The organism is Sulfuricurvum sp. RIFCSPLOWO2_12_FULL_43_24 (assembly GCF_001829605.1).
GTDB lineage: Bacteria > Campylobacterota > Campylobacteria > Campylobacterales > Sulfurimonadaceae > Sulfuricurvum.
The window spans coordinates 1-41,832 of record NZ_MIBT01000052.1 but is presented as its reverse complement, the minus strand read 5'-3'; the positions used below and the strand labels follow the sequence as shown (position 1 = coordinate 41,832).

At 44.3% G+C, this 41,832-nt stretch carries 43 protein-coding genes and 1 tRNA gene; 23 read left to right on the top strand and 21 right to left on the bottom strand.

The features are described from left to right. On the top strand, nt 1-1,170 hold a 1,170-nt coding region (locus A3G19_RS05305), incomplete at its 5' end, for a 2-isopropylmalate synthase (RefSeq protein WP_294870986.1). A gap of 1,263 nt (nt 1,171-2,433) precedes the next feature. Here A3G19_RS05305 and A3G19_RS05300 read toward each other — a convergent pair. Together A3G19_RS05300 and A3G19_RS05295 are read right to left on the bottom strand one after the other, a co-directional pair. Beyond that, nucleotides 2,434-2,673 carry a CopG family transcriptional regulator gene (locus A3G19_RS05300; RefSeq protein WP_294870983.1) on the bottom strand — a complete coding sequence of 80 codons (240 nt, stop codon included), beginning with the start codon at nt 2,671-2,673 and terminating at the stop codon, nt 2,434-2,436. After that, complete coding sequence (locus tag A3G19_RS05295; protein WP_294870981.1) at nt 2,663-2,926, bottom strand: BrnT family toxin; 264 nt, start codon at nt 2,924-2,926, stop codon at nt 2,663-2,665. The genes A3G19_RS05300 and A3G19_RS05295 overlap by 11 nt, the downstream gene beginning before the upstream one ends. Before the next feature lie 415 nt (nt 2,927-3,341). Between A3G19_RS05295 and alaS the strand changes: the two genes are divergently transcribed. From alaS to A3G19_RS05255, 8 genes are all read left to right on the top strand, one after another. Further along, nucleotides 3,342-5,891, top strand: coding sequence for an alanine--tRNA ligase (alaS, locus tag A3G19_RS05290; protein WP_294870995.1), 2,550 nt, complete (start codon nt 3,342-3,344; stop codon nt 5,889-5,891). Further along, a complete protein-coding gene (locus tag A3G19_RS05285; RefSeq protein ID WP_294870978.1) occupies nt 5,891-6,427 on the top strand; it encodes a hypothetical protein in 537 nt (178 codons plus the stop codon). The genes alaS and A3G19_RS05285 overlap by 1 nt, the downstream gene beginning before the upstream one ends. A gap of 65 nt (nt 6,428-6,492) precedes the next feature. After that, a complete protein-coding gene (gene maf, locus A3G19_RS05280) occupies nt 6,493-7,038 on the top strand; it encodes a septum formation inhibitor Maf (RefSeq protein WP_015654529.1) in 546 nt (181 codons plus the stop codon). Nucleotides 7,039-7,047: 9 nt separating this feature from the next. Beyond that, nucleotides 7,048-7,800, top strand: a complete 753-nt coding sequence (locus tag A3G19_RS05275) for a M48 family metallopeptidase (RefSeq protein WP_015654528.1) — start codon at nt 7,048-7,050, stop codon at nt 7,798-7,800. Then, entirely contained in the window at nt 7,797-8,903 is a 1,107-nt protein-coding gene (locus A3G19_RS05270) for a pyridoxal phosphate-dependent aminotransferase family protein (RefSeq protein ID WP_015654527.1), read from the top strand. Before A3G19_RS05275 ends, A3G19_RS05270 begins: the two co-directional genes overlap by 4 nt. Nucleotides 8,904-8,907: 4 nt before the next feature. Beyond that, nucleotides 8,908-9,606, top strand: a complete 699-nt coding sequence (locus A3G19_RS05265; RefSeq protein WP_015654526.1) for an ATP-binding cassette domain-containing protein — start codon at nt 8,908-8,910, stop codon at nt 9,604-9,606. A 35-nt stretch (nt 9,607-9,641) separates the two neighbouring features. Next, complete coding sequence (locus A3G19_RS05260) at nt 9,642-11,606, top strand: PBP1A family penicillin-binding protein (RefSeq protein ID WP_015654525.1); 1,965 nt, start codon at nt 9,642-9,644, stop codon at nt 11,604-11,606. Nucleotides 11,607-11,658: 52 nt separating this feature from the next. Beyond that, nucleotides 11,659-11,733, top strand: a tRNA-Gln gene (locus A3G19_RS05255). 15 nt (nt 11,734-11,748) lie between these two features. On the opposite strand, the gene A3G19_RS05250 is transcribed toward A3G19_RS05255, so the two are convergent. The 3 genes from A3G19_RS05250 to A3G19_RS05240 all read right to left on the bottom strand — a co-directional run bounded on the left by A3G19_RS05250 (nt 11,749) and on the right by A3G19_RS05240 (nt 14,933). Continuing rightward, on the bottom strand, nt 11,749-12,312 hold the full coding sequence (locus A3G19_RS05250; protein ID WP_015654524.1) for a DedA family protein: 564 nt from the start codon (nt 12,310-12,312) through the stop codon (nt 11,749-11,751). A gap of 107 nt (nt 12,313-12,419) precedes the next feature. Beyond that, nucleotides 12,420-14,393 carry an excinuclease ABC subunit UvrB gene (uvrB, locus tag A3G19_RS05245; protein ID WP_015654523.1) on the bottom strand — a complete coding sequence of 658 codons (1,974 nt, stop codon included), beginning with the start codon at nt 14,391-14,393 and terminating at the stop codon, nt 12,420-12,422. An 84-nt stretch (nt 14,394-14,477) separates the two neighbouring features. Beyond that, entirely contained in the window at nt 14,478-14,933 is a 456-nt protein-coding gene (locus A3G19_RS05240) for a DUF2721 domain-containing protein (RefSeq protein ID WP_015654522.1), read from the bottom strand. A gap of 187 nt (nt 14,934-15,120) precedes the next feature. Here A3G19_RS05240 and A3G19_RS05235 point away from each other — a divergent pair, with 187 nt between their 5' ends. From A3G19_RS05235 to A3G19_RS05215, 5 genes are all read left to right on the top strand, one after another. Further along, the gene (locus A3G19_RS05235; RefSeq protein ID WP_015654521.1) at nt 15,121-15,393 is read left to right on the top strand and encodes a hypothetical protein; all 273 of its coding nucleotides are present in this window, start codon (nt 15,121-15,123) and stop codon (nt 15,391-15,393) included. Beyond that, complete coding sequence (locus tag A3G19_RS05230) at nt 15,390-15,611, top strand: hypothetical protein (RefSeq protein ID WP_015654520.1); 222 nt, start codon at nt 15,390-15,392, stop codon at nt 15,609-15,611. The genes A3G19_RS05235 and A3G19_RS05230 overlap by 4 nt, the downstream gene beginning before the upstream one ends. Nucleotides 15,612-15,700: 89 nt before the next feature. Then, nucleotides 15,701-16,030 (top strand): hypothetical protein, encoded by a 330-nt coding sequence (locus tag A3G19_RS05225; protein WP_015654519.1) that lies wholly within the window; start codon nt 15,701-15,703, stop codon nt 16,028-16,030. Between the two features lie 108 nt (nt 16,031-16,138). Then, the gene (locus A3G19_RS05220) at nt 16,139-16,432 is read left to right on the top strand and encodes a c-type cytochrome (protein ID WP_294870974.1); all 294 of its coding nucleotides are present in this window, start codon (nt 16,139-16,141) and stop codon (nt 16,430-16,432) included. A 47-nt stretch (nt 16,433-16,479) separates the two neighbouring features. Beyond that, nucleotides 16,480-17,175, top strand: a complete 696-nt coding sequence (locus A3G19_RS05215) for a hypothetical protein (protein WP_294870972.1) — start codon at nt 16,480-16,482, stop codon at nt 17,173-17,175. Here A3G19_RS05215 and A3G19_RS05210 read toward each other — a convergent pair whose 3' ends face one another. Next, the gene (locus A3G19_RS05210; protein ID WP_294870969.1) at nt 17,176-17,529 is read right to left on the bottom strand and encodes a hypothetical protein; all 354 of its coding nucleotides are present in this window, start codon (nt 17,527-17,529) and stop codon (nt 17,176-17,178) included. A gap of 244 nt (nt 17,530-17,773) precedes the next feature. Between A3G19_RS05210 and A3G19_RS05205 the strand changes: the two genes are divergently transcribed. Together A3G19_RS05205 and A3G19_RS05200 are read left to right on the top strand one after the other, a co-directional pair. After that, nucleotides 17,774-18,196: a hypothetical protein gene (locus A3G19_RS05205; RefSeq protein WP_294870966.1), complete on the top strand. Its 423-nt coding sequence runs from the start codon at nt 17,774-17,776 to the stop codon at nt 18,194-18,196. Then, nucleotides 18,193-19,263, top strand: a complete 1,071-nt coding sequence (locus A3G19_RS05200) for a radical SAM protein (RefSeq protein ID WP_294870963.1) — start codon at nt 18,193-18,195, stop codon at nt 19,261-19,263. The genes A3G19_RS05205 and A3G19_RS05200 overlap by 4 nt, the downstream gene beginning before the upstream one ends. A 29-nt stretch (nt 19,264-19,292) precedes the next feature. Here A3G19_RS05200 and A3G19_RS05195 read toward each other — a convergent pair whose 3' ends face one another. Beyond that, on the bottom strand, nt 19,293-19,517 hold the full coding sequence (locus A3G19_RS05195; RefSeq protein WP_363921749.1) for an ATP-binding protein: 225 nt from the start codon (nt 19,515-19,517) through the stop codon (nt 19,293-19,295). Nucleotides 19,518-19,733: 216 nt separating this feature from the next. Between A3G19_RS05195 and A3G19_RS05190 the strand changes: the two genes are divergently transcribed. Then, the gene (locus A3G19_RS05190; protein WP_294870961.1) at nt 19,734-20,027 is read left to right on the top strand and encodes a c-type cytochrome; all 294 of its coding nucleotides are present in this window, start codon (nt 19,734-19,736) and stop codon (nt 20,025-20,027) included. A 7-nt stretch (nt 20,028-20,034) separates the two neighbouring features. Here the strand turns inward: A3G19_RS05190 and A3G19_RS05185 are convergent, their stop codons facing one another. From A3G19_RS05185 to A3G19_RS05165, 5 genes are all read right to left on the bottom strand, one after another. Then, a complete protein-coding gene (locus A3G19_RS05185; protein WP_291750901.1) occupies nt 20,035-20,853 on the bottom strand; it encodes a hypothetical protein in 819 nt (272 codons plus the stop codon). Nucleotides 20,854-20,858: 5 nt separating this feature from the next. Continuing rightward, nucleotides 20,859-22,052 (bottom strand): HAMP domain-containing sensor histidine kinase, encoded by a 1,194-nt coding sequence (locus A3G19_RS05180; protein ID WP_041192448.1) that lies wholly within the window; start codon nt 22,050-22,052, stop codon nt 20,859-20,861. Beyond that, complete coding sequence (locus A3G19_RS05175; protein WP_015654515.1) at nt 22,015-22,683, bottom strand: response regulator transcription factor; 669 nt, start codon at nt 22,681-22,683, stop codon at nt 22,015-22,017. The genes A3G19_RS05180 and A3G19_RS05175 overlap by 38 nt, the downstream gene beginning before the upstream one ends. Then, nucleotides 22,680-23,966 (bottom strand): Na+/H+ antiporter NhaC family protein, encoded by a 1,287-nt coding sequence (locus tag A3G19_RS05170; RefSeq protein ID WP_015654514.1) that lies wholly within the window; start codon nt 23,964-23,966, stop codon nt 22,680-22,682. The genes A3G19_RS05175 and A3G19_RS05170 overlap by 4 nt, the downstream gene beginning before the upstream one ends. A 163-nt stretch (nt 23,967-24,129) precedes the next feature. Continuing rightward, nucleotides 24,130-24,753 carry a hypothetical protein gene (locus A3G19_RS05165; protein ID WP_015654513.1) on the bottom strand — a complete coding sequence of 208 codons (624 nt, stop codon included), beginning with the start codon at nt 24,751-24,753 and terminating at the stop codon, nt 24,130-24,132. A 71-nt stretch (nt 24,754-24,824) separates the two neighbouring features. On the opposite strand from A3G19_RS05165, the gene A3G19_RS05160 reads away from it, so the two are divergent. Continuing rightward, nucleotides 24,825-25,505 carry a L,D-transpeptidase family protein gene (locus A3G19_RS05160; protein WP_294870957.1) on the top strand — a complete coding sequence of 227 codons (681 nt, stop codon included), beginning with the start codon at nt 24,825-24,827 and terminating at the stop codon, nt 25,503-25,505. Between the two features lie 106 nt (nt 25,506-25,611). Here A3G19_RS05160 and A3G19_RS05155 read toward each other — a convergent pair whose 3' ends face one another. From A3G19_RS05155 to glyQ, 3 genes are all read right to left on the bottom strand, one after another. After that, nucleotides 25,612-26,631, bottom strand: a complete 1,020-nt coding sequence (locus A3G19_RS05155; RefSeq protein WP_294870955.1) for a cytochrome-c peroxidase — start codon at nt 26,629-26,631, stop codon at nt 25,612-25,614. Nucleotides 26,632-26,696: 65 nt separating this feature from the next. Next, on the bottom strand, nt 26,697-28,943 hold the full coding sequence (locus A3G19_RS05150; RefSeq protein ID WP_294870952.1) for an AAA family ATPase: 2,247 nt from the start codon (nt 28,941-28,943) through the stop codon (nt 26,697-26,699). Nucleotides 28,944-29,041: 98 nt separating this feature from the next. After that, nucleotides 29,042-29,923: a glycine--tRNA ligase subunit alpha gene (glyQ, locus tag A3G19_RS05145; RefSeq protein WP_294870949.1), complete on the bottom strand. Its 882-nt coding sequence runs from the start codon at nt 29,921-29,923 to the stop codon at nt 29,042-29,044. Nucleotides 29,924-30,030: 107 nt separating this feature from the next. Here glyQ and A3G19_RS05140 point away from each other — a divergent pair, with 107 nt between their 5' ends. Then, nucleotides 30,031-32,295, top strand: a complete 2,265-nt coding sequence (locus A3G19_RS05140) for an ABC transporter substrate-binding protein (RefSeq protein WP_294870947.1) — start codon at nt 30,031-30,033, stop codon at nt 32,293-32,295. A 1-nt stretch (nt 32,296) separates the two neighbouring features. Here A3G19_RS05140 and A3G19_RS05135 read toward each other — a convergent pair whose 3' ends face one another. The 5 genes from A3G19_RS05135 to A3G19_RS05115 form a co-directional block, all read right to left on the bottom strand. Continuing rightward, the gene (locus A3G19_RS05135; protein WP_015654507.1) at nt 32,297-33,154 is read right to left on the bottom strand and encodes an ARMT1-like domain-containing protein; all 858 of its coding nucleotides are present in this window, start codon (nt 33,152-33,154) and stop codon (nt 32,297-32,299) included. Then, entirely contained in the window at nt 33,151-33,627 is a 477-nt protein-coding gene (locus A3G19_RS05130) for a DUF3972 domain-containing protein (RefSeq protein ID WP_015654506.1), read from the bottom strand. Before A3G19_RS05130 ends, A3G19_RS05135 begins: the two co-directional genes overlap by 4 nt. Before the next feature lie 207 nt (nt 33,628-33,834). Further along, nucleotides 33,835-34,329: a 5-(carboxyamino)imidazole ribonucleotide mutase gene (gene purE, locus A3G19_RS05125; RefSeq protein ID WP_015654505.1), complete on the bottom strand. Its 495-nt coding sequence runs from the start codon at nt 34,327-34,329 to the stop codon at nt 33,835-33,837. Nucleotides 34,330-34,459: 130 nt separating this feature from the next. Continuing rightward, complete coding sequence (locus A3G19_RS05120; protein ID WP_015654504.1) at nt 34,460-35,752, bottom strand: peptidase U32 family protein; 1,293 nt, start codon at nt 35,750-35,752, stop codon at nt 34,460-34,462. A 163-nt stretch (nt 35,753-35,915) separates the two neighbouring features. Further along, nucleotides 35,916-36,629 carry a chemotaxis protein gene (locus tag A3G19_RS05115; protein ID WP_294870989.1) on the bottom strand — a complete coding sequence of 238 codons (714 nt, stop codon included), beginning with the start codon at nt 36,627-36,629 and terminating at the stop codon, nt 35,916-35,918. Between the two features lie 68 nt (nt 36,630-36,697). Here A3G19_RS05115 and A3G19_RS05110 point away from each other — a divergent pair, with 68 nt between their 5' ends. The 4 genes from A3G19_RS05110 (at nt 36,698) to A3G19_RS05095 (ending at nt 40,066) form a co-directional block, all read left to right on the top strand. Beyond that, nucleotides 36,698-37,477, top strand: a complete 780-nt coding sequence (locus A3G19_RS05110) for a histidinol-phosphatase HisJ family protein (protein WP_294870946.1) — start codon at nt 36,698-36,700, stop codon at nt 37,475-37,477. Between the two features lie 73 nt (nt 37,478-37,550). Then, nucleotides 37,551-38,981, top strand: a complete 1,431-nt coding sequence (glnA, locus tag A3G19_RS05105) for a type I glutamate--ammonia ligase (protein WP_015654501.1) — start codon at nt 37,551-37,553, stop codon at nt 38,979-38,981. Nucleotides 38,982-39,125: 144 nt separating this feature from the next. Next, nucleotides 39,126-39,581 (top strand): prepilin-type N-terminal cleavage/methylation domain-containing protein, encoded by a 456-nt coding sequence (locus A3G19_RS05100; protein WP_015654500.1) that lies wholly within the window; start codon nt 39,126-39,128, stop codon nt 39,579-39,581. An 8-nt stretch (nt 39,582-39,589) separates the two neighbouring features. Beyond that, nucleotides 39,590-40,066 (top strand): type II secretion system protein, encoded by a 477-nt coding sequence (locus A3G19_RS05095; protein ID WP_294870945.1) that lies wholly within the window; start codon nt 39,590-39,592, stop codon nt 40,064-40,066. Nucleotides 40,067-40,187: 121 nt separating this feature from the next. On the opposite strand, the gene pckA is transcribed toward A3G19_RS05095, so the two are convergent. Next, nucleotides 40,188-41,771, bottom strand: a complete 1,584-nt coding sequence (gene pckA, locus A3G19_RS05090) for a phosphoenolpyruvate carboxykinase (ATP) (protein ID WP_015654498.1) — start codon at nt 41,769-41,771, stop codon at nt 40,188-40,190. Nucleotides 41,772-41,832 lie beyond the last annotated feature (61 nt).

The window sequence follows — 41,832 nt, the reverse complement described above, 5'->3', positions numbered from 1 at the left end:
GGCGAAATCATGCTCGAATACTCCCCTGAGAGTTTTACGGGGACGGAGTTGGAATTTGCCGCCCGTATCTGTAACGCCGTGACCGAACGCTGGGGGATTAGTGCAGAGCGTAAAGTGGTGATTAACCTTCCGGCGACGGTCGAGATGGCGACACCGAACGTTTATGCCGATCAGATCGAGTGGATGAGCCGACATTTGAGCAACCGTGAGCATGTGCTGATCTCGACCCACACCCACAATGACCGTGGAACCTCGGTTGCGGCGACGGAGTTGGCGTTGCTCGCGGGGGCAGATCGTGTCGAGGGGACGTTGCTCTCTAACGGCGAGCGCACCGGAAACGTCGATATCATCACCCTCGCGCTCAACATGTACACCCAAGGGGTTGATCCGGAGCTTGATTTCAGCGATTTAGAGACGGTGGTTCGAGTCGTCGAAGAGTGCACCGATATGAAAACCCATGAGCGTCACCCCTATGTCGGTGAACTCGTATATACGGCGTTTTCAGGTTCTCACCAAGACGCGATCAATAAAGGGTTGGCGTATCAGCGTGCCAAAGACGATGCATTCTGGGAAGTACCGTATCTTCCAATCGATCCTCAGGATGTTGGGCGCAACTACGAGGGGATTATTCGTATCAATTCCCAATCGGGCAAAGGGGGAGTTGCCTACGTACTCGAAGATAAATTCGGCTATTCGCTGCCGAAAAAAATGCACCCTGAAATCGGAACCATTGTCCAAAAAGTAACGGACGAAGCGGGACGCGAACTCTCAAGCGAAGAGATTTTAGAGATTTTTGAGAAGACCTATTTCGGGGAACCGCATGACATCGAGTTTGTCGATTATTCAGTTCTCTCGGAGAGTGCCAAAGAGCACTCGGCTAAATGCGTGTTGGAGTACACGCATAATGGCAAAACGATCCGAAGCGAAGGACAGGGGAACGGACCGATCGATGCGTGTAAAAATGCGTTGATGGTAGAGTATTCGCACAATTTTAAAATTCTCTCGTACTCGGAACATTCACGCGGAGAGCTTTCCAGTGCCGAGGCGGTAGCCTATATCGAAATTCAGACGGAGAGTTTGGAGAAATTTTTCGGGGTAGGGTGTGATAACGATATCACCGTTGCGTCGATTAAAGCGATGTTTAGTGCCCTTAATCGGGCGTTTTCGTAACTCTTCCTGTCATTCCGTGCTTGACACGGAATCTATTTATTTTTTTCTTCGTCATCCCCGATCAGGTCGGGGATCCATCCCCGTTCGTGGTGAGCTTGTCGAACCATGAATACCCTAAAATAAAGCGATTTTTTTAAGTATTCTTTTTGCGTGTAATATACAAAGAAAAGAAGTAAAATCCAATTAAAATCGGCATAAACAATATGTGAATTAGGCTCCAAACTTCGTATCTTTCGGATAATAATGTAATAAAAGTTAATTGATACATAAAAGCATTAAAGCTATATGCACCTACCAATATAAATATTGCAGTTATTAAAAGAATATAGTTATTTGTAAAATGATAGGGATATTTGGTTTGCAATGACAATATGATTCTCCAATAGATTAAAAGTGATAAGAGTTGTATTATTAGAAACTTTGCACTTGAGAACCATGCTGACTTATTCATTACATCTAAATTTGAATTAGCGAGCTTCCAAACACCTATGCATTCCATAAAGCATGAGTTCCAAATAAAAAGAAATCCAAACAATAAAACCAAATAAGTAATGATTTTGTCTACATGTAGAGGTTGATGAGAATCTTTTTTTGAAGATGTAAGGCTATGTTTTAGCATTAAATTTGCAATCATTATTGCGACCCATGCTAGAAGTATTGCAATTAGATTGTAATTAGTAGCAGATAATATAGTGCTAACACTAAAGTTTCTGAACATAAAGAGAGTATCACTGTAAAATCCTATATCTGAAACTGTATATATACTAAAAAGGAAGATTATCATTCCCAAAGTAAATATGGTATTGTTTGGCACATTATTATTTATTATTTTTTTTGATAGTAAAAAATCACCGAGAAAATACATTAATACAAAACTAATTAAAACTTTTAAATTTATGTCTAGAGAATCAAAAAAATTATATGGAGATATGATAGCTTTGTAAATTAAATTTGAAAGCAAGAGTATGATTAACAACAGTATTGCAATTCGATTAAAAGCTTTAATAGTCATCCGTTACCTCAATTGAATCTAATATAAAAGAATTATAACTCAGATAATTAGTTAATTTTATTAAATAAGAATTATGTATTCTATCTTCACTTTTCTTTTTTTGAATTGATATGTAAAATGAGAGCTGGATTCCCAATTGAGTTGGGAATGACGAATAATCTTTCGCCCGTTCGCCCTGAGCTCACGTGCCCTATAGGGTATGTCGAAGGGTTGTTCATGGTTCGACAGGCTCACCACGAACGGAAAGCGTTTTAACTCGCCTTGTGCGTCTGTTCCTCTTTTAACCGTTCCGCAATCCAAACCTTTATAATCGATTGACGTGTCACCCCGATCTTTTTGGCTTCGATGTCGAGTGCATTGACGATCCATTCGGGAAAATCAACATTCACTTTTTTTGGTTGTGTACCGATTCGTTTGGCAGTAGTGAGATCGAGATGCTCACTTATATCTTCACCTGAGTCAAATAATTCGTCTAATTCTTCAGCTTTCATCATAAATCCTTTTTTCATTTTCTCTCGTTCGACGTACCGAAATCAATCGAACATTATCACTGCGATAGGTATAAAACGCGATCCAAATTTTGTCTTCGATCTTGCCAATAAGTGCATAACGGCTTTCACTATCGCTTTTGGCTTTTATTTCAAGTGCATTAGGATCACCCCATAATAACTGTGCTCTTTCAAAGTCGATGCCGTGTTTGTGTAGATTGGAACTACTTTTGTCAGGATCAAACTCGAAAATCACGATGAGGTTCTCACTTCTTTTGTATTTAGATATAAAAATAGTATCATTTCTATACTTTTATGTCAACTTTTTTAGAAAAAAGTTATCTACTTTTCTGTTTAGTCAGAAAAGTACCAAAAGAGCATACCGCGATTCAAGAACGCTCGTTCCTCTCGGCACTACTGCCTCCAGAGCGGCTCTAGGTATTGAATCGCGGGGATTGTTATTTGTTTTCGCTTTGCGAAAATTAGTGAGTTAAATAAATTATGCCCTCACACCACACCAAAAGCAAGGTCGCGTGCAGTAGTGCACAAGCGTACCGCCAGCGCTTTGGTGTGAGGGCGATTTTCTTTTGTTTCTTTTCTTGTGAAAAAGAAAAGAAAGCCATCTTTCGCTATAATCGCGCAATTTTTACCAATACTGTGAGTAAACCATGATGGATGTCCGCGAAGCCTTTTTGGCCTTTTTTGAATCAAAACAACACGCACGGGTTCCGAGTTCTCCCCTCGTACCCGATGATGCAACCCTCCTTTTTACGAATGCCGGTATGGTTCCGTTTAAGTCTATTTTTACGGGCGATATCCCTATCCCTGCCAATCCGCGTGCGACCAGCGCCCAAACCTGTATCCGTGCCGGGGGCAAGCATAATGACTTAGAAAATGTCGGTCATACGGCGCGTCACCACACGTTTTTCGAGATGCTCGGAAACTTCAGTTTCGGGGATTATTTCAAAGAAGAAGCGATTGCCCATGCGTGGGAATTTGTCACGAAAGTGATGAAACTCCCCGTCGATAAACTCTGGGTAACCGTCCATGAGAGCGATGATGAAGCCGAAGCAATTTGGAAAAAACACATTTCCGCCGACCGCATTATGCGCTTGGGAGATAAAGACAACTTCTGGCAGATGGGTGATACCGGACCGTGCGGACCATGTTCGGAGATTTTTGTTGATCAGGGTGCGGAACATTTTAACGGGCCGGAAGACTATATGGGGGGAGACGGGGATCGTTTCTTGGAGATCTGGAACCTCGTTTTCATGCAATATGAGCGTAATGCCAAGGGTGAGTTGAAACCTCTTCCGAAACCCTCTATCGATACGGGGATGGGGCTAGAGCGTGCGACCGCAGTGTTAGAGGGGGCATTGAGCAACTACGATTCAACCCTCTTTATGCCGATTATCCGTAAAGTTGAAGCCCTTATCGGTAAACCCTATACCTATGCAAGCGGTGCGTCGTACCGTGTTATCGCCGATCATATCCGTACGGCTACTTTCCTCCTCGCGCAGGGGACAAACTTTTCGAATGAAGGGCGGGGATACGTTCTTCGCCGAATCTTGCGTCGTGCGGTTCGTCACGGTTACTTGCTCGGATTTACCAAACCGTTTATGTTTGAGGTTGCCGACACCGTCGCCGAACTGATGGGGAAACAATATCCGTATATCGTCGAAAAACTAAGTGTTCTAAAAGAGCAAATCATGCTCGAAGAGGAGCGCTTTTTCAAAACGATTCAGTCGGGGATCGAACTCTTTAATGAAGAGTTGAAAAATACCAAAGAGACCTTTAGCGGTGAAGTGGCGTTTAAACTCTACGATACATTCGGATTCCCTCTCGATTTGACTGAGGATATGTTGAAAGAGAAACATCTCGCCCTCGATGTTGAGACGTTTGAAACACTGATGTTAGAACAGCGCAAACGGGCAAAAGCGGCATGGAAAGGCTCAGGTGACGCACACGTCGAGGGGGATTTTAAAACCCTTCTTGAGACGTTCGGTGTCAACTCCTTTATCGGATACGCGTATACGAAAGCCCCGGTCAAAATCCAAGCCCTTTTGGGTGAGAATTTTGAGCGCGTTGATCAGTTGCACGCTCACCAGAGCGGATGGGTTCTTTTGGAAGAGACTCCGTTTTATGCGGAAAGCGGCGGACAAAGCGGCGATATTGGAACTCTCGGAGAGAAAGCGGTTGTAACCGAAACGAAAAAATTCCACGGGTTGAACCTCTCACATATTGAGACTAAAGCAACATTGAGTGTCGGTGAGAGCGTCGAAGCGATTGTCGATCCATCACGTAACGAGATCGCAAAACACCACTCGGCAACCCACTTGTTGCACGCGGCATTATATGAGCAGTTGGGGGAACATATCTCCCAAGCGGGTTCACTGGTTGAACACAATCGTCTCCGTTTTGACTTCTCACACCCTAAAGCGATGTCACACGAGGAGATCGCTTTCGTCGAAGAGCGGGTGAACTATCATATCTTCCATGCATTGGAAGGGATGACGCGTGAAATGAGCATCGATGAAGCGAAAAAAAGCGGGGCGAAAGCGCAGTTTGGTGAAAAATACGGCGATACGGTACGCGTCGTCAATTTCGGAACGGCATCGGTCGAGTTCTGCGGCGGTATCCACGTCGATAACACGGCAACCATCGGGACGTTTGTCATCGTAAAAGAGAGCGGTGTCAGTGCAGGTGTTCGTCGTATCGAAGCAGTGTGCGGAAATGCCGCTTACAACCTCTTTAAAGCGAATCGACATTTACTCGAAGAAGTAGAAGCATCGGTTAAAAACCGCGATGTATTAGCAGGGATTGAGCGTCTTAAAGAGCAGGTTAAAACGCTCAAGTCTGAGATGTCGGTATTGGCGTCAAGCACTAAAGAAGAACTCTCCGTGAGTATGATGGGCAATACCGCAGTTGTTGTTGCCGAACTCACGGCAGGCGATATCAAAGAGCGGATTGATGAGCTTAAAAATGCGCATGAATCGGTTGCGGTGATCCTTTTCCAAATCAAAGACGATAAAGTGCTTCTCGCAGCAGGTGCCAAAAACACGACTGTTAAAGCAGGTGATTGGATCAAAACCATCGCACCGATCCTCGGCGGCGGTGGCGGCGGACGTCCTGATTTCGCTCAAGCGGGTGGAAAAGACGCTTCTAAACTCACGGAGGCCAAAGAGGCGGCATTGGCGTATGTAACGAAGGAACTTTCATAATGAAAGAGTTTTTAGTCGAAACATTTGCGCATCACCGTACCCTCATCGTTTTTTTGCATGTTATCAGTGCGGTAATCTGGGTAGGGGGAATGATCGCTATCCGTTTTGCAACCCATCAATCACTCTCACTCATTAGTGATCCGAAACTACGACTAGAACGTGCAGCCCATACGTTGAAACGTCTTTTTGCGATTGTGACGCCGTTCGTGATTGTTTTAATCGTAACTGCAGTGCTAATGGCGGTAGGACTCGGATTCCGTGCCGCAGCGATGGACCCAATGGGAAATGTTATCGATGAATACGCGATGAGTTTGTATAATACGATTCATATCAAAGAGGCGATTTGGCTTATTATGGCGTTGAATTTGGGTGCTATGATGTGGCGTCGAGCTAAAGCAGAAACAGCACTCAAAGAGGGAAATCTCGAAAAAGCCAAAGAGATGCTCGCTCTTATCGCACAATATATGGTTCCGGTGAATATCGTGTTGGGTATTACCGCTATCTTTATCGGTGTTGTATTAAGAAATGCGTATTAACGTCATTGCGGACTTGATCCGCAATCTTAGATCCTGAATCAAGTTCAGGATGACAAAGGGATTTAATGGTTCGTCTTGCCTCTTCTTCGATTACCCGCGCTGAACTTCTAAGAGCGGCAGGTATTCCGTTTCTTCAAGAGTCAGTCGATTTTGATGAAGACTCTATACTCGCCTCCTCTCCTAAAAACTTTGTTTACCAAGCGACACTCGGAAAATACCGCGTTAATTTAGAAAAGTTCGGTTGTAATGATTATCCTCTCCTTGTCGCCGATACGGTTGTAACGGCACACGGCAAGATTTTGCGCAAAGCCAAAGACGAAGCGGATGCGAGAGCGATCTTAGAGATGCAAAGCGGTTCGGATGTCGCTATTATTACCTGTATGATCTATAAAACTCCCCGTTTAGAATTAGTGGATATCTCTTCGACCCACTATTTTTTTGATGTTTTTGACTCCCAAAAAATTGAGGAATATCTGCACAGTGGTGAGTGGCGAGGTAAGGCGGGAGCGTGTATGGTGGAGGGATTCTGTAAACCTTATATTCGTGAAGTTCGAGGCTTCGAGAGTACGGCAATGGGATTGTCGGTTGAAGTCTTAAGAGCGTTTCTATAGGAGGATGCGATGAAATTACTATCCACAGTACTTGTAGGATTATTGTTGGTCGGATGTATCAAAACACCGGTGACCAACCGTACCCAGTTTATGATGATCTCTCCCGATCAAGAGATGGCTTTGGGTGCTACCGAGGCAAAGAAAGTCGTAGAAACCTCTAAAATCAGTACCGATAAAAAACTCCAAGAGCGGGTAAAACGAATCGGTGAGAAAATCGCTGCGGTAAGCGGACGGAGTGATTTTGCCTGGGAATTTACCGTGATCCAAGATGATACGCCTAATGCTTTTTGTCTGCCGGGAGGGAAAGTCTTTTTTTACACGGGGATTTTGAAAATTACCGAAAACGACGATCAAATCGCTACCGTGATGGGACATGAGATAGCCCATGCACTTGCCCGCCATGGGGCAGAGAGAATGTCGATGCAAAGTGCGAGCAATATCGGTGCACAGGTATTAGCCGCAGCGTTAAATGTTCCCGCACAATACCAAAACCTCTACGCTCAAGCGTACGGAGTAACTTCCCAAGTGGGACTTATCCTCCCTTACAGCCGGAAATTCGAGCATGAAGCCGATCAAATCGGGGTGTATTTGATGTACAAAGCGGGTTATAATCCCGCCCAAGCGCTCAAGTTTTGGGAAAATATGGGGCGTTTATCGAAAAGTTCTCAAAAGCCGCCCGCATTTCTCTCGACCCATCCGGCCGATGATGAACGTATCCGCGAGATTCGAGAATACATAGCACAGCTTCCCGCCACCCGATGAATAATCCCTACAAAAGCGAGCTTAATGCTCTGAAACGTTCCGGCCGTTACCGTGAACGTCATGTTCGTGATGCTTCACTCATCGATGCCGCATCGAACGATTATCTAGGGTTGGCGCATAAGAAAGAACTCCATAGAAAGGCGTGTGAAACTCTATCCCGCCACAGTGACCATGCGCCCAAAGCTTCGATGCTCGTAAACGGCTATCATCCTATTCATGCGGAATTTGAGTCAGCATTATGCGAAGCGAACGGTTTTGAATCGGGGATCGTTATGGGGAGCGGATTTAACGCCAATGTCGGATTGATCGAAGCGCTTGTCCGCAAAGGGGATGTACTGCTTATGGATGAGGAGTATCATGCCAGCGGTGTTGCGGGTGCGCGTATGTGTGAGGGTGAGGTGATCTTTTTCTCCCATAACGATGTAGCCGCGTTTGAATCAGAGCTTTTGCATGCACGGGGGAAACGGATTATTGTCGCGGTTGAGGGGATTTATTCGATGGGGGGTGACTGTGTGCCCCGAGAGATTATCGAACTCTCAATAGCACATGACGCCATTTTGATTTTGGATGAAGCGCACAGCAGCGGGGTAATCGGGGAACATCTGATGGGGATACTCGATTATTATACAATTGCACCGACACCATTGATGATTAAGATGGGGACACTGGGCAAAGCGTACGGAAGTTTCGGTGCTTATGTCCTCTCCTCACGTCATATCAGCGACTATCTCATTAACCGTGCCAAAAACGTGATTTATGCGACGGCTCCCTCGCTTTATGATACGGCGCTCGCCTATCATGCCCTGCAATTTATACAAACTCATACAGAAGAGCTGCGCGATCAAATAAGTACCCGTCAAAGGATTGTTAAAGCGATACTGGGACTTGAATGTGCTGGGTTGATTGTTCCGATTGTCATCGGGGATAATCGTGAAGTGATGCGGTTACAGGCGCAGCTCAAAAATGAGATGGGGACACACGTCGGGGCGATTCGGCAGCCAACGGTGAAAAAAGCGATCCTCCGCCTCATCGCACGCCTTGAAATGGATGAAGCGCATTTGGCTCAGGTGTGTGAGCGATTAACGCAGATTTGGGTAAAATAGCATCATGAATACGATTCGTATCGATCAGCTCAAAATCACTCACGCAGGTGACGTGCTGGTGGATATTGCATTTGAGATTCGGCGTTCATTGGCATTAGTGGGAGCAAGCGGAAGCGGTAAGTCGTTAACGCTTAAAGCTCTTTTGGGACTTTCGGATCCGGCATTGGACGTTTTGATTGAGAAACAGTGTGATTTTGAATGGCAGCGGGGCCAGAGTATCGCTTTGGTTCCCCAAAATCCGTTTACCGCGTTATCGCCGCTCACACGGATCAAAGATCAAATGTTTCTCCCAAAAGAGCAGAGTATTGGGTTATTTGCTCTGCTGGGTTTGGATGAATCGCTATTGGATCGGTTTCCTCCCGAACTCTCAGGAGGACAGCTTCAGAGGGTAGTGGTTGCAATCGCTTTAGGCTCGAATCCCAAGCTATTATTGCTGGATGAGCCGACAACGGCGTTGGACCCTGCTTCAAAAGAGGCTATGGTTGAATTGCTGAAAACATTGCAAGAAAAAATAGGCTTTAAGATGCTGTTTGTTACCCATGATATGGGGGTGGCATCGTCATTGTGCGAAGATATTTGCGTTTTGAGAGAGGGGCGCGTCATCGAACAAGGGAAAATCGATGAGATTACGCGTGAGCCCAAAGAGAAATATACCCAAGCGTTAATCGACGCTGAATTTAAAACCAGGGAATTTAGAAATTGATCAACTCCTATGAAGAAGTACCGCTAAGGGTGAGAATGAAAAAATATTTTATGATTACAATCGCGTTTGTTGTGATGATTCCGATCGTTTTTTTAGGGTATCTTATTTACTCGTTTGAATACGAAACTCAAAAACTGATTCAGTATCAACCGCGTCTAACGACCGAAGTGTACGATCGTAACGGAAATAAAATTGCCAACCTTTTTAGCGATGAACACCGCTATTACGTCTCGTATGAAAACATTCCTCCGCGTCTTATTGAGGCACTTTTGGCAATCGAAGATACGATGTTTTTTGAACATCACGGGGTGAATCCTGATGCAGTTATGCGTGCGATCATCAAAGACGTGAGTGCCGGAAAGCTCAAAGAGGGGGCGAGTACCATCACGCAGCAGTTGGTTAAAAATACCCTTTTGACCCGTGAGAAGAAATTCTCCCGTAAATTCAAAGAGGTTCTCTACTCGATCCGTATTGAGCAAGAGTTGAGCAAAGAACAAATTTTAGAGCGTTATTTCAATGAAATCTATTTAGGGCACGGATACTACGGAATTAAAACGGCAGCGGATGGCTATTTCCGCAAACCGCTTAAAGATCTCAGTCTAAAAGAGATCGCAATGCTGGTCGGTCTTCCGAAAGCTCCGAATTTCTATTCTCCGACCCGAAACTATGAGCTCTCTCTCGGACGGGCCAACCGTGTTATCGGGCGTATGTATGAGTTGGGATGGATCGATCAAGCCACCTATGAAAAAGCGACACAGGAACGACCGAAAGTTTATAACGATACCCTCAGCAAAAACTCGGGCCCCTACATTATCGATGAGGTAATGCGTCAACTCGGTGATGCGTTTCCCGATATCCGCAGCGGCGGCTACAAGATTTACACCACCATCGATATGAGACTTCAAGAATCGGGGTACAAAGCCCTTCAATCGGGTCGTGATGAGATTTTAAAACGGGCACAGGAAGCGGGAGATTTGGATGAGAATATGCAGCGTCAGCTCAACGGTGCCCTTATCAGTCTTGATCCCCGTAACGGAGAGATTTTAGCGATGGTTGGGGGGTATGATTATTCACTCAGCCCTTTCAACCGTGTAACGCAGGCAAAGCGCCAACCGGGTTCGGCATTTAAACCGTTTATTTATCAAGTAGCATTGGACAGTGGAATGTCCCCCTCTTCTATGGTTCCCGACATCGCACGTACTTATACCTATGCGGGTGATGACGGTGAGGAAAAAACGTGGCAGCCGAAAAACTATAAAAATGAGTATAAAGGGATGGTTACGATCCGTAATGCCCTGACCCATTCTCGTAACCTTGCAACGATTAATATGGTCAGTGATATGGGATTTCAAAAAGTGGTAGAGGGGCTTAGACGTTACGGTATTACCGAAAACCTTCCACCCGATCTCTCGATTGCATTGGGAACAATCTCTATTTCCCCTATCGATTTGGCGAAATACTATACGATGTTTTCGAGCGGAGGAGCTTTGACCAATCCTATGTTGATACGTCAGGTCATTACTCCAAAAGGGGAGACGATCCGATATGAAAACAAAAGCCGTCAAGTCAATACCCCTGAACAAATCTATCTGATGACCTCTATTTTAAAAGATGTTGTCAGTCACGGTACGGGGACCACAGCCCGTGTCGGAGGGATGGAGATTGCCGGTAAAACCGGAACGACCAATAATAACGTCGATGCGTGGTTTGTAGGATATTCACCGACCGTAGAGACGGTTGTTTGGTTCGGAAATGATAACAATACGCCGATGCGCCGCAGTGAAACCGGTGGACGGGCAGCCGGTCCGGTTTTCCGCTATTATTATGAAGATATGTTACGTATTTATCCAAATACCAAACGCTACTTTGACCTTCCGGCAGGGGTTTACCGTGCACCGGTTAATGACGCAAACGGTACTGAAGAGTATACTGACACGTCAATGGCACCGGATACTACGCAAGAACAAGGGCCGAAAACCGAAGAAAAACTATTGTTTTAATCCGTATAAAACTTTCTTAAGGGGAATTTTTCTACAATTCCCCTCTCAACATTGGGGTGTCGCCAAGCGGTAAGGCAACTGGTTTTGGTCCAGTCATTCGGGGGTTCGAATCCCTCCTCCCCATCCACACTCAGCTTCTTTTCTATTTTTGTTTTTTTGTTGCTAACGAGAGATAAAACCAAACACTTCCACCGACAATGATCAACATAACCGGAGCCAAATACGGTTTATCCGCCACAATTTTATACCCTTCGATCAAGGCCCCGCCGAAAAGATAGCTTCCCCCACCGACAATAACTGCCCAAATGGCTGCACCCAGTGCGTTATAGCCGCTGAATTTCCAAAAATCGTATTTGGTTAACCCGACAGCGATAGGGACAAGCGTCTTGAGCCCATATATGAATTTTTTAATGATAATGATCCATGAGCCGTGTTTTTTGAGAAGAAGATGGGAAAATGCGAGTTTACGGCGATGTTTTCTAAAATATTCCATCATCTCTTTTTTGTGATATCGGGACATGTAAAACATGAGTGAATCGCCGATGAAGTTTGCACTAAAAGCGATTGCAATGGAGAGAGACAGATCCATTTTTCCCATAAAACTGAGAACTCCCGCACCCAATAAGGCGACAAACCCCCCGCCAAGGGAATAGAGAAAGAGTACAATGTAGCCGTACGTCGAGAGGTTGTTTAACATATCATCCATTTGATTTTTAACGCCACAGGAGTAAAACCCCTGTGTCTACGCTAACGCTGAGCTTCTTTAGGCAGGAAGCCCACGCGCAGTGAACCGCGCTTTCTCCTTTTTAATTTTTATAGTTTCCGTATCTTTGCTATTTCATCGCGTAAACGCGCTGCTTCTTCGAATTCCAGTTTTTTAGCCGCTTCTCTCATCTTGAGATTCAGCTCTTCGATCAGTTTTTTACGTTCTGCCGCAGGGAGGGTTTTCGCTTTTTTAGAGCGATTGTATAAATCACCTACATCTTCGAGTTTAAGATTCTCATCAAGGGAGCGCTTGGTTGTTGTCGGCGTAATGCCGTGTTTGGTATTGTACGCTTCTTGGATTGCACGGCGTTTGGTCGTGGTCGCGATAGCGCGTTCCATCGATCCGGTGATCTTTTGGGCGTACAGGATGACCCGCCCGTGTTCATTCCGCGCGGCGCGTCCGATGGTTTGAATCAGTGCTGTTTCAGAACGCAGGAAACCTTCTTTATCGGCATCTAAAATAGCGACGAGGCTTACTTCCGGTAAATCCAACCCTTCTCGTAGGAGATTGATCCCGATGAGAACGTCAAAATCGCCGACACGGAGACCTCGGATGATCTGATTGCGCTCGATGGCGTCGATCTCGGAGTGCATATACTGCACTTTGATCCCCAAATCGGCGAGGTATTTGGTGAGGGCTTCGGCCATTTTTTTGGTGAGTACGGTGACGAGAACCCGATCTCCGAGCGCGACCGTTTTTTTGATCTCATCGTGTAGATCTTCTACCTGATTTTCACTCGGCTTGATGGTGATGATCGGGTCGAGCAATCCGGTCGGACGGATAATCTGGTGGGCGATGGTGGTACTGATCTCGATCTCTTGCGCGGCAGGGGTAGCGGAGACAAACATATAGTGAGGCGCTTTGTGCATAAACTCATCGATCATCAGGGGGCGGTTGTCGAGTGCACTGGGAAGGCGGAAACCGTAATCGACGAGAACCTCTTTGCGGCTCCGATCTCCCGCAAACATCCCCCGAAACTGCGGGAGACTCACATGGCTCTCATCGACGATAATGAGAAATTTATCGTGATGCAGAGTGAAATAGTCTAGTAGGGTATAGGGGGCTTCTCCGGGCAATTTATCGGTGAGATGGCGGGAGTAGTTTTCGATCCCCTTACACATCCCTGTCGCCTGAAGCATTTCGAGGTCGAATTCGCATCGCTGTTTGAGACGCTGCATTTCGACAATCTTGCCTTGCTTGTCCAATTCACTAAGGCGTTCTCCCAACTCATCTTCGATCCGCTTGATCGCACGGGAGAGTTTCTCTTGCCCTACGGCAAACTGGCTGGTGGCATAGATCGTCACACTCTCTTGTTTTTCGGTCATCGTGTTACTGAGGGGTTCAAAAAACGTCATACGTTCCACTTCGTCCCCGAAAAATTCGATACGCACCGCCTGATCCTGCCAGTAGGGGGGATAGATATCGACCACTTCCCCGTTGACCCGAAAGTGCCCGCCGTCAAAATAGGTGTCATTACGGGCATACCCCATTTCAACGAGGCGAAGAAGGAGCTTTTTTTGGTTGATTTCATCTCCGATAGCGATAACCTGTACCATCTTCTCATACTCTTCGGGATCACCCAACCCATAGTTGGCAGAGACGGAAGCGACAACGATAACGTCATCATAGCTGAGGAGATTGGCGGTGGCAGAGAGTCGCAGACGCTCCAGCTCATCATTGATCGAGCTGTCTTTTTCAATAAACAAATCTTGTCTTGGGATGTAGGCTTCGGGCTGATAATAATCGTAGTAACTGATGAAATATTCGACATGGTTTTCGGGAAAAAACGAGCGAAACTCACTGTAGAGCTGTGCCGCTAAGGTCTTATTGTGGGTCATGATAATCGTCGGAAGTTGAACACTCTCGATCACTTTGGCCATCGTGTAGGTTTTGCCGCTACCGGTTACCCCTTCAAGGGATACATAGCGCTCACCGCGTTTTATACCGGAAGAGAGTGCTTCGATGGCAACAGGCTGATCACCGGCAGCTTGATAAGGGGTATGGACTTTAAAAATCGGCAATGAATGACCCTGTGATAAAGATTTGAAATTATAGCGGAAATGCGGTTTCCTGTTTTGGATAAGTACGTATGGGCTGTTAAGATTTTAATTAATATCGGATTTGGCTAATGCTTTTGGAAGTTCGATCCAAAGGGCTTTCAAAGAGAGATCAAGATCATAGATAAATAAAAAAAGTGAAACTATCAAGCTAATGATACTGGAAATAAACAAGATGATGAGGATATAGGTCACATTAAAATGATACAAAGCAGATCCAAATAGACCGATGATAATAAACGAAACCAATAAAACGCTTAGTACGGCCAGAAAATTGCTGCTTCTGATCACTTTTGCTCTGAGGGTAAGTATTTTAAGTTCCAATAAAATACGCTCTTGATCTGTGCTCGAAGAACTACGATGCTCAACCGAGAGTTGACGTGTTCTATCGACGATACGTCCGAAACGGTTGGTAAGACTTAAAATAATTAAGCCGATTCCGGAAATAAGGATGACAGGGCCGATCGACAACTGTAATGTTCCGATAAGATCAGTTAGTAACATCAAACACCCTCTCAAGGCAATTTTTTTAGCATTGATAAATTATAGCGGATTATCCGATCTGAAAACATCTCATGATGAGTGTAGGGTATTTTTTTCGTCGATGATTTACTCAAATTTGAGACCTCCGCAGTGATACTGAGCGAAACTGTGTTAAAATTATGTTAAAGACTATCACCCAAGGTTAATCATGCTATTTAATCCCACCCCATTGGAAAAATTGACCACGCTTATTACCGATTTGCTCGAAAAGCAATCTGCACTGAAAACGGAAGTTGAAACGCTTCGGACTGAAAGTGCTTCGATTCGAGGCAATGAACAAAGTAAAGAGGGTGAGATCCATCGCCTAAGTGCGGCACTTGCCGCAAAAGATGAAGAGATTAAAATGTATGCCGATGAACTCGCCGCAAAAGATGCTGAAATCGAAGCAATCGTCTCTAAAATCGAAAGCTTGCTTGGATGAAGACCAAAGTAACCCTCACCCTCAATGCCAAACGCTACGACATTGATGTGGAGGAGGATTTTGCCCGTTTTTTGACCGAGCAGATGAAGCAGGATTTTGAGTTTCACGGTAACAATGATCTCAAACTTCTCCTTCAAGCCTATGTCCGTAAAAATTTTGCCCTTTATGAACAAGAGAAACAAACTCTTGCTTTAATCGATCGTCTTCAAAATCTTTAATTACCTCCACAATCGCTTCACAATAACTTTTTATACTGCTCTCATCAAAAGAGAATCTCGAAAGAGAAACTCTGAAAAAGGAGTTTAGGATGAATAAGTTACTCTCAATCTTGTTAATCGCGGCACTTAGTGCTTCAGTTGCTTCAGCAGACGCTAAAGCGGGTCAAAAAGCGTATCTTAAAACGCTTAAAGCGAAATTCAATATGAACGGAACCAAGTTTGCGGCTGAGCACACGGTTGCCGAATGGGAAGAGCTTTTTGCGAATGATGCAAAAGGGTTTATCAAAGAGTACAGTGAGCGTTTTCCGACTTCGGTTCCGGTTTTGACGAATCCCGATATGAAGGATAAACTCCAAGATATCGGTGATTTTGCGAAAGAGTACGGCTCTGATAGTGGAAACGTTCCGAGTTGCGGATAAGTCAATAGTCTCTTCGTTCGTGGTGAGCGTGTCGAACCATGAACGTTTAAAAAATCACCCTTCGACTGGCTCAGGGCGAACGGGATTAGTAAATAAAAAGGATTTATTATGAAAACGTTAATTGCAATTCTTGGACTCACAGCTATGTTGAGCGCTGCTGAAGGCGGCGCTTTGTTTCAAAAATGTGCAGCTTGTCACGGGGCTAAAGGTGAAAAAGCGGCTTTGGGCAAATCCGAAGTGATAGCGGGATGGAGTTCAGCCAAAACGCTTGATGCTCTTAAAGGGTACAAAGCCGGAACCCGCAATACCAAAGGTATGGGCGCGTTGATGAAAGGGCAAACCGCAACGTTGAGCGATGGTGATATGAAAGTGCTTGCTGATTATGTCGCAGGGTTGAAATAATCATCTATGCTAAGCTAGAAAGGGAGGATGAATTCGTATAATATTTTATGCAATACAGATCACTCTCTTTTCGCGCTTTTTTATCGGCACTAATAATACATCTGCTGATTATTATCATTCTAGTGAGCCAATTTGAGAGGGATAAAAAAAATAAACACTACAAAGAACCGCCTAAAATCTTGATTTCTCTCAAAAATCCTTATATTCAATCTTCTCCTATTGCAGTGGAGTCACCTCCAGAGTCAATACACTATCTCAAGCAAAAATCTCCTTCCAATGAATCGAAAAAAATTCCGATAGTTGAAAAAAAAAGTGTATCTCCTGAGATAAACACTGAGCCTGAAGTTCATAATGAGGTCTCAATGGCTCCAATTGTGCCGATAGAGAGAGTTGCAGGATTGATTAAACGCCATTATGGGGATATGTTTGCCGATTTAACCCCCGAAGAGCAATCCTATATCGTAGAAAATATCGTCAAAATCCACCGAATTGATAGAAGAGTTGGTAATGCACTTTTAGCAGACAAAGAAGCAAATCTTTTTAAAGACGGTGATAGTAACTATGTAGAGATGTATCTTTATCCCAATGGGACGGTATCGGATATAACGTTGATTAATGATAAAGCCAATCCGGCACTCGATCAATTGACTATGGAAACTATAGAACAAAGTTATGCTCAATATCCGCGACCGAAGCAAAAGACATTGATTCGGTTACATACGCGGATACAAAGAGGGAGATGATTACATACACCCTTTATGTTTTTCCTTTGGAGCAGTAGATACTGCTACTGGAAACGATAGCGCGTCTAATTTGAGAGTGTCGGCTACGATTGTCCCCTGAAAATTAATATCACTCTTCATAATAAATGGATCAATTTGACCTTGTTTGATATTTTGTTTATCAATTTTATAAGTTTTACCATCAATAACAGCAACAAGTTTTCCACCTTCTGCATAATTATTTAATCCACAATCAGTGAAAAGACCATTTTCTACGCATGATTGAATCCCTAAAAAACCTTTTAGAGGTGTTGATTGTTCTGCCGCCATTAAATTAAGAGCGCAGAGTGAAAGAATCGTGAGAGCTTTTTTCATCTTATCCATCCTTTATTATGTTGAATAATCAGTCTCATCTGACGAGGTGTCAGGAACTTCGGATCATGATCCAAAGACGCTTTATCGGAAATCGTTATGAATACAATATTCTTTTTCAACTTACATAATTATTAATTATTTGTGATAATAATGTGACTATTTCAAGATTTGTCACAATTTTATAGTGAAATTTGCTACAATACTTTTGAATGCGTATCAAAAAATTTGATAGATGGGGCTAACAATGCAAAAAACATTGGTAATTTCTTTGAGTAGTATTTTCTTTACATTGCCACTATCGGCAGATGTTACATCTATAGAAACACAAGGTTTTTTTGTGACCAAGGAGTGTTTGCAAAAAGGGGAGTTCACGGAATGCCCACTCGAACAACTCAGTAAAATCTCGGTAACAAATCCGTTTTTATTATTCCGTCCGCATGAAGTTAAAACTTTATATACTAATCGAGTAACAGTTTATCAAAAGGAAGAAGACAAAAGTTATATTTTAGATATTAGTGAAATTGACAAATCAAAAATTGATAGGGTAGCATTTAAAAATAATATGATAGTAACAGGGAAATTACTTGAAGATAAAATAACTATAAAAGTAACTGATATATCACCTCCACCACCACCAAGGACATTTCGTACCAGTGGAGTTTTATGAACCTCACTCTCTCCCTTACTCACAATTGCCAACTTCGATGTAATTACTGTTATGCGGGAGAAAAAGTCGATAAACGGATGAGTGAAGAGACGGCGATGCGTGCTATTAATTTTGCGTTTGAGTACCCATCACAGGAGATGGTACTTGGGTTTTTCGGAGGGGAACCGTTGTTGGAGTGGCATTTACTTCAAAAATCGGCAGTTAAAGTTGAAGAAAAAGCCAAAAATACCAACACGTATCTCACTAAAACTCTCACGACTAACGGATTATTACTGGATGAGGCAAAAGCATTATGGTTATCACAACATGGCTTTCATGTTGCCCTTTCTCTCGATGGGAACGAAAAAATGCACAGCATTCACCGAATGTTTGCTAATCAAGCCTCTTCATTTGAGCACACATTCTCAGCACTCAATGTTATCCAAAAATATATTGCTCCCGATCATTTCACGATTATTATGGTGGTTACCCCTCAAAATGTCCATCATCTTTATGAATCAGTGGTAGAATTAGTGGAGAAACAGGGGGTGAAATATTTTACTCTCAGCCCAAATCTTTACACTGCTTGGGATGAAGCAGAAACTCTTTGGCAAGAGCAGTATGAGTGTATCGGAGACTATGTGATTGACTCCTATGAAAAGGGGACTCCTATCTCGGTGAGTTTTATCGACCGAAAAATCGAAGCAACCATTGATGAGCATTGTCGTGTTTGCAGTTTCGGAGAGATGGAGATTGCCGTTGCCCCCTCAGGTAATATCTATCCATGCGAACGGCTAATCGGAGATGATTCGGGTGTGGTATCACTTGGAAATGTTCACAGCGGTTTTAATATCCCAAAACGTCAAGAAATCTTGCGTGCTCGCGGATGTGCCTATAGTGAATGCGAAACGTGTGAAATACAAACACGGTGTCAAAACAGTTGCGGATGTACCAATTTCAGCCTCAGCGGAGAGATTAATCTTCCGACACCGATTTTGTGTTTTAATGAAAAACTTTCAATTTCGATTGCCGATAAAGTATATTCGCAACTAAGTGAAAACAGCTATTTTAAAGAGAGATGGAGATAAAGAAAAAAATTGTATAGATTGTGAAAAATTTATCTCCACTCCACACAAATCTTCGTCCCTTTTTTTTCTTCCGATTCAATCGTGATTTTTAACTCGTATTCTTTGGCGATCATGGCGACGATGTTGAGCCCGATTCTAAATCCTCCGACACTTTTATTGGCACGCATATAGCGCTTGAATACTCGATCAATCATCTCTACGGAGATTCCGATGCCGTTATCTTCGACGCACAATAGATCATGATGCAGGGGGATAGCAATAGTTCCTTTTATTGTATTTAATGGCGTTGGGTAGGAGGTTATCGATGAGTCGGGTTGCTTTGGTGGTATCGATGGTGAGGGAGAGTAATCTTTTTTTGCTCGATGGCGGAAGATCGGATTCGTGGTGAGCGTGTCGAACCATGAACGTTTAAAAAATCACCCTTCGACTGGCTCAGGGCGAATGGGATTAGTAAATAAAAAGGATTTATTATGAAAACGTTAATTGCAATCTTAGGTTTGACTGCTATGTTGAGCGCTGCGGATGGCGGTGCTTTGTTTCAAAAATGTGCAGCTTGTCACGGGGCTAAAGGTGAAAAAGCGGCTTTGGGCAAATCCGAAGTGATAGCGGGATGGAGTTCAGCCAAAACGTTTGATGCTCTTAAAGGGTACAAAGCCGGAACCCGCAATACCAAAGGTATGGGCGCGTTGATGAAAGGGCAAACCGCAACGTTGAGCGATGGTGATATGAAAGCGCTTGCTGATTATGTCGCAGGGTTGAAATAAGAGACAGCTATCTCAACGGAATCGTTATATACACACGGACGAGGGTATCTTTATTCCACGGTAGAATAGGGGGGAAACCCACTTTTTGATAGGGATTGAGATTGTAGCGGGTATGTTCGGCGCTTATATTGAGCCCGCTCCCTTTAAGCCATTGGGCTGAATCATAGCTCAAAATCAGCTCATACTGATTTTCGAGCCATTGATTCGTATCTCTCCATTGTTGGATTCGAGTATAAGCCTTCATTTTTCTATTTAGTTTGACTTCGCTATCCGCTATAAACGTGTAGGCAGCTGTTTCATGCTGAAAATCATCTGGATCATAACCGAATACGCTAGGCACATCGTCATCAATTTCTAAAAAGTAATACCCCGCTAAGATTTTTAGCTCAAACATCATGGCAGATGTGGTGTAGTCTGTTCCAATACCGGCAAAGAGTTTGGACTGTTTTTCAACGCCGCTGAGTGTATTTAATTTTCCATCAAAGCTGATCAGCCAGTCTGTCCCGATGTTGGTGGTTAGCGGATAAAGCTCCCTTTTGATTTGAATATTCGTTTTGTACCAAATAGGTTCATAATCGGGATCTATTTTGTCTCTATCATGCACAAAGAAAACAGTAAAATCACCCTTTAGGAGAACTCCTGACTCGCTTATGGCTTCGCCGGCGATACCTATACCCATATCGACACCAAAACTATGGGAGTTTTGTTGAGTGACGATAAAATCATGTATACCGTATGTAAGCATCCAATCCGCACCTTTGAGGGTAGGTACGATAGCGGTGAATACCAATACTGAAAATACCAATTTTTTAATAAAATTTATCATGATCATCAATGGTTATCTTTCCATTCGACGCAAATCTTCGTCCCTATTTTCTCTTCCGATTCAATCGCAATGTTCAAATTATACTCATTCGCGATCATCGCCACGATATTCAGCCCGATTCCAAATCCTCCGACACTTTTATCCGCCCGTGTATAGCGTTCAAATACACGATCGATCATCTCTGAGGGGATTCCGATTCCGTTATCTTCGATGCACAAGCTGCCGTGCATGAGATGAATGGCGATATGTCCCTCCATTTTGTTGTATTTGATCGCATTGGAGAGGAGATTATCGATGAGGCGGGTTGCTTTGGTGGTATCGATGAAAAGGGTGATTGATGGATCGATTCGGAGGGTGAGGGCAATCTTTTTTTGTTCGATTCGATGACGGAAATATTCGATTCGTTCATGCAAGAGGTGAGAAAGATCGAGTGTTGTATTCTCAACGGCCAAATCGTGGTTGAGGATGAGGTAGGTGAGATCATCATACAACGTTGAGATCGTTCGGGAGGCGATTTCAATCCGTTTCAGCTTTTTTGCCGCCGATAGCGGTAGTTCGGAATCTTGAAGCGCTTCGATATTCGTGAGGATTGCACTGACGGGGGTATTGAGCTCATGGGTGGTGTCTTTGATAAAATCATCGAGCAGAGCAATCGCTTCATTCATGGGGCGTAAAAACATCCGTGAGAGACTAAACCCGATAACTCCGAGGATCAAAAATAAGATCGAGCCGAAGAGCAGTGAATTAACGAGGGCCTGATGTCGCCACAGTTCATCATCACGGGTTTCAAACACCAGATAGTATTCTCCTAAACCGTAAGGGGATAGGGCGATGATGAGATGAATATACCCTTTGTGAAGGGCGATATTTTCACTGAAATCATAATGTTTTTGGTGCAAATTTCCGACAAGAAGGTCTTTGTCATATCCGTAGAGGGCGGTTTTATAGGCGAGGTCGGTCGGAAACGTTTTGAGATCATGGCCGCTTTCAAGCCATGTTTTTAATCGTGGAACGTACCCCTCACTCTCCAATTGCATCGCAAGACGGTGGGACGAGAGCATCTGAGCTTTCATCGATTCATAATGCAGTATTGCCATCAATGCCAAGATAAGGGTACTCATTACTCCATAGAGGGCTAAAAAACTCCTAAGGGTACGGTATTTAGCGAAATTGATACCCGAGGCGCTTGTGGCTGACAATGGAATCCTTTCCGAGAAGTTTACGCAGCGTCTTGATGTAGGTACGGAGGCTTCCGTCACTCGGAGTCTCATCATAATCCCACAGATGTTCCATGATCATTTCATGGGTGAGAAGCTCGTTGCGGTGCTGAATAAAGAGTTTGAGCAGTTTGTGTTCTTTGAGATGGAGATTTTGAATTTCTCCGTTGATGCTCAATAGTTGGTTGTCGATGTCGTAGGTAATACCATCCGATAATGAGAGGGCATCGGTAGGATTATGGTAGAAATTGCGCTTTAAGATCGTTTGAATCCGCAGCAGCAGCTCTTTGAGGGCGAAAGGTTTACGGATATAATCATCCCCGCCGCTCTCGAACCCCTCTTCGACGTCACTCATCGCATTGCGAGAGGTGATAAAAATAGCGGGAGTGGAGTTCCCCTCTTTACGACTTGCTTTAAGGAGAGAGAACCCATCCCCTCCGGGGACATTGACATCGAGGAGTAATAGATCAAATTTCTGCTCATAAAGGAGATCTTCGGCGGAAGAGGCATCATAAGCACATTGGACGCTGAACCCTTGCTCTTCGAGGTATTCGCTGACACCTTCAGAGAGATTCGGATCGTCTTCGAGGAGGAGAAGAGAAGCTTTAATCATGAGAGGAAAATCCCGAAACCGATAAATAAGATCAATGAAAATACGGCAGCAATAAGCGCATAGGGGAGTTGGGTGCGGGTATGTTCCTGAACACTGCATCCGCTTGCCATCGCCGAGATGATCGTCGTATCTGAGATAGGAGAGCAGTGATCGCCGAATACCCCTCCCGATATTACCGCTCCCATAGCAAGGGCAACCGGTGCATCAAGTCCAACTGCCAAGGGAACCGCGATCGGGAGCATAATACTAAAGGTTCCCCAGCTCGTCCCCGTCGCAAACGCAATAATCGCCGCTAAAACAAATATTGCTCCGGCTAGATAGGCCGAGGGGAGATAATCACCGATAAAAGAGGCGAGGTATTGTCCTACCTCCATATCGGAGCTGACTCCTCCGATGGCAAAAGCAAAAAGGAGAATCATGGCGATCGGGGTCATGGTGCGTGCTCCAGCCATGGCAGAAGCGAAAAATTCCGTGGTAGTAAGCGCATTTTTAAATCGATAATACCCCCACATCAAAGCTAAGGTTATGAGCAGGGTATAAAAAATAGAGGTAGAGCCTGAGCCTTTAAATATATCTCCCCCTCCGGTAATGAGCATGAGAACGATTACCCCTCCTATCATCCATACCATCGGCCATAAAAAGAGGCCGAGGTCTCCTTTGGCATCCTCGCATTCGATCTCTGGAGGGATAATAGCGGCATGACGCATAGGACCTATATCGATCTCATACCATATTGCGATAAACGTAACAATAAGTGCCATGAACGCATAAAAATTAAAAGCGATCGATTGAACCAGCCAAGTAGCGCTTTCACCCGCGATCAGGCCTGCTGTAATTTGCCCCCCGATAAGACCGAGCAGCAGTGCTCCCCATCCGTTCAGGGGGATGAGTGAACACACCGGTGCGGAGGTAGAATCGCAAACGAATGCCAGTTTGGCACGTGAAATACCGTGACGGTCGCAAAAGGGCCGGCCGATGGCTCCGGCGACAAGTGAAGTGATAGAAGATTCGATAAAAACGACGATACCGGCAATAAAGCTCGGCATCAGAGCGCCCCGTTTGCTTTTGACCCATGAACGCTTTACACTCAGTTCATGGACCAGCCCGTTGACTCCGCCGCTACGCTCGATGAGAGCCATAACGGAACCGACCATGATCGCAAAAGCGAGGGTTTTAAGAACCCACCCTTCACTGAGCAGGGCACCAAAACGCTCTAATGTCAGAAAAACAGCATTGAGAGGGTGAAAATCAGCAATAATAACTTCACCTACGATCACGGCCATAGCCAATGCGATAAATACAGAACGGCTAAAAAAAGCAAGGAAGATGGCAATAAGCGGAGGGAGTAACCCTAAAATTCCATATTCTATTTTAAATCCTTTTAAACGCCATCGGAATACATCCCGACGGCTACTCTATCGGCGGTATGCCCAAGACTATTAGCGGTTACAATATCATTTGAAGCCGCATAATACCGGCACGGTCGAATTGCTCTTTGTAGTATTCACTCCGTTTTTCATCGATCACAGTAAACCCGAGTTTTTTATAAATCATCTCGGTTTCAACGGAACCGATCTCGACGGAGGTTTGAACTTTTCGGTACCCTTTGAGACGTGCAGTGAGCATACTTTTTCCGATGAGTTCTTTAAAAGCGTCAAAACTTTTAAATTCGGGTTTAATCAGCATAAAATCCAATACAAAGGTTTTATTGTCCACTTCACCCTCACACAGCAAATAGGCTGCGATCCGTTCGTGATAGGTTTCATCAAACCCGATCTCTTCGAGTGCTTTGGAAAAGATTTCATGGGTTGCAATACGGGGTTCATATCCGCAAATTGTTCCAACGGTTGTCCCTCCGACAGCAGCGATAAAAAAATTCGAAAAATGGCAATAGCTTTTGGTCGTAGTCAGGGATAGATTTTTCAGATGTTTGAGGAGGAGATCATTGTCTGAGGTATTGAACACCAGATCAAATAACCCGATTCTCTTCCCTCCCCGTGAACTCTCCAGTAATGCTTGAGCAATGATGTCAATATCCGCCTCGGATGCTTTACGAACCGTAATACTCATCAAGTGCCTCACTCTGCCAAATTTTCTATATGCTATACTACCTAACTTTAAAATAAACTAAGAACGATGATATGTTGAAAATAATTTTTACCCTCTTCCTTTCCTGTGCGCTCTCTGCGCTCTTTGCATCGCAGCAACTTATAGTTGTTCTTGCACCGGAGCTAAACGCGACCAGCGCTTCCTTGCAGAGGTATGAAAAGCAAAATATGTGGGTTAAAATCGGAGATAAAATTCCCGTTACTTTAGGTCGAAGCGGTTTAGGATACGTTGCATTCAAAGAACCGCTCAAGAATGAGGGAGACGGCAGATCACCTGCCGGTTTATTTCCCATAACATCGACTTTCGGGTATGACCACAATACGACGTTTAAACTTCCTTATTGGCATGCGGATGAAAATCTCTACTGTGTGGATGATGTCAATGATTCGCGCTATAACAAAATCCTCCGTATTTATGACAAAAGTGCTCTCCCCTCCAGTTATGAAGTGATGCGCCGGAATGATGGTGTTTATCGCTACGGTGCAGTCATCGGGTATAACGCATCGGCTCAGCGCGGCCGGGGTTCGTGTATCTTTATCCATCTTAACAAAAGTAATAAAGCTCCTACATCGGGATGTACGGCAATGGATGAGGTTCCTCTGAGAACAGTATTAGAGTGGTTGGATGGAGCTAAAAAACCGCATATTTTACAAATAGTGAAAAGTGAGTGCGACAAATACAGAGAAGAGTTTGCAGGTATAGAGTGTAGGTGAAAGTCATTGCAGGCTTAATCCGCAATCTCAGATCCTGAATCTAGTTCAGGATGACAAAGCGGTCATTCCGTGCTACGACACGGGATCTATTCACTATTTGACAGTGTTAGTTATTAACGACATCTACTTTAGGTGTTTTAGTGGTAGAAGCCGGCAACATCGGATAAACAACGGTCGGTTTTTTACCCTCTAGCGCTTTTAAGAAGGTTTCGATCTCTTCCGTTTCTTTATCGCTTAAATCAACACCGAGTTGGATACGACCCATCTCTTTGATCGCCTCAGGGAGAGTTGCGATTTGACCGTTGTGAAAATAGGGAGCAGTTTCGGTAACGTTACGGAGTGTCGGTACACGTACCATTCCATTTTTGTCTCCTTTGAAATCTCCGACGTTCATGTGTTTATACGGAGCCACAGCACCGAATGCCTGCATTGTTCCACCCAAAGCGATATCGTTGTGACACGTTGCACACCCTTTGTCGATAAAGGTTTTCAGCCCTTTTTGCTCCGCTTTGCTCAACGCATTTTTCTTACCGTTTAGGAAATCATCGTAACGAGAAGGGGTAACAAGAGTACGCTCGAATACCGCAATCGTGTCCGCTACTTTGGCAAAATCAATTTTGACCTCTTTACCGTACGCTTTTTTGAATGCAGTGACATACGCCGGAATAGAGTTGACGACACCCTCTACGAACTCTTTCGGCGCTGCCATCTCCGGTCCTGCTTGGATTGGTCCTTGAGCCTGGTCTTCGAGGTGAGGGGACCGTCCATCCCAGAACTGTTGGCTATAAAATACGGCGTTATAAACGGTTGGTGAGCTTAAATGATGGGGATTGGAAGTCCATTTATGCCCGATCGCTGAAGCCATTCCGTCACTTCCGCCGGTTGCAAGGTTGTGACAGGTGTTACAGCTGATTAAACCGCTTTTGGAGAGGCGCGGTTCAAAATAGAGCATTTTCCCAAGTTCAACTTTTGCGGCGGTTGTAGGATTTTTAGAGTTCGAAGTGAGCTTTTCAATCGCTTTTTGGTTTGCGGGGATCGGTTTTAAACCTGCATTTTTAGCCTCATCAGTCAGTGAAGCACCCATTATGCTCGAAGCGAGAAGGGCAGAGATTAGTAATGATTTCATAGTGAATCCTTGTCTTTTATGGATTAGAATGAAAATTCTAGCACAGATTAGCTAAAGGAAAATTTTTATCCTCTGGCCAATTCCAACTCTTGCATGACAGTAGAGCGTTTGGTGTGTTCCAGCCGTCGGCATGCCGATTCAAAGGCTCCCGATTCTCCAATCACGATACATTGTTCTTTTGCCCGTGTGAGCGCAGTGTAGAGAAGTTTGGTATTAAGCATGATATGGTGTGAAAAACTCATAACCATTACGACGGTATTGTATTCCATCCCTTGTACCTTATGGACACTCAGGGCATAGGATAGACTCAGGTAATCGCTTATCTGCTCATATTTGTATTGTACGATCACCTCTTCATTGGGATAATAGACATACGCAATCTCATCCTCATCATCGAGTCGAAAGATGAGTCCGCACATGCCATTAAAGATACGGCGTTCGGTCGCCTCTATCCCCTCTTTGAACTCTTCAGGGGTGGTTGATGGGAGGTTTTCATTTTTGGTATGGACCACTTTGTCCATGAGCCGAAATTCCCCTTTAAAGGTTTTGACCTTTTTTTTGGGATTGGGATTGAAATACTCTTGGAGGAGGAGATTGAGATTATCCACCCCCAGTGTATTGCCCCGCATCGGAGAGATCACCTGAAAGGCGCTGAGATATTCGCGGATTTGTTTGGCTTGGAGTTTTTCACGCGACTGCGGGAGATATTGAAGGGTTACATCGGCGATAGCGGCAAGGATATTATGGGCGTGTGTTTTGAGTACATCATCAAACTCATGGGCACTAAGAGAATTTTTGAGGGCATAGCGGTTGGGGATATCAACGTTTAAGAACGTGAAATCTTCATAACTTTCCCGATATTGCGGAATGATTCCTCTGCGAATATCATTGGCAATCAGCGCGATCGCCTGCTCCTCTCTTTGGCGAAAAATTTGGGTGAGCATAACGGTCGGGGCAAGATTCAGAGCAATCGCATCACTGAGTGGACTTCCCGCACCGATCGGGGGAAGCTGGGCATCATCGCCCACGATGATAACGGTCGCATCACGTTCAATTTTGGCTAGTAATCTGGCAAAAAGGAACGAGTTTATCATCGAGGCTTCATCGATCAGGATCACTTTATAGGGCATGGTGTCGTGTGCTTCAAATCGAACGAGGAGGCTTTGGATCGTGGCACTTTGATAGCCGCTTCGTTCGCGTATCCGCTGGGAAGCGATACCGCTTAGTGCGCAGGTCATAATCAGACTCGGTTCATGCCGTGTTGATAGAAGATCGAGGAGTGCTTTGGCAGTCGTACTTTTCCCTGTTCCTGCGTAACCGACGAGGAAAATGAGTCCCGTTCCACGATTAATGAGTTCCAATGCCTTGTATTGTTGTTCTCCGAGTGTGAGTGAATGGGTTTCACAAAATACTTTCAAATCATCCGTGAGAGGTTCGCGAGTATTTTTGCCTCGGCGTTTAAATTGCTCTATCAAGAGTGTTTCGGCTTCATAAATTCGGGTTGGAGAGAGCTTTAGGCTCGGCAGAAGGGTAATGCTCCCCTCCCGTAGGCGATCTTCAAGCGCTTCGTCATATCGATCCTGTACGTCGAGTGCCAAGAGCAGATTGAGCCGATCAAACAAAGCGTGCCGATCGATACAGCTGTTCCCCTCTTGGTCGCAGTATTCGCTGAGGGTATATTCCATCGCTGCACCGATTCGGCGGTCATCATCACGTTTGACCCCCATGTTCAGGGCAATTTCATCGGCTTTTTTAAATCCGATTCCGCTAATACGCATCAGGCCGTAAGGGTTGTTTTTAATCGCTTCGATCGGATCTTTCACCTCCCTCAAAGCTCCGGCAATGAGTTGAAGCAAGGCCGGAGTAACACCGAATGGGGCCAAAAATTCTCCCAAAAGACGCATAGAGCGAAACTGCTTCCATCCGTTAGAGAGTTTGGCAAGACGTTTTTCATTCATCCCTTTGATCTCATTAAGCCGATCAATATCATTATCGAGAATATCGATCAAACCTTCATTCCCGTAGCGTTCGATCAGCTCTGCGGTGAGTTTTTTGGTAAAACCTTTGACAACACGATTGAGAAAAAAGAAGAGTTCATTTTGATTGACAACGAGAGAATGGGCTTTAAAGGTTCGTCCGTATTGAGAATGTTCTTCCCATAACCCTTTGAGGGTAATAGCAGCGTCTTTGAGGTGATCGACGTCACTTTCATAATAGTGGGCACTGATTTTATCGCCGTTTTTGAGTGCGGCGATAAAGAAACCGTTATTTTGGTAGATAATCCGATCGATTTGACCGATGAGGGTTTGCATGGGTGATTGTACCTAAAAGCACGCAAGCGTGCGTAAGCACTCCGCTGAGGAGAACCAAGTGTTAACGTAGCTATCGGAGCTTTGCTTCGATGGCGTGATTAAGAACGGACTCGGAGTATCCGTTCTTCCTCTTGTAGCTTATATAACTCGGCACATCCGCGTGCCAGTTCACGGATTTTAAGGATGTAGTTTGCCCGCTCGGTGACGGAGATCGCTTTGCGTGCATCGAGAGTATTGAAGGTGTGCGATGCCATCATGCACAGATCATACGCCGGCAACGGAAGCTCTGCATCGAGGCATCGTTTACACTCGGCTGCTTTGGATTCAAAATCATGAAACAACATGGCCGTGTCGGCAATTTCGAAGTTGTATTTACTAAATTCGATTTCACCCTCTTTATGGATATCGCGGTAGAGGGTTTTGCCGAATTTATTTTCGCTCCATACGATGTCAAACACCGTATCGACCCCTTGCAGATACATCGCAAGACGTTCCGTTCCGTAGGTAATCTCGACAGCAACCGGATCACACGCGACTCCTCCTACTTGCTGAAAATAGGTGAACTGGGTCACTTCCATTCCGTTTAACCATACTTCCCAGCCCAGTCCCCATGCTCCGAGCGTCGGTGATTCCCAGTTATCTTCGATGAAACGGATATCATGATCCTTGAGATTGAGTCCCAAATACTCTAAACTTTTGAGATAAAGTTCTTGGATGTTTTCAGGGCTTGGTTTGATAAGAACTTGAAATTGGTAGTAGCTGCCTAAGCGGTTTGGATTTTCACCATAGCGACCATCCGTCGGGCGGCGGCTAGGGGCGACATAGGCGACTGACCACGGTTTTGAATCGAGTGAACGTAAAAATGTGGCCGGATGAAACGTTCCAGCACCCGCTGCAACATCATAAGGCTGGACAATTGCGCACCCTTGGTCATTCCAAAATTGTTGAAGTTTTAAAAGCATATCGCCGAACGTAATCATAGTCGTCCCATTAAAGAAATTGCGCCATTATACCAAAAACCGTGTTCCAAAGGATTTTTTAAAGCGATAAACTCTATTATAAATGGAATTGATAAAGGGGGAGCAATATGAAGCGGTATGGTATTATCTTATTTTTATGCATTGCTGCATTATATGCTCAGCCGCCACTTGAAAAAGTATCGGTAAAACTCCAATGGGCGGATCAATTTCAATTTGCAGGATATTATGTTGCCAAAGAAAAAGGGTTTTACCATGATGCCGGACTCGATGTAACCCTCCAAAAATTTGATCCGAAAAAACTCGCAGTCGATGAGGTGATGGCGGGGCGCAGCACGTATGGGATCGGACGATCTTCCCTTCTGGTAGATCGGATGAAAGGAAAAGATGTTATTGCGCTTGCGGCTATTTTCCAAAGTTCTCCCTTTATTCTCCTGTCAAAAAAATCGTTGGATATTCAAACGCCTCGTGATTTGATCGGTAAGCGGATAATGATGACGGAGGATTTTCAGGACACGATTTCGGTGCGGGCAATGCTCAATTCTCAAGATGTACGGATGGGACAGCTCAAATTTTTAGAACACAGCTTTAACCCCCTCGATATCGCAAACGGAAAAACGGACGTAATGGCATGCTATATTTCGAATGAGCCTTATGTTTTAAAAGAGAAAGGGATAGAGACCAATCTCATCAGCCCCGAAGCGTACGGATTTGATTTTTACAGTGATATCCTTTTCACTTCTGAAGACGAAGTGCGTCACCATCCAAAACGTGTCCGTGCCTTTGTGGACGCTACGCTCAAAGGGTGGGAATACGCCTTTGCCCATATCCCTGAAACGGCACAGCTTATTCGTGAACGCTATAACACTCAAAACAAATCGTTGGAGAGTCTGATTTATGAGGGGAAAGTACTCAAAGATCTCTCGTATCACGGCAATCAACCTCTGGGGGCGATAACGGTTGAAAAATTTCGCCGAATATCGGATATTTATCGGGTGATGGGTGTGCCTCAAAACGAAAAACGGTTGGAAGGTTTTATCTATGATGATGTCGCCCATCTATCGGTAGCGATGAGTGTCGATGAACGCTCTTTTTTGCACATTAATACGATTCGTTATACCTCTACCTTTGCGTGGCCGCCGTTTAATTTTCATTCTTCAGAACAGCAAAATGAACTGCAAGGGATTGCTGCTGATTTTTGGAAATTGATAGTGGAACGAACCGGAATGGAAACCGCGTTTGTCCCCTCTCCTACATGGGGAGCTATTTTGGATTCGATTAAAACCAAAACAGCCGATGTAACATTGGGAACCTCGATTTCAAAAGATAAAGAGGCGTATGCACTATTTTCAAAGCCGTATGCTTCGTTTCCAAATGTCATAGTTACCGATAAAACCATCGACTTTATTCCGGGACTTGATGCATTGGAGGGGAAACGTGTTGCGATAGGGCAAGGGTATAGTATTATTGAACGAATCTCGGCGAAATACCCAAAAATTGTTGTCGTTGAAGTGGAAGATACTCGTGAAGGATTGAAGCTTCTGAGCTCCGGCAGAGTTGATGCGGTGGTCGATATTTTACCGGTCGTCGCTTATTTGATGAATGCCGATCATTTTTTGGATCTCAAAATTTCAGGGACAACCGAGTTTAACTTTGACGTTAGGATGATGATCCGAAATGATTATCCTCAGCTCAAATCGATTATCGATAAAGCGATTGATACTATTACAATAGCCGAACGACAAAAGATATTTAACCGATACATTGCCGTTACCTATCAAGAGAGAGTTGATTACAGTTGGGTGTACGGCATCAGTTTTGGAGCTTTGTTTATTATTGCGTTCTTTGTCTATCGACAGTTTGAGATGGGAAAATACAATAAACAATTGTTACAGATGGCAACGACAGATCCGTTAACGCAACTTGCAAATCGGATGCGTTTGGATGACAAACTGTTGGAATGTCATCAATTCTATCAGCGTTTACAGCGCAACTATTCGGTTATGATTCTGGATCTGGATAATTTCAAACGGATAAATGATACGTACGGTCATTTAATCGGAGACAAAACACTGGTGCGTCTTTCACGTATTTTACGTGACAATATTCGCGATATTGATATCGTAGGACGATGGGGCGGCGAAGAGTTTATGATTATTTGCCCTGAAACGGATATTGAGGGGATAAAGCATCTGGCATATAAAATTCAAGAGGTAGTCAATGCATACAATTTCCCCCATATCCATACGCTCACGTGCAGCTTCGGGATCAGTGAGAGCCGTGAAGGAGATCGGATTGAGAATGTGGTAGGGCGTGCAGACAGTGCATTGTACCGAGCCAAAGAAGAGGGGAAAAATCGGATTTATGTAGGATAAGTTATCCGAATTTGCAAACGATATCTCCGATGTTTCTATCCAGTGAATGTGCGACAACAGAGCATTTTACTTTGAGTAAAAAACAGATGTTTTTGCGGGGGATAGGGGTCATGCATTCATAGTTCCCCATCCCTTTTGCGATGATCAGATCAGCGCTGTCAAAAAGCTTTTGGGCTTCAGAAGATGCGAGTTCGTACACAAATCCAGGGGTAGGGACACCGCTGTTAACAAGCGTACAGATTTCATCCATCCCCGCTTCTTTAGCTTCTTTGAGTGTCACATCGTTGATAATCGGATTACCGCGCACCATATAGGTAACATCGATGTCGGGATAAAGTTTTTGGAGGAACCCAATTGCTAAAGCATCAAACAGGTGTTCTCCCGCATTGTCTCCGATGTAGAGAACGCTTTTAGCACTACGCAGAGCCTCTCTTAATGCTTCGGTATCATCATGAGCAAAAGGGGTATGAAATACCGACATAATCGCATCATGAAGATCAAAGCTCACCTCTGCGGCCAAATCGATCACATTGCCGACGACCGCTGTTTTGAGCGTAGCGAGAAAGGAATTATCACTCTGCTCGATGGTCTCATATAAAAAAGGAAGATAGTTTTTCGCTTGTTCTGAGGCGTGTTGTTTTTGCGCTTCGTACAGATCGTGTGTATTGGCGAGTTTTGCCATTCCTTCATACAACGGCGCGGCAATGACGGGTGGCGAGAGGGTAAAATCGGCATCTTTTAGAGCTGTTTCGACATAGGTAACGATCGAATGTGTCAACGTTTCATTGGCATGAATTGCATCACAAACCCGTTTACTTTGACCTGCGATGCAGGCAATACATTCTGGTTGTATTGTCATACTGAGGCGTGATCGTCGATTACTTTGCCCCACATCAGTTTGTATTTACGTCGCATAAATTCAACTTCTTGTTGAGAAAGGCGGAGCTGCTCGGTGAGGGTTGCGATGGTACGTCGATCTTCATCATAAAGTTCTTGGAGAGAGCCAAGTGCTTCCCTCAGAAAAAGATTCTCATTTTTAATCGATTCGATGGTTTCCTCTTTAGCACCGAGGACTTTTTCATGGAGATTGATGATCGTTCCGATCGTTTTTTCGACGAAACTCGCTCCCATTGTTACATCGGCGTGCGATGCGCTCAGCTCCTGAAGCGTTACCGGAACGATTCCGGCCATCCCTTTACCCGCATCGATAAATACCTCTCCATCTTCGATAGTTGTAGTCAGCTTGCCACGGACGATCAACGTTTCAACGGCACTGCGATCCATTTGTGTCATCCCAGCGTAATCATCGATACTCATCCAATGCCCTTGCATTTTCTACCACCTTTTTATTTTAAACAACTCTAGCAAAACGCGTACCCAGTTTGTTAAAAAAGAGTAAAGCACGCAAGCGTGCGTGAGCCTTCTGCTGAAGAAAACGCAGAGTTATCATGAGAGCCGTTATCGAGGTGAGTAACCTCACTTCGATAGGTTCGGAACCAAAGGCGAAGGGCTTGCCCCGCCGTCGGAGGGCGTTTGAAACTATAAAATAGTTTCAATCTCCAGTGAATCCATTTCTACTTTTTTTGCTTTGCTGATACGATCTTCTTGGAGTTTCATCCGTAACTCCTCGTTTTCTAACGCTAAAATCTGCATTGCCAAATACGCTGAGTTGATTGCTCCGGCTTTACCGATAGCAACGGTTGCTACCGGCATACCTGCTGGCATTTGTACGGTTGAGAGGAGAGCATCGATACCCGATAGCGCAGATGCACTCATCGGTACGCCGATAATCGGTTTGATGGTCTTAGAAGCTAGAACACCGGCCAAATGCGCTGCCATACCGGCGGCTGCGATAAATACCTGTGCCCCTTTGGTCTCTGCCGCGAGTACATAATCTTTGGTCCGTTCAGGACTTCGGTGTGCGGATGAGATAATGAGTTCGTATTGAACACCAAACGCTTCAAGTGTCTCTGAACACGATTTCATTACATCGAAATCGCTTTTGCTCCCCATTATAATCGATACGAATTTCATTTTTTCTCCTTGGTTTTTGTTTGAAATTTTCGTTCGTGGTGAGCTCTAGGAAACATCGCTTCGCGAGCGGTACCCTTGTTTTGTCGAACCATGAACGTACTATTCGACAGGTTCAGGGCGAACGGGTGTATTAACATTTCGTTCCAATCCCCATATCCTCAGTTGCAGGGATACGGAAAAAGGTAAATGCAGGCAGTTTAATAGGGAGTTTAAAACGGTTGAGATTCCCACTGTGGACCTGATCCCAAACTTTTCCGTTTTCGGCGAGCAGCTGTTTAAAAGATATACACCATTGCCCATCTTTCATTTCAACAGTACCGATTTCATTGTCAACCGCTTCGATGATTGCATTTGAGGGGGCAACAATTTCCATAATATCATTGGGGAAAGTTTTGTATTTACACTCGAAAAAATCTCCTGATTCATCGACAATACCGCTTACCTGATGCGTTCCCATCATCATAGAGAAATCGAGATTTTGGGTGTCGTGTTTCTCAAAAGGACGATTAATCAGATAGGCATCGGTAAAGCCTCTGTTTTGCATGGTATTGAGTTCTTTTTGGTAAGCCTCTCCATCAAACGTTCCTGCATAATAATCATCGATAGCTTGACGATACACTTTGGCGGTGATAGCCGCGTAATAAGGGGCTTTTGTACGCCCTTCGATTTTGAGTGAATCGATACATCCCGCATCGATGATCTCTTGGATATGGGATGCGAGATTGAGATCTTTGGAATTCATGATATACGTACCGATTCCCTCATCCTCTACGAGTTTAAACAAGGTCCCGGTTTCAGGATTGGCGGCGTACATTTCGTAGGGGAATCGGCAATCATTCGCACAGCTTCCGCGATTGGGGACACGACCGCTTTGGAGTGTCGAGATCAAACAGCGGCCGCTGTAGGCAAAACACATCGAACCGTGGACAAATACTTCGATCTCCAAATCGGGGAGCTCCTCTTTGATTTGCTTGAGGTCTTTAAGAGAGATTTCCCGTGCCGCGATGATCCGGCGTGCCCCCATGTCGTAATAGACCTGTGCATCAAGGACGTTCATAACATTGGCTTGGGTTGAGAGATGCAGAGGAATGTGAGGAGCTATCTGATGGGCGAGTTTGAGTACGCCTGGGGTTGCTACGATAAACGCATCGGGTTCTAACGATGCCATGGTCGCAATATGTTCTTTGAGAAGTTTGAGCTGAGAGTTAAAGGGGAAACCGTTGATCGTCACATAGACTTTACGACCTTTATCATGGGCATAATCAATCCCCTCTTTGAAGCTCTCCAAATCGAACTCTTTACCGGAACGGATACGGAGAGAAAAGTGGCTAACTCCCCCATACACGGCGTCAGCACCGAAGTCGATAGCAATTTTAAGTTTTTCTAGGTTCCCCGCAGGGGAGAGGAGCTCGACTTTTTTCAAAAAAAGGTACCTGATCTATTTTAATTTTAAGGAATTTTATCGAAAAAAAGTATTTCTTAAGATGAAGTTTAGAGGTTATATCAAAAAGCACACAAGTGTGCGTGGGCTTCCTGCCGAAGGAAACCCAGTGTTAACGCAGCTATCGGGATGTATTCCGATAGCGTTATTTGTTTCCGAATGAAGCAAGTAATGCTTCGATATCATCACTGCTGACGACATCTTCCGTCGTGGTATCTCCATGGATATGCACTGCAGAACTAACGCGCTTACTATCATCGATTTTTCCGGAAAACAGATGATTCATATAGGTTGAAAGAGCTCGCATAACGTTGATAACCCGCTCGATTTTTTGACGATGAATATCTTGATACTGCATAATATCCATGATATTCATAATGGTGTCACCGCCGTTTTGGAGCTTTTCGAGGATAGCATCCAGATGCTGCATTGCATCGTTATTTTGTTCTAATTGTGTTTTAAACGCTTCGACGTGCGGAAACTTGGCACTTAGGGTCGTGAAAAGTTCAATATTGCTGTTAATAACCGCTCGAATAGCTTTGACATCTTTTTCTCCATCGGATAAATCATTGCTAATCCCCTCAATCAGATCAAAAATCTCTGAGGCTTTTTCCTCACTCTCTTTGGTGACGTCATCGAGCTGATGAACCATTTTATTATCATCCGTCGGCGGTGGCGGCGGCCAACTGTTCATTGCAGATACACGGTATTTGTCGGGGTCAGTTTCGTGGTATGCGTCTATTGAATCAGAATCTTCTGGGGAAAGTTCTTCTTTGGCTATGGGTGACTCAGACTCTTCGAAAGTTTCATCCAAATCGATGTCACCGCTCATTAATGCATCTAACTCTTCTTGCGTCATAACGATAACCTTAACAAAAAATTGCACTATAATATCATTAAAACCATTATTTTTACTTAGGAAAATAGATGAAAGTTGATCTCCATAACCACACTGTTTTGTGTAACCATGCAACGGGAACCGTAAATGAGTATGTAGAAGCTGCTATTGCGTGCGGTACGGAGTTTTTTGGATTTTCCGATCATGCTCCAATGCACTACGATCCTGCTTATCGGATGAGATTGGATCAGATGGGTTTGTATGAGTCATGGATAAAAGAAGCCCAAGAGAAGTATGCAGATAACATTACGGTGCTCTTAGGGTACGAGATTGATTATCTTCCCGGCTATATGGATGAGAGTGTTTTGGTGCGTCCTTGCGATTATTTGATCGGGAGTGTCCATTTTATCGACGATTGGGGATTTGACAATCCCGAATTTATCGGTCGTTACGCGGGGGCAGATATTGATGATATTTATCGTCGCTATTTCGGACTTGTGGAAGCAATGGCATTAAGCGGCAGATTTGATATTGTCGGGCATCTGGATTTACTCAAGGTGTTTAAATTCCTTCCGACCAAAGATATTCGGACTTTGGCAGAAGGGGCGTTAAAAGCGATTAAAAAAGCCGATATGTCGATTGAAATAAATGTTTCAGGCTATCGAAAACCGATCGGCGAAGCGTATCCTTCCCCGCTTTTGGTAGAGCAAATTGCCGAGATGGAGATACCGATAACGTTTGGTTCGGATGCCCATTGTAAAGAACAAGTCGGGCTTTACAGCAGCGAGGCAGAAGCGTTGGCACGCTCTGTCGGATACAATAAGTGTGCCCTTTACCGAGGACGTGATCGGGAAATGATTAAATTTTAATCATGATTTACCCTCCAATTTTTGGGAACTTTTGCTATACTGCTTACACTTTAATTATTTCCAGGAGATTTGCATGGGTAAATTCGTAAATAGTGTCGACGAGTTTTTCAGTTTTTGTAAAGAGAATGACGTTCAGTTCGTTGACTTTCGTTTCACCGATATGAAAGGGACATGGCACCACGTCAGCTATCGTATGAGCGCGGTTAACGCAGGTCATTTTGAAGGCGGTCTTCCGTTTGACGGTTCTTCAATCGATGCTTGGCAGCCGATCAACCGTTCAGATATGTTGCTTAAACCGGATGCTGAATCAGCATTTATGGACCCGTTTACTGCTGATCCGACCGTTATCGTTATTTGTGATGTTTATGACATCTACAAAGGTCAAGCATACGAAAAATGTCCTCGTGCTATCGCGAAAAAAGCGCTTGAGCATCTTGCAAATGCCGGTGTGGGTGATGTTGCTTATTTCGGTCCTGAAAATGAATTCTTCGTATTCGACGATGTTAAAATCCGCGACGAAGTAAACTGTTCATACTACGAAGTAGACACTGAAGAGGGTGCATGGAATGATGCGAAAGATTTCAAAGACGGTTTCAACACCGGTCATCGCCCACGTACAAAAGGGGGTTACTTTCCGGTAGCTCCGATCGATACTATGGTTGATCTTCGTGCTGAGATGATGTTGGCGCTAGAACAAGTCGGTCTTGAAGTTGTTCTCGGTCACCACGAAGTTGCACAAGGTCAAGGTGAAATCGGTATCGTTTTCGGAACATTGGTTGAAGCAGCTGACAACGTACAAAAACTTAAATACGTTATCAAAATGGTAGCTCACCTTAACGGTAAAACGGTTACCTTTATGCCTAAACCGCTTTATGGCGACAACGGTAACGGTATGCACGTTCACCAATCCATCTGGAAAGACGGCAAAAATACATTCTACAAAGAGGGCGGTTACAGCAACCTCTCTGAAACAGCGCTTCATTATGTAGGCGGTGTTTTCGCTCATGCTCGCGCCGTTGCAGCGTTCACGAACCCATCAACCAACTCATACAAACGTCTTATCCCTGGATTCGAAGCACCGTCGATTTTGACCTACTCAAGCCAAAACCGCTCTGCATCTTGCCGTGTTCCATACGGCGCGGGTGAAAAAGCGACACGTATCGAAATGCGTTTCCCGGATTCTACTTCATGCCCATACCTTGCGTTTACCGCAATGTTGCTAGCTGGTTTAGATGGTATCAAAAACAAAACCGTTCCGGTTGGACCGATGGACGAAGATTTGTTCGAACTCACGTTGAATGAAATCCGTGAAAAAGGGATTCAACAAATGCCACACACACTCCGTGGTGCATTGGAATCATTGATTCGTGATAACGATTTCTTGCAACCGGTTATGACTCCAGAATTCTTGGATACTTACCAAAACTATAAATTTGAAACACAAGTATGGCCTGACGAAGCTCGTCCGACTGCATTCGAATTTAAATCTACCTATTCTTGTTAATCTAAACACGAGCCGTACGGCTTGTGTTACCTCTTCCCTCCAATTTCGTTTAAACTCTATTTTTATCATTAAAGCTTAAGCTTTATTTGACGATAATAGTTTTATCTTAAAAATGCGTATATAGCGCTAATCACAGGAGTTTCTATGAAACGTAATGCGTTCACCCTTGTCGAGTTGATCTTTGTCATCGTTATTATTGGAGTATTGTCAGCAGTTGCCATTCCAAAATTCAAAAATCTTAAACAAAATGCTGAGGTTTCGTCTGTTATTAAAACGACAATCGATACTGCCTCAAGTGCTGCGAGTGCTGCAGTAAATGAAATTGATTTAGAAGACGGAAATGCTTCAGATACTAATCTTAGTAATTTGGTTGATGTAAAAGGTAAGGGTTGGTCTTATGCTGCTACGCAAGGTGCTGGAACATATACATATAAAAATCCAGGCGGAACTGAAGTAGCTAAAATTGATTTTAGCGGTGCTAATCGTACAGTAACATATACATTTACATGTAATGGATTTAAAGATAGTTTGAGCAAATCTAAATGTATTGAAGATACGAATACATCTGGTACTGCTACATCTAAAACAATTAATTTCTAAAATTAGTTATGAAAAAAAGATTAGCTCACCTTGGATTTACCTTAGTTGAGCTGATCTTCGTCATTGTTATCATCGGGATTCTCTCCGCAGTGGCGATCCCAAAATTTGCCAACCTCACCGATAACTCCAAATCCGCTTCCGAACTTGCCACCGCTTCATCAGTCCAAAGTGCACTCGATGCCATTCACGGAGAGTGGATTACCAATACGTGCGATTTTGATTGGGGAAACGGACAAAATACCGCGACAACCCCCTTAAATGCTACGGGCTATCCTGCGACACTAGGTTCAGCATCTCATCCGCTTGATGCTATCTTGAAAAATACGGAAAACGGGGATTGGGTATTGGTTGGAGCGAAATATTACGGACCGGCAACCAAGAACGGCACCAGTACCAAAGATCGTAATATTGCCCATAAGCCTGAGGGAAACGATTACTGGGAATACAATGCTACGGCAGGGACATTTAAACTCGTAGAACCGTAAAAGAAAGTTTTTGTAATTTATTAAGAAGTGCGGTTTACTGCGCGTGAGCACTCTACTGAAGAGAACTTAGCGTTAGCGTAGCCAAGAGGGACTTTCTTCCTCTTGGCGTATAAAAATATAGTTATGGTAATTGCGGTCCTGCAGCTGAGTAATCGAAATCACTCTCGCCGCCCGTATATTTTTTGAAGTTTTTAATGAAGAGCGCCGCTAGATTATCACGTTGAACGAGGTAAGCATCACGATCAGCCCATGCATTACGAGGATTGAGGATAACCGGATCGATTGAACCGAGCGTTTTTGGAATATGGAATCCAAAAGTGTTGGTCGTATCAAATTCACTCTCATTGATCGAACCATCGAGGATAGCGTTGATACACGCACGGGTATCTTTGATGCTCATACGTTTACCGACACCGTATCCTCCACCGGTCCAACCGGTATTCACTAGGTAAACATTTACCCCATGTTCATCGATCTTTTCACCTAAAAGTTTTGCGTAGACGGTTGGATGAAGCGGCAAAAATGCTTCACCGAAACATGAACTGAATGTTGCGACGGGTTCAGTAATCCCACGCTCAGTACCCGCAACTTTGGCCGTATATCCGCTGAGGAAATAATACATCGCTTGTTCTTTGGTGAGTTTACTCACCGGAGGCAATACGCCGAATGCATCGGCAGAGAGGAAAATGATATTTTTAGGATGTGCTGCCATAAGAGATGGCTGATGATTATCAATATGCTCAATTGGGTAAGAGACACGGGTATTTTCGGTTTTAGAACCGTCGGTATAATCAACAATCCCGTCTTCATTAAAAACGACATTTTCAAGCAACGCATTACGGCGAATTGCATTGTGAATCTCAGGTTCGCTGGATGGATCGAGATTGATCACTTTGGCGTAGCATCCGCCCTCGAAATTAAAGACACCTTCATCATCCCAACCGTGTTCATCGTCTCCGATGAGTGCACGTTTTGGGTCGGTTGAGAGGGTAGTTTTTCCGGTTCCGCTAAGTCCGAAGAATAGGCATGTATCACCATCCGATCCGACGTTAGCCGAACAGTGCATTGAGAGCTTCCCTTCTAATGGAAGCCAATAGTTCATCATTGAAAAAATCCCTTTTTTCATCTCTCCACCGTACCACGTTCCACCAATGATACAAAGATTGGCTTCCACATCAAAGAGGACGAAAACTTCGGAATTTAAACCATGATTTTCCCATTTTTCATTGACTGCTTTACATGCGTTGAGTACGGTAAAAGAGGGTTTAAAACTTTCTAACTCGGTTGCAGTAGGACGGATAAACATATTTTTGACAAAGTGTGATTGCCACGCGATTTCAGAGACGAAACGGACAGAACGCTTACTGGTAGCACTTGAGCCGCAATAAACGTCGGTGATGTAGAGATCTTTGCCTGAGAGTTGTTCTTTAGCAACGACTAATAGTTCATCAAAAACTGCTTTATCAATTTTTTTGTTGACATCACCCCACGCAATGTATTTGTTCGAAGGGTCACTATCAACAAAATATTTATCTTTAGGGCTTCGACCGGTGAAAATACCGGTATCGACCATAGTGGCACCACTGCTTGCTAGCTTACATTCACCGTTTGCGAGTTCATGTTCAATCAACTCATCGTAACCAAGATTATGGAAAAGCTTTCCACTATTTTTAATGCCTAACGTCTCAATCTCTGCGGAAATCATGGTGTTGTTTTACCTTTTAGGGCTCATCTACGTACTGTACGAAGATGAAGATTTAAAGCGG

What these genes read in the sequence shown, in the direction of transcription:
- A3G19_RS05300 (WP_294870983.1), bottom strand. Translation starts at nt 2,673, where the DNA reads ATGAAAGCTGAAGAATTAGACGAATTATTTGACTCAGGTGAAGATATA.
- alaS (WP_294870995.1), top strand. Translation starts at nt 3,342, where the DNA reads ATGGATGTCCGCGAAGCCTTTTTGGCCTTTTTTGAATCAAAACAACAC.
- A3G19_RS05285 (WP_294870978.1), top strand. Translation starts at nt 5,891, where the DNA reads ATGAAAGAGTTTTTAGTCGAAACATTTGCGCATCACCGTACCCTCATC.
- maf (WP_015654529.1), top strand. Translation starts at nt 6,493, where the DNA reads ATGGTTCGTCTTGCCTCTTCTTCGATTACCCGCGCTGAACTTCTAAGA.
- A3G19_RS05275 (WP_015654528.1), top strand. Translation starts at nt 7,048, where the DNA reads ATGAAATTACTATCCACAGTACTTGTAGGATTATTGTTGGTCGGATGT.
- A3G19_RS05270 (WP_015654527.1), top strand. Translation starts at nt 7,797, where the DNA reads ATGAATAATCCCTACAAAAGCGAGCTTAATGCTCTGAAACGTTCCGGC.
- A3G19_RS05265 (WP_015654526.1), top strand. Translation starts at nt 8,908, where the DNA reads ATGAATACGATTCGTATCGATCAGCTCAAAATCACTCACGCAGGTGAC.
- A3G19_RS05260 (WP_015654525.1), top strand. Translation starts at nt 9,642, where the DNA reads ATGAAAAAATATTTTATGATTACAATCGCGTTTGTTGTGATGATTCCG.
- A3G19_RS05250 (WP_015654524.1), bottom strand. Translation starts at nt 12,312, where the DNA reads ATGGATGATATGTTAAACAACCTCTCGACGTACGGCTACATTGTACTC.
- A3G19_RS05240 (WP_015654522.1), bottom strand. Translation starts at nt 14,933, where the DNA reads ATGTTACTAACTGATCTTATCGGAACATTACAGTTGTCGATCGGCCCT.
- A3G19_RS05235 (WP_015654521.1), top strand. Translation starts at nt 15,121, where the DNA reads ATGCTATTTAATCCCACCCCATTGGAAAAATTGACCACGCTTATTACC.
- A3G19_RS05230 (WP_015654520.1), top strand. Translation starts at nt 15,390, where the DNA reads ATGAAGACCAAAGTAACCCTCACCCTCAATGCCAAACGCTACGACATT.
- A3G19_RS05225 (WP_015654519.1), top strand. Translation starts at nt 15,701, where the DNA reads ATGAATAAGTTACTCTCAATCTTGTTAATCGCGGCACTTAGTGCTTCA.
- A3G19_RS05220 (WP_294870974.1), top strand. Translation starts at nt 16,139, where the DNA reads ATGAAAACGTTAATTGCAATTCTTGGACTCACAGCTATGTTGAGCGCT.
- A3G19_RS05215 (WP_294870972.1), top strand. Translation starts at nt 16,480, where the DNA reads ATGCAATACAGATCACTCTCTTTTCGCGCTTTTTTATCGGCACTAATA.
- A3G19_RS05210 (WP_294870969.1), bottom strand. Translation starts at nt 17,529, where the DNA reads ATGAAAAAAGCTCTCACGATTCTTTCACTCTGCGCTCTTAATTTAATG.
- A3G19_RS05205 (WP_294870966.1), top strand. Translation starts at nt 17,774, where the DNA reads ATGCAAAAAACATTGGTAATTTCTTTGAGTAGTATTTTCTTTACATTG.
- A3G19_RS05200 (WP_294870963.1), top strand. Translation starts at nt 18,193, where the DNA reads ATGAACCTCACTCTCTCCCTTACTCACAATTGCCAACTTCGATGTAAT.
- A3G19_RS05190 (WP_294870961.1), top strand. Translation starts at nt 19,734, where the DNA reads ATGAAAACGTTAATTGCAATCTTAGGTTTGACTGCTATGTTGAGCGCT.
- A3G19_RS05185 (WP_291750901.1), bottom strand. Translation starts at nt 20,853, where the DNA reads ATGATAAATTTTATTAAAAAATTGGTATTTTCAGTATTGGTATTCACC.
- A3G19_RS05175 (WP_015654515.1), bottom strand. Translation starts at nt 22,683, where the DNA reads ATGATTAAAGCTTCTCTTCTCCTCCTCGAAGACGATCCGAATCTCTCT.
- A3G19_RS05170 (WP_015654514.1), bottom strand. Translation starts at nt 23,966, where the DNA reads ATGGCCGTGATCGTAGGTGAAGTTATTATTGCTGATTTTCACCCTCTC.
- A3G19_RS05165 (WP_015654513.1), bottom strand. Translation starts at nt 24,753, where the DNA reads ATGAGTATTACGGTTCGTAAAGCATCCGAGGCGGATATTGACATCATT.
- A3G19_RS05160 (WP_294870957.1), top strand. Translation starts at nt 24,825, where the DNA reads ATGTTGAAAATAATTTTTACCCTCTTCCTTTCCTGTGCGCTCTCTGCG.
- A3G19_RS05155 (WP_294870955.1), bottom strand. Translation starts at nt 26,631, where the DNA reads ATGAAATCATTACTAATCTCTGCCCTTCTCGCTTCGAGCATAATGGGT.
- A3G19_RS05150 (WP_294870952.1), bottom strand. Translation starts at nt 28,943, where the DNA reads ATGCAAACCCTCATCGGTCAAATCGATCGGATTATCTACCAAAATAAC.
- glyQ (WP_294870949.1), bottom strand. Translation starts at nt 29,923, where the DNA reads ATGATTACGTTCGGCGATATGCTTTTAAAACTTCAACAATTTTGGAAT.
- A3G19_RS05140 (WP_294870947.1), top strand. Translation starts at nt 30,031, where the DNA reads ATGAAGCGGTATGGTATTATCTTATTTTTATGCATTGCTGCATTATAT.
- A3G19_RS05135 (WP_015654507.1), bottom strand. Translation starts at nt 33,154, where the DNA reads ATGACAATACAACCAGAATGTATTGCCTGCATCGCAGGTCAAAGTAAA.
- A3G19_RS05130 (WP_015654506.1), bottom strand. Translation starts at nt 33,627, where the DNA reads ATGCAAGGGCATTGGATGAGTATCGATGATTACGCTGGGATGACACAA.
- purE (WP_015654505.1), bottom strand. Translation starts at nt 34,329, where the DNA reads ATGAAATTCGTATCGATTATAATGGGGAGCAAAAGCGATTTCGATGTA.
- A3G19_RS05115 (WP_294870989.1), bottom strand. Translation starts at nt 36,629, where the DNA reads ATGACGCAAGAAGAGTTAGATGCATTAATGAGCGGTGACATCGATTTG.
- A3G19_RS05110 (WP_294870946.1), top strand. Translation starts at nt 36,698, where the DNA reads ATGAAAGTTGATCTCCATAACCACACTGTTTTGTGTAACCATGCAACG.
- glnA (WP_015654501.1), top strand. Translation starts at nt 37,551, where the DNA reads ATGGGTAAATTCGTAAATAGTGTCGACGAGTTTTTCAGTTTTTGTAAA.
- A3G19_RS05100 (WP_015654500.1), top strand. Translation starts at nt 39,126, where the DNA reads ATGAAACGTAATGCGTTCACCCTTGTCGAGTTGATCTTTGTCATCGTT.
- A3G19_RS05095 (WP_294870945.1), top strand. Translation starts at nt 39,590, where the DNA reads ATGAAAAAAAGATTAGCTCACCTTGGATTTACCTTAGTTGAGCTGATC.
- pckA (WP_015654498.1), bottom strand. Translation starts at nt 41,771, where the DNA reads ATGATTTCCGCAGAGATTGAGACGTTAGGCATTAAAAATAGTGGAAAG.